Origin of the sequence: Salinarimonas sp. NSM, assembly GCF_052380005.1 — a bacterium.
In the GTDB taxonomy this organism is placed as follows: Bacteria; Pseudomonadota; Alphaproteobacteria; order Rhizobiales; family Beijerinckiaceae; genus Salinarimonas.
In genome coordinates, this window is record NZ_JBQTCJ010000011.1 from 1 (window position 1) to 56,690 (window position 56,690).

The window sequence follows — 56,690 nt, forward strand, 5'->3', positions numbered from 1 at the left end:
CCGGTGGTGAACGTCCCGCGGCCGGACCGCGAGCCGGAGCCGCAGGCGCGGCCGCGCGGCGACACGGGCGGCGCCGCCGCCGAGCCCACCCCCGAAGCGGACGCCGGCACCGATTCCGGGACACCCGGCGAGCGCCGCCTGCGCCGCCGCGAGGGCGCGGGCGGGACGACGGGATCGGAGGTGCTTTGACGGCCGAGGCACCCGGCGCCGGTGCCCTGCTGGGACGTCACACGCCGGCGGCATCGACCTCGCGTTCGCGCCGCCCTCGGCGACGAGCACCGTCAGAGCGTTCTCGCCGCCGCCGATCGCGGCGGTGAGGCGAGCACGGGCGGGGTCGGCGACGGGGGCGTCGACGGGGGCGGCGACGCGGCGCGGATCGCGGAGAGGAGGTCCGCTTGCGCGAACGGCTTGCCCATGCGCACGAGGTCCGGCTCGATGCCTTCGGCGAGGTCGGCGTAGCCCGTCGCGAGAATGACGGGCATGCCGGGGCGCATAACGGCGATGCGGCGCGCCAAGTCGAGACCCGTCATGTCGGGCATGGCGTGGTCGGTGACCACGACGTCGATCCCGGCCGTTGCCTCGAGGACCCGTAGCGCTTCCGTGCCGGACGCCGCCGCGACGGGAACATGACAGCCGTCCTCCAGCATGGCGACGGCGCTCTCCAGGACGAGCGGATCGTCGTCGACCAAGAGGACGTGCAGCGAGGCCGGGCTCTCGTCGTTGATCGCGTCCCGCGCGCATCCCGGCTCCATCGGGCGCTCCACGGCCGGGTTGGCGACCGGCAGCCAGATCTCGGCCGTCGTGCCTGCACCGGGGCGGCTGCGCAGGACGAAACGCCCACCGGACTGCGCCGCCAGGCCCTGCACCATGGGCAGGCCCAGGCCGGTTCCCTTACCCACGCCCTTCGTCGTGAAGAACGGCTCCGTGGCGCGCGCGACGGTGGCCTCGTCCATTCCGAGCCCCGTGTCCGCCACGGCGAGGCAGACGGTCTCCTCTCCCGTCCCGTGGCGCGACGAGGCGGCCGAGACCGTGATCGTGCCGCCGTCCGGCATGGCGTCGCGAGCGTTGACGCAGAGGTTGAGCAGCGCCAGCTCGAGCTGGTGCCCGTCCACGAGGGCGGGCGGCAGACCGGGCGGAAAGCTGGTCTCGATGCGCACGCCCGGACCGATCGAGCGCTGCAGGAGGTCCGATATCCCGTGCACGAGGCTCGGGACGTCCACGGCCGACGGCCGCAGCTCCTGACGCCTCGCGAAGGCCAGCATGCGTCGGGTCAGGGTCGCGCCGCGCTGGGCACCGGCGATGGCGTTGTCGATGAGCCGCGCCGTACGCGGGTCGGCGGGAACGCGCTTCCGGAGAAGCTCGAGGCTGCTGAGGATGGCCATCAGCAGGTTGTTGAAATCGTGCGCCACGCCGCCTGTGAGCTGGCCGAGCGCCTCCATCTTCTGTGCCTGCGCCAGCGCTTCCCGCGCCTGATCGAGCGCGTCCTGGGCCCGTCGCCGCTCGCTTATGTCGCGGGTCACCTTGGCGAAACCGACGATCGCGCCGGCGTCGTTGCGCATCGGCTCGATGACCACGCTCGCGAGAAAGCGCGAGCCGTCCTTCCGGACACGCGCCCCTTCGGCCTCGAACCTCCCGTCGCGCTCCGCCGCGGCGAGCGCCGCTTCGGGTACGCCGGCCGCGCGGTCCTCGTCGGTGTAGAAGCGCGAGAAGTGCTGCCCGACGATCTCGTGGGCCTCGTAGCCCTTGATCCGCCTGGCGCCGGTGTTCCAGTTGGCGACGCGGCCCTCGCGGTCGAGCATGAAGATCGCATAGTCCGTGACGCTGTGGACCATCAGCCGGAAGCGCTCCTCGCTCTCGCGCAGCACGTCCGCCTCGCGTGCGGCGACCAGGGCGAGGTGACGGTCGAGCGCCGCTGCCGCGAGCCCCGACGCCAGGATCGCCATCGTCGCCCCGGTCACCCACAGGGCGAGATGCGTCCGGCCCAAGCCGCCGCCGGCTCGGCCCTCGACCGCGTCGAGCGGCACGAAGGTCGTTCCGTGCATCGCAACGTAATGCATGCCGGCGATCGCGATCCCCATGGCGATCGCCCCCGAGGCTCGTGCGAGCACGCGGGGGCCCCGGAATGCGAGCGACAGGGATACGGCGCCGGCTCCGATCGCGATGGCGGCTGCCGTGACGACCCAGATCGGGTCGTGGCTCACCTCGGCGGAAAGGCGCAGTGCGGCCATCCCGGCGTAGTGCATCCCGACGATGCCGAGCCCCATGACGAGACCGCTCACGGGCAGGACGCCGGGATGTCTCCCCCAGGCGTCGACGACGGCGAACCCCAGCGCCGTGACGGCGACGGGAAGCACCAGGGACACGATCGTCAGGGGAACGTCGTAGCCGATCGCGATCCCCGGGATCCGAAACGCCAGCATGCCGACGAAGTGCATCGACCAGATGCCGCCGCCGAGGGCGAAGGCGGCCGTCCCGAGCCAGGCCACGCGCGCCATACCGCTCGCGACGGCGACGCGGCTCGCTAGGTCGAGAGCCGTGTAGGACGCGAGGATCGCGATCAGGACGGACAGGAAGACGAGGATCCCGTCGTGGCTGCCAACGTGCGTCATCGACGTCCATCACTCTGTCGCTGGAAACCGCTTCGAACGCTTCGGGAATGTGGAATGTTCGCCCGAGCGGCGCAATGCGCGCGAAAGTAGATCCCCCGCAGCGTCGGCAACACGAATGCCGATCCCGCCGGTTTCGAGCCTCCGCCGCGCCCTTCGGGCTCCTCGCATGCGCCAGCATACCGGGCGCCGCGTCCGGCACGGCCTTTCGCGAGGGTGCAGCGCCGGGAGGGTGCGGGGCTCCGGGCACGCGATGCGGATCTTCGGATCCTCGATCGCGCTGGTCGATCCCCCGTTGCCGCCGCGCTTGCGAGCCGGCTGCCCAACGGATAGTTTACATCTAATCCGTCGCGGGAGACGGAGCGACCTGCCGGTCCACGGCAGCAGGGAGACAATCCGCTCATGATCAAGACCATGCTCAAGGCGAGCGCCTTCTCGATCGCGCTGGCGACGGCGCTCGGCGCGACGGGCGCGCCCGCCTTCGCCCAGGAGGTCGTCTACAACCGCGGCAACGACACCGACCCGTCGTCGCTCGACCAGCACAAGACCTCCACGGTCGCCGAGGCGCACCTGCTGCGCGACCTCTACGAGGGGCTCGTCGTCTACAACACCGAGGCCGAGGTGATCCCGGGCGTCGCGGAGAGCTGGGAGGTGTCCGAGGACGGCACCGTCTACACGTTCACGCTTCGCGAGGACGCCCGCTGGTCGAACGGCGACCCGGTCACGGCGAGCGACTTCGTCTTCGCCTTCCGCCGCATCCAGGACCCGGCGACGGCCGCGGGCTACGCCAACATCCTGCACCCGATCAAGAACGCGGCCGCGATCAACGCCGGCGAGATGCCCAAGGAGGAGCTCGGCGCCCGCGCGATCGACGAGCGCACGCTCGAGATCACGCTCGAGAACGCGACGCCCTTCTTCATCGAGCTCCTCACGCACCAGACCGGCCTGCCGCTGCACCAGGCCTCCGTCGAGGAGCACGGCGACGCCTTCACGCGCCCGGGCAATCTCGTCTCGAACGGCGCCTACATGCTCGAGAGCTTCACGCCGAACGATCGGATCGTGATGCGCAAGAACCCGAACTTCCACGACGCCGAGAACGTCTCGATCGACGTCGTGAACTACATCCCCTTCGAGGAGCGCGCCACCTGCGTGCGCCGCTTCGAGGCGGGCGAGGTGCAGTCCTGCTCCGACCTGCCCTCCGAGCAGATCGCCGACCTGCGCGAGCGCCTCGGCGACCAGGTCCGTGTCGCGCCGTACCTCGGCACCTACTACCTGCCGATCAAGGTGACGAAGGAGAAGTTCGCCGATCCGCGCGTGCGCGAGGCGATGTCGATGGCGATCGACCGCGACTTCCTCGCCGAGGAGGTCTGGCAGGGCACGATGGTGCCGGCCTACTCGCTCGTGCCCCCGGGCACGAACAACTACGTCGCGGAGGCGCCGCAGCTCGAGTACGCCGACGTCGACATTCTCGACCGCGAGGACCGCGCCATCGCGCTGCTCGAGGAGGCGGGCGTCGCGCCGGGCGAGCTGACGGTGGAGCTGCGCTACAACACCTCGGAGAACAACAAGAACACCATGACGGCGGTGGGCGAGATGCTGCGCAACATCGGCATCGAATCGACGCTGACCGAGATGGAGGGCGCGACCTACTTCAACTACCTCAAGGAGGACGGCGACTTCGACATGGCCCGCGCCGGCTGGATCGGGGACTACAACGATCCGCAGAACTTCCTCTTCCTCTACGAGTCGGACAACCTCGGCTTCAACTATCCGCGCTGGTCGAACGAGGAGTACGATCGCCTGATGCAGCAGGCCGAGACCGAGACGGACATCGAGGCCCGGGCCGAAATCCTGGCGGAGGCCGAGCGGCTGTTCCTGTCGCAGGTGCCGGCGATCCCGATCCTGTTCTACACCTCCAAGGCGCTCGTCTCCCCCGACCTCGAGGGCTGGGAAGACAACATCATGAACGTGCACGGCACGCGCTTCCTGTCGCTGTCGAACTGAGCACGGCTCTCGCCCCCGCGCGCGGCACGGCCCCGGCCGTGATCCCGTGCGCGGGACGGCCCACGCACGGCACCACCGCGTGAACAGGACACGACGGCCCATGCTCGGCTTCGTCCTCCGGCGCCTCGCCGGCGCGATCCCGACGATCTTCATCGTCGTGACGATCGCCTTCTTCATGATCCGGGCGGCGCCCGGCGGCCCCTTCGACCTCGAGCGGCCGCTCGATCCCTTGATCATGCAGAACCTGAACGCCGCCTTCCATCTCGACGAGCCGCTCTGGCGCCAGTACCTGCTCTATCTCGGCAACCTGCTGCAGGGCGACTTCGGCCCGAGCTTCACGCGCCGCGACTTCTCCGTGGCCGATCTCTTCGCGGTGGGGCTGCCGGTCTCGGTGACGCTCGGCGCGCTGGCTCTCTCCCTCGCCCTCGTGGTCGGCGCCTCGCTGGGCGTGCTCGCGGCGTTGCGCCAGAACAAGGGCGCGGACTACGCCGTCGTCGGCATCGCCACCTTCGGCATCACCATCCCGAACTTCGTCGTCGCGCCGATCCTCTCGCTCCTCTTCGGCGTGTGGATGGGTTGGCTGCCGGCGGGCGGATGGGGCACGCCGGCGCACATGGTGCTGCCGGTCGTGACCCTCGCGCTCCCCCAGATCGCCATCATCGCCCGCCTCACCCGCGGGGCGACGATCGAGGCGCTGCGCTCCAACCACGTGCGCACCGCGCGCGCCTACGGCCTGCCGACCCGCGTCGTCGTGATCACCCACACGCTGCGCGCGGCGATCCTGCCGGTCGTCTCCTATCTCGGCCCGGCGGCGGCGGCGCTTCTGACCGGCTCCGTCGTCGTCGAGACGATCTTCGGCATACCCGGCATCGGCCGCTATTTCGTCCAGGGCGCGCTCGCGCGCGACTACACGCTCGTGATGGGCACCGTGGTCGTGATCGCGATCTTCGTCGTGATCTTCAACCTGCTCGTCGACATCGCCTACGCGCTGCTCGACCCGCGCGTGCGATACGAGAGCTGAGGGAGGCCCGCCGTGCAGATGCGCCTCGACCCCGCCGCGGAGCCGGACGACCTCGCCCGGTCGCTCGCCGAGGCCGGCCCCTCGCGCTCGCTGTGGCAGGACGCCTGGCTGCGGCTGCGCCGCAACAAGGCCGCCGTGGCGAGCGGGCTCGTGCTCGCCTTCTTCGCGCTCGTCGCGATCTTCGGGCCGTCGCTCGCGCCCAACCGCTACAACGAGGTCTTCCCGCAATACGTCCGCGTTCCCGCGAGCCTCGAGGCCTATCCGCGGGCGGACAGCATCGTGCCGGAATTCGAGAGCGTGCTCGCCCGCGCCCGCGTCGAGGTCGGTGAGATCACGCTCGACGGCGGCACGATCTCCGCCCCCATCGTCACCGATCGCGGCATCGATCCGCGCTTCGTGCGCTTCGTCGAGCGCTCGGACCTCTTCACCAACGCCCGCATCGAGGACGTCTCCGCCGACGAGACCCGCGCGGTGATGGTGGCGGACGTCAAGCGCACGTATTTCTTCTTCGGCACGGACGCGATCGGCCGCGACCTGTTCGCGCGTACCATGATCGGGGTGCGGATCTCGCTGGCGATCGGGCTCCTGGCGTCGCTCACGGCGCTCGTCATCGGCGTCGCCTACGGCGCCGTCGCGGGCTTCCTCGGCGGGCGGATCGACGGGGTGATGATGCGCTTCGTCGACATCCTCTACTCCCTTCCGTTCATCTTCTTCGTGATCCTGCTCGTCGTGTTCTTCGGCGGCAACTTCGTGCTGATGTTCCTCGCCGTGGGCGCCATCGAGTGGCTCGACATGGCGCGCATCGTGCGCGGCCAGACGATCTCCTTGAAGCGCCAGGAATTCGTGCAGGCGGCGGAGGCGCTCGGCGTGAAGCCCGGCGGCATCGTGCGCCGGCACATCGTGCCCAACACGCTCGGGCCCGTCGTCGTCTACCTCACGCTCCTCGTGCCCAAGGTGATCCTGCTCGAGAGCTTCCTCTCTTTCCTCGGCCTCGGCGTGCAGGAACCGCTGACCTCGCTGGGCGTGCTGATCTCGGAGGGCGCGGCCAACATGCAGGGCGCGACCTGGATGCTGATCTTCCCGGCAATCACCCTCATCGTCATCCTGTTCGCCCTCAACTTCCTGGGCGACGGCCTGCGCGACGCGCTCGACCCGAGGGACCGCTGATGAACGCGATGACCGACGATCCCGTGCTCACCGTGCGCGGCCTCGAGGTCTCCTTCGAGACGAACGACGGAACGATCGAGGCCGTGCGCGGCATCGACCTCGACGTCCGGCGCGGCGAGACCGTCGCCATCGTGGGCGAGTCCGGCTCCGGCAAGAGCCAGTCGATGATGGCGGCGATGGGGCTGCTGGCGTCGAACGGGCGGGCGCGCGGCAACGCCGTCTATCGCGGCCGCGAGCTCGTGGGCATGCGCGAACGCGACCTCAACCGCATCCGCGGCGCCAAGATCACCATGATCTTCCAGGAGCCGATGACCTCGCTCGACCCGCTCTACCGGATCGGGCGCCAGCTCGCCGAGCCGATGATGCACCATCGCGGCCTCTCGCGCCGCGCCGCACGCGAGAAGGCGATCGCGCTCCTCGCGCGCGTCGGCATCCCGGACCCCGAGCGGCGCATCGACGCCTACCCCCACGAGCTCTCCGGCGGGCAGCGCCAGCGCGTCATGATCGCCATGGCGCTCTCCAACGACCCGGACCTGCTCATCGCCGACGAGCCGACGACGGCGCTGGACGTGACCGTGCAGGCGCAGATCCTGACGCTCTTGGCCGATCTCCAGCGCGAGCGCGGCATGGCGATCGTGTTCATCACCCACGATCTCGGAATCGTGCGCCGCTTCGCGAGCCGCGTCTACGTGATGCGGCGCGGCGAGGTGGTGGAGAGCGGGGACACGCGCACCGTGTTCGAGGCGCCGAGCCACCCCTACACCCGCATGCTGATCGACGCGGAGCCCACCGGCGAGAAGGCGCCGCCGCCCGCCGACGCGCCGATGGCGCTCTCGGGGGAGCGCGTCCGCGTGTCCTTCGACATCGGCGGCGGGTTCCTGAAGGGGCCGCCCGTCGTGCTCAAGGCGGTCGACGACGTGACGCTGCGGCTGCGCAAGGGCCAGACGATCGGGATCGTCGGCGAATCGGGTTCCGGCAAGTCGACGCTCGGGCGCGCGCTGCTCAAGCTCCTGCCCTGCGAGGGCCGCGTCGTCTTCATGGGGCGCGACATCTCGGACGCGACGAAGCACGACATGCGCCCGCTGCGCAAGGAATTGCAGCTCGTCTTCCAGGACCCGTTCGGCTCGCTCTCGCCACGCATGACGATCGGCCAGATCGTCACCGAGGGCCTGCTCGTGCACGAGCCCGGCCTCTCGGCGAAGGACCGCGAGCGACGCGCCGCCGAGGCGCTGCGCGAGGTCGGCCTCGATCCCTCGATGCGCAACCGCTATCCGCACGAGTTCTCCGGCGGCCAGCGCCAGCGCATCGCCATCGCCCGCGCGGTGATCCTCAAGCCCCACGTGGTCGTGCTCGACGAGCCCACCTCGGCGCTCGACCGCTCGGTGCAGAAGCAGATCGTCGCGCTCCTGCGCGACATCCAGGCCCGCTACGGCATGGCCTACCTCTTCATCAGCCACGACCTCGCCGTGGTGCGCGCCATGTCGGACTACGTCATGGTGATGCAGGCCGGCCGTGTCGTCGAGGAGGGCGAGACGGGGGCGATCTTTGAGCGCCCGGCGAGCGACTACACGCGAAGCCTGATGCACGCCGCCTTCGCCCTGACGGATTTCCACGAGGAGGCGCGGCGGGTGGCGGAGGGCGGATGAGGGGCTGCGAGGTCGCTCGTCTGACGAAGGCCCTTCCCGCCCTCGTGGGGAGGGGAGCTGCCGATCGCGTTTCGCTGCTCGCTGGCAAGAACCTGCGAACGAAGGACGATCTCCGCCATTCGTGGCATCCGCCGCCGCTCTCCCCTCTCCCTCGTGGAGAGGGGTCGGGGGTGTGGGGCGGGCAGAAGGCTCGACGCCCATGCCGAGCTCCAGCGACGGCAAGCGGCATCGGTGCCGCGCCAGGTCCTGCACGCCCCCCTAGCCATCGGCGTCGAGATAGTTTATATGTGAACTATCCACGGCGCGCACCCGCGTGATGCGCGCTCGCCCCGACCCCGAGGGAGAGAGCCCATGCCGGTCTACAAGGCACCCGTTGCGGACACGTCCTTCATCCTCGACGACGTCCTCCAGCTGTCGCGCCACGCCGATCTGCCGGGCTTCGCCGACGCCACGCCCGACACGGTGGCCGCGATCCTCGAGGAGGGCGCGAAGCTGACGGAGACGTCGTGGGCGCCGACCAACCTCCCCGGCGACCAGGAGGGCTGCACGCGCAACGCCGACGGCAGCGTCGCCGCGCCAAAGGCGTTCAAGGCCGCCTACGAGGCCTATGTGCAGGGCGGCTGGCTCGGGCTCTCGGCGCCCGAGGAGTTCGGCGGCCAGGGCCTGCCGACGACCCTCAACACGGTGATGCAGGAGTTCGCCTCCTCGGCGAACCTCGCGCTCGCCATGTATCCGGGCCTGACGATGGGCGCCATCGCCGCGCTGATCGAGCACGGCTCGCCCGAGCAGAAGGCCAAGTACCTGCCGAAGATGATCGAGGGCGCCTGGTCGGGCACGATGAACCTGACCGAGCCGCATTGCGGCACCGATCTCGGCCTGATCAAGACCAAGGCCGTGCCCAACGGCGACGGCGGCTACGCCATCACCGGCACCAAGATCTTCATCTCGGCGGGCGAGCACGACCTCACCGAGAACATCGTCCACCTGGTCCTCGCCCGCATCGAGGGCGCGCCGGCGGGCACGAAGGGCATCTCGCTCTTCGTCGTCCCCAAGGTGCTCGTGAACGACGACGGCTCGCTGGGCGCGCGCAACGGCGTGTCCTGCGGCTCGCTCGAGCACAAGATGGGCATCCACGGCAACGCCACCTGCGTGATGAACTACGACGGCGCCACCGGCTGGCTCGTGGGCGAGGAGAATCGCGGGCTGGCGGCGATGTTCGTGATGATGAACGAGGCGCGCCTCGCGGTCGGCGTCCAGGGCCTCGCGGTCTCCGAGGTCGCCTACCAGAACGCCGTCGCCTACGCGAAGGACCGGCTCCAGGGCCGGTCGCTCACCGGCCCGAAGAACCCGGACGGCCCGGCCGACCCGATCATCGTCCACCCGGACGTGCGCCGCACGCTGATGACGATCCGCGCCATCAACGAGGCCGCGCGCGCGCTCATCCTGCGCACCGCGCTCGAGAGCGACATCGCCCACCGCTCGCCGGATGCAGCCGCGCGCCAGAAGGCCCTCGACTTCCTCGGCCTGATGACGCCGGTCGTGAAGGGCGTCTTCACCGATCTCGGCTTCGACAACGCGGTGAAGGCCCAGCAGATGTTCGGCGGCCACGGCTACGTGGAGGAATGGGGCATGTCCCAGTTCGTCCGCGACGCGCGCATCACCATGATCTACGAGGGCGCCAACGGCATCCAGGCCATGGACCTCGTCGGCCGCAAGCTCGGCAAGGACGGCGGGCGCGCGGTGATGGCCTTCTTCGGCGAGGTCCAGGCCTTCTGCCAGGAGAACGGGGGCGACGCGCGCATGCAGCCCTATGTCGGGCCGCTGGCGGAGGGCCTCGGCCGGCTCCAGCAGGCGACCATGTGGTTCATGAACAACGCCATGGCCAAGCCCGACAACGCCGGCGCCGGCGCGACCGACTACATGCACCTCTTCGGTCTCGTGGCGATGGGCTACATGTGGGGCCTGATGGCCAAGGCGGCGCTCGCGCGTGAGGGCGCACCGGGCATGGCGGAGAAGCTCGTCGTCGGGCGCTTCTACATGGAGCGCCTGATGCCCGAGACCGCGGCCCAGGTGGCGCGCATCTCGGCGGGCGCCGACACGACGATGGCGCTTTCGGCGGACGCGTTCTGAGGCGGGCGGTGGGCCGAGGGCGCCTCAGGCTTCCCCCGGTCCGCCGCCGAGCCGATCGATCACCTCGGCCGCATGGAGGTTGACGCGCATGAGCTCCTCGAGGCCCATCTCCGGATTCGCCGGCTTCGCGTCGGTCGTCTCGGCCGCTTCGGCCGTCTCGACCAACGGCGCGCCGGGCTCGTGCGCGCCGAGCGCGTCGTTCTCGTCGAGATCGCCGCGGCTGAGCTTCGCGGCGCGCAGGCCGATCGGTGCCGACGTGGCCTCGCGGTGCATGCGCTCGTCGACGGCGGCGCCGGTGTCCTCGGCGGCGCCGCGCAGGGCCTCGCGGGCGGCCTCGGCGTTCGCGCTGAGCGCGAGCAGGCTGCCGAGCGTGCGCGTCTGCGCCTCGCTGCGCTCCGTGATACGGAGGGACAACGCCATGTACGCAGAGAGTGACGCGTCGTCGGCGGCCCGGTCGCCCGCGCCGCCGGCGGCAGGCATAACCGCGAGGGCGGTGATCGATCCCGATGACATTGCATTTACTCGCTCGAAGTGAAGAAAGTTATACCTCATTAACTCCGAGCGTCAAGCCGGACGCTCCGGCGCACGACAAGACGCAAAATCGATCCGCCGTCCGCCCCCGGTGCTTCCGGGCGATGGTGGAGGAAGCGAGAAGGATCCCGAGCCGATGACCGAGGCCTACATCTACGATCACGTCCGCACGCCCCGCGGACGCGGCAAGCCGGACGGGTCGCTGCACGAGGTGCCGGCGGTCGATCTCGCCGTCACCACGCTGCGGGCGATCCGCGACCGCAACCAGCTGTTCCCCGTGATGATCGAGGACGTCGTGCTCGGCTGCGTCGATCCCGTCGGCGAGGCGGGCGGCGACATCGCCCGCGCCGCCGCGCTCAAGGCCGGCTTCGGCAAGGAGGTGCCGGGCGTCCAGATCAACCGCTTCTGCGCCTCGGGCCTCGACGCGGTGAACCTCGCCGCCGCGCAGGTGATGAGCGGCATGAAGGAGATGGCGATCGGCGGCGGCGTCGAGTCGATGTCGCGCATCGGCATGGGCGCCTCCGGCGGCGCCTGGCCCGTCGACCCCAAGCTCGCCATCGACACCTACTTCCTGCCACAGGGCATCTCGGCGGACCTGATCGCCACAAAGTACGGCTTCTCGCGAGACGACGTCGACGCCTTCGCGGTGGAGAGCCAGAAGCGCGCAGCCAAGGCCTGGGACGAGGGGCGCTTCGCGCGCTCCGTCGTGCCGGTGCGCGACGTCAACGGCCTCACCATCCTGGCGAAGGACGAGCACATGCGGCCTTCGACCGACATGCAGTCGCTCGGCGGGCTCAAGGCGGCGTTCGAGCAGATGGGCGACATGGCGGGTTTCGACGCGGTGGCGATCGCAGCCCATCCCGACGTCGAGGCGGTGCGCCACGTCCACCACGCGGGCAACTCGTCCGGCATCGTCGATGGTGCGGCCGCGGTGCTGGTGGGCTCGCGGAAGGCCGGCGAGATGGCGAGCCTGACGCCGCGCGCCCGCATCAAGGCCTTCGCCTCGATCGGCTCGGACCTCGCGCTGATGCTGACGGGCCCCGTCGACGTCACCGAGCTCGTGCTGAAGAAGGCGGGCATGACGAAGGACGACATCGATCTCTTCGAAATAAACGAGGCCTTCTCGTCGGTGGTGCTGCGCTACATCCAGGCCTTCGATCTCGATCCGGCGGTCGTCAACGTCAACGGCGGCGCCATCGCCATGGGCCATCCGCTGGGCGCCACCGGCGCCATGGTGCTCGGCACCGTGCTCGACGAGCTCGAGCGTCAGGGCAAGCAGACGGCGCTCGTGACGCTCTGCGTCGCCGCAGGCATGGGCACCGCCGCCATCATCGAGCGCGTCTGAGAGAGCCGGGAGAAACGACCATGGACCTCACCAACTTCCGCTTCGAGACCGACGCCGACGGCATCGCGCTGCTCACCTGGGACATGCCCGAGCGCTCGATGAACGTCATCACGCCAGACGTCATGGACGAGCTCGCCCGCGTCGTCGAGCACGTCGCCGAGAGCGCCGAGATCAAGGGCTGCGTGATCGCGTCGGGCAAGAAGGACTTCTCCGGCGGCGCCGACCTCACCATGCTCCAGGGGCTTCGCGCCATGCACGCGAAGCTCGCCGCGGAGAAGGGCGAGGAGGAGGCGATGCGCGTCTTCTTCGAGGAATCGCGCCGGCTCACCCTGCTCTACCGGCGGCTCGAGACCTGCGGCAAGCCATTCGCGGCGGCGGTCCACGGCACCTGCCTCGGCGGCGCCTTCGAGCTCGCGCTCGCCTGCCACCAGCGCATCCTGTGCGATCACGACCGCACCAAGGTCGGGCTGCCCGAGATCAAGGTCGGGCTCTTCCCGGGCGCCGGCGGCACGCAGCGCGTGGCGCGCCTGATGCAGACGGGCGACGCGTTGCAGATGCTGTTCAAGGGCCAGCAGATCAAGGGCCTCATGGCCCGCAACATGGGCCTCGTCCACCAGGTCGTGCCGCACGACCAGCTGATCGACACGGCCAAGGCCTGGATCCGCGACGGCGGCTCGGCGGTGGCGCCGTGGGACCAGAAGGGCTTCAAGCTGCCCTCGAACAAGGTCTATTCCCCCGCCGGCATGCAGATCTGGCCCGCGGCGAACGCCATCTACCGCCGCGAGACCAACGACAACTACCCCGCCGCCAAGGCCATCCTGCAGTCCGTCTACGAGGGCCTGCAGCTGCCGATGGACCTCGCGCTCAAGGTGGAGTCCCGCTACTTCGCGCAGATCCTGCGCTCGAAGGAGGCGGCGGCGATGATCCGCACGCTCTTCGTCTCCATGGGCGAGCTCAACAAGGGCGCCCGGCGCCCGGCCTCCGTCGGCGAGACGAGCCTGAAGAGGATCGGCGTCGTCGGCGCGGGCTTCATGGGCGCGGGCGTCGCCTACGTCGCGGCGAACGCCGGCTTCGAGGTCGTGCTCGTCGATCGCGACATGGAGGCGGCGGAGAAGGGCAAGGCCTACTCGCACAAGCTCATGACCGACCAGGTCATGAAGGGCCGCGCCAAGACCGCCGACCGAGACGCGCTGCTCGGGCGCATCGCCGCGTCCGACGACTACGCCACGCTCGCGGGCTGCGATCTCGTGATCGAGGCGGTGTTCGAGGACCCGAAGGTGAAGGCCGAGGTGATCGCCAAGGTCGAGGCCGCCGTGGGCGAGCGCGCGATCTTCGGCTCGAACACCTCGACGCTGCCGATCTCCGGGCTGGCCAAGGCCTCCGCGCGGCCCGAGCGCTTCGTGGGCATCCACTTCTTCTCCCCGGTCGAGAAGATGATGCTCGTCGAGATCATCCTGGGCGAGAGGACCGGAGACGAGGCGCTGGCGGTGGCGCTCGACTTCGTGCGCGCCATCAAGAAGACGCCCATCGTCGTCAACGACGCCCGCGGCTTCTTCGCCAATCGCTGCGTGGGCGCCTACATCCTCGAAGGGCACAAGATGCTCGTCGAGGGCGTGCCGCCGGCGATGATCGAGAACGCCGGCAAGGCGGCGGGCATGCCGGTGGGTCCGCTCTCCCTCAACGACGAGGTGGCGCTCGATCTCGCGCTCAAGATCGTCAAGGCCACGGAGGCGCAGCTCGGCGCGGACGCGATCGATCCCGACCAGAAGGCGCTCCTCGTCGCCCTGGTCGAGGACGAGGGCCGGCTCGGTCGCAAGAACCGTCAAGGCTTCTACGACTACCCGGAGGGCGGCAAGAAGCGGCTCTGGCCGGGGCTCTCCGGGCTGGCGAAGGCGACGCGCGAGGGCGAGACCATCGACTTCGCCGAGCTGCAGGACCGCCTCCTCGTCGCCCAGGCGCTGGAAGCGGCCCGCACGGTGGAGGAGGGCGTGATCGTGGACCCGCGCGAGGCGGACGTCGGCTCGATCCTCGGCTTCGGCTTCGCGCCCTTCACGGGCGGCGCGCTCTCCTACATCGACTTCATGGGGGCGAAGGCCTTCGTCGAGAAGGCGGATCGCCTGGCCGAGGCCCACGGCGCCCGCTTCGCGGTCCCTACCCTGCTGCGGCGCATGGCCGATGCCGGCGAGACGTTCTACGGGCGCATGAAGCCCGCCGCGTGAACGGACCGTGTCGGCGCGCCCGTCAGCGCGTCGGCAGGCGCACCTGCGGCGCGACCGCGTCACCACGCTCGACGAGGAGCGCCCGCAGGCGGTTGGGGTAGTCGGTGATGATGCCGTCGACGCCCATCTCGACGAGGCGGCGCATCGCGGCGATCTCGTTGACGGTCCAGGGGATCACGAGGAGGCCGAGCCCCTTCGCCTCCGCCAGGCGCGCGGGGTCGAGGTCCTCGTGGTGCGGCGACCAGGTGGTGCAGCCGGCATCCGCCGCGAGGCGAGGCGCGGAGCCCTGGGCGTCGTCCGCGTCGCGCCCGCCGAGCCAGGGCGAGGCGCCGGGCCGGCCGGCTTCCACCGTATCGAACGGCTCCTGCGCCGTGAGGCAGACCCGCGCGATCTCGGGGGCGATCTGCGCCATCGCATCGAGCGTGCGCCAGTCGAAGCTCTGCACGCTCACCCGATCGGCGAGGCCGTGCGCGCGCACGACCTCCGCGAGGAGCACGGCGAACGCCTCGGGCGTCGGCGACAGGTCGGCGCGGTCCGGGCGGATCTTCGTCTCGAGATTGTAGCGCACGTGCCCGGCGCCCAGCGCCTCGACGCGGGCGAAGACCTCCTCCAGCGTCGGGATGCGCGCCCCGTCGCGGGTGATCTGGTCGGCGAAGCGGCGCGCGTAGTCCGATCCCGGGCGCAGCCGGCCGACGTCGTAGGTCTTCACCGCCTCGAGCGTGAGGCCGCGCATCGCGATCGGCGCGCTCACCCAGCTCCCGTCCGGCCCCCGGGCGATGTCCGGCGAGAGCGCGAGGTCGTGGTGGACGACGAGCACGTCGTCGGCGGTGACGACGAGGTCCAGCTCCAGCGTGTCGACGCCGATGGCGAGCGCCTGGTCCACGGCCGCGATGGTGTTCTCCGGCGCGAGCCCGCGCGCGCCGCGATGGCCCTGCAGGTCGAAGGCGTGGGCAGGCGCGGCGGCGAGGAACGCCGCCGCGAGGATCGAAATGAGCCGCATCGTCCACCTCGCGCGTCGGATCGCCCCATCCTACGGCCTAAATGCGCGCGAATGAAGCGCATCCGGCGCGGATCCACCCGAGCCGGCTGCATCCGCGCTCTCCCCGATGGCCGAAAGTCCGGCTTGCCGCGATCCTGCGCGGGGTGCATGCGCGACGCATCGTACGGCCCAACCAACGAGACGCCACGGGAGGACGAAGCCATGACGACGCCGGGTGCGAGCCGCTACCCCGAGGTCTACGCCGCCTGGAAGGCCGACCCGCGGGCCTTCTGGGGCGAGGCGGCAAAGGCGATCGACTGGCTCACACCGCCCGAGACGGTGCTCGACGAGAAGGCCGGCGTCTACGGCCGCTGGTTCGAGGGCGGCGTGTGCAACGTCTGCCACAACGCCCTCGACCGCCACGTCGCCGAACGCGGTGACCAGAAGGCGATGATCTACGATAGCGCCATGACCGGCGAGATCGCGGCGTGGACCTATGCCGAGATGCGCGACGAGGTCGCCGCGCTGGCGGGTGTGCTGCGCGAGATGGGCGTGGAGAAGGGCGACCGGGTCGTCGTCTACATGCCGATGATCCCGCAGGCGGTGTTCGCGATGCTCGCCTGCGCCCGCATCGGCGCGATCCACTCGGTCGTGTTCGGCGGCTTCGCGGCGAACGAGCTCGCGACCCGCATCGAGGACGCGACGCCCAAGGCCATCCTCTCCGCCTCCTGCGGCCTCGAGCCGGGCCGCACCGTCGCCTACAAGCCGCTGCTCGACAGGGCGATCGAGCTGTCGATCCACAAGCCGGACGCGTGTCTCGTCTTCCAGAGACCGCAGGCGCAGGCGACGCTCGTCGAGGGGCGCGACCGGGACTGGGCGGAAGCGGTGGGGGACGCCAAGGCGCAAGGGCGTCTCGCCGACTGCGTGCCCGTCGCGGCGACCGATCCGCTCTACGTGCTCTACACGTCGGGTACCACGGGCAAGCCCAAGGGCGTCGTGCGCGACACGGGCGGCTACATGGTGGCGCTCGCCTGGTCGATGCATGCGCTCTATGGCGTGGAGCCCGGCGAGGTCTACTGGTGCGCCTCCGACGTCGGCTGGGTCGTCGGGCATTCCTACATCGTGTACGGCCCGCTGATCGCCGGATGCACGACGATCCTCTACGAGGGCAAGCCGGTGGGCACGCCCGACGCCGGAGCCTTCTGGCGCGTCATCGCCGAGCACGGCGTCACCACGCTGTTCACCGCGCCCACCGCGCTGCGCGCCATCAAGAAGGAGGACCCGCGGGCCGAGCATCTGGCGCGGTACGACCTCTCGCGCTTCCGCGCGCTCTTCCTCGCCGGCGAGCGCGCCGATCCCGCCACCGTGCAGTGGGCGGAGGAGATTCTGAAGGTGCCGGTGATCGATCACTGGTGGCAGACGGAGACCGGCTGGGCCATCGCCGGCAACCCGATCGGCCTCGGCGCCCTGCCTGTGAAGCACGGCTCGCCGACGGTACCGATGCCGGGCTACGACGTGCGCATCGTCGACGAGGGCGGGCGCGACGTGCCGCCGAACACGATGGGCTCGATCGTCATCGCCCTGCCCCTGCCCCCCGGCTGCCTGCCCACCCTCTGGCACGCCGACGACCGCTTCCGCGAGAGCTACCTCGAGGCCTTCCCCGGCACCTACAGCACCTCGGACGCCGGGTTCGTCGACGACGACGGCTATCTCTTCATCATGGGCCGGACCGACGACATCATCAACGTCGCCGGCCACCGCCTCTCGACCGGCGGCATGGAGGAGGTCCTCGCCTCGCATCCGGCGGTCGCGGAATGCGCGGTCGTCGGCGTGAAGGACGCGCTGAAGGGCGAGGTGCCCTGCGGGTTCGTGGTGCTCAAGGCCGGCGTCGAGGCGACGCCGCTGGCGATCGAGGGTGAGCTCGTGGCCCTCGTGCGCGAGCGCATCGGCCCCGTCGCCGCCTTCAAGCTCGCCGTCACCGTGGGCCGCCTGCCGAAGACGCGCTCGGGCAAGATCCTGCGCGGGACCATGAAGAAGATCGCCGATGGCGACGACTGGACGATGCCGGCGACCATCGACGATCCCGCAATTCTCGACGAGATCTCGTCCGAGCTGTCGCGGCGCGGGATAAGCTCCTAGTCTGCGGTTGCCTTAACCTGGATTTAAATCGCGTGGCGCAGCGTCCATCCGCAAGGCGACAATTCCGTCGCCGCGGAACATTCGATGGCCCGCTTCCTGCTCGCGCTCTTCGCGCTCGCCTCGCTCGCGCTTCCGCTCGCCGCGGCCGCGCCGGCGGACGTGCGCGTCGGCGCGGCCGTCGTCTTCCCGCCCTGGACGAGCCAGGCCGACGCCTTCGCCCGCATCGGGGCGAGCGGCGGGGCACTCGTCAGCGCGGGCACCGTCCCCTTCGTCGCAGTGGCGACCGCGGGCGAGCCCGCCGCCTTCGCGCGCGCGGTCCGGGCGGCCGGCGCCTGGCTGCTTCTCGACCCGGGCGCGCTCGGCGGCTGCCTCGTCTCGAACGAGGGCACCGATTTCACATCTTCCTCGAGGACATGACAGAGATGGTCGACGTCTCCACGCTCCGCATCACGACGGCCAAGGCGCTCTCGGCGCTCCTCGCTGCGCACGTCGCCGTCGCGGCCGGCATCGCGCTCGCGCTCGGCGGCTCCCTCGTCGTCAACGTCGGCATCGCCGCGCTCCTCGCCGCTCCCGGCATCGCGCTGGCGCTGACCCGCCCCGACAGCCCGGAGACGCGGTTCGCCATCGCCATCGGCCTCATCGCTCAGGTCTCGCTCTTCGTCTGGGAGCTCGCCGGCCACCCGTGGCAGGTCGACGTGCACATGTACTACTTCGCCACGCTGGCGATGCTGGCGGGCTTCTGCGACTGGCGCACGATCATCGTCGGGGCCGTGGTCACGGCCTTGCACCACCTGTCCTTCAACTTCCTCATCCCGCTCGCGGTCTTCCCCGAAGGAGCGAGCTTCCTGCGCGTCGTCCTGCACGCCGTGATCGTGGTGCTGGAGACGGCAGTGCTCACCTGGGTGGTGCTCACCCTCGAGCGCATGATCGCCGCCTCGCGCGAGGGCCTCCTCGCGGCGGAGGCCGCCGCGGCCAAGGAGCGCGAGCTCGCAGCGATGCGCGTCGCCGAGAGCCGCAAGGTCGCCGAGCGCGCCGCGACCGTGGACAAGCTCGCCTCCGAGTTCGAGAGCGGCATCCGCTCCGCGCTGGCGAGCCTCGACGGCGCCTTCAGGAGCATGCGCGAGCAGGCCGACGGCCTCACCGAGATCGCGAGCCGCACCCGCGGCTCGGTGTCGGACGCCATGGGCCGGTCCGAAGCCACCGCGGCCAACATCCAGCACGTCGCGGCGTCGGGCGAGGAGCTCGCGGCCTCGATCGGCGAGATCGGTCGCTCGGCCCAGTCCTCCTCGCAGATCGCCGCGCGCGCCGTCGCCGGCGCCCGTGCCACCGACGCCCACGTCCAGGATCTCTCCGCCGCAGCGCGCTCGATCGGCGAGGTCGTCGACCTGATCCGCACCATCGCCGAGCAGACGAACCTTCTCGCGCTCAACGCCACGATCGAGGCCGCGCGCGCGGGCGAGGCCGGCAAGGGGTTCGCCGTCGTCGCGGCGGAGGTGAAGACGCTCGCCAACCAGACCGCGAAAGCCACCGAGGAGATCGCCGCCAAGGTCGCGGAGATGCAGGCGGCCACCGACGGCTCGGTGACCTCGATCCGCGACATCGCCGCGACGATCGACGAGATGAATCAGCTCGCCGCCGCGATCGCCTCGGCGGTGAGCCAGCAGAGCGCGGCCACCTCCGAGATCTCGCGCAACGTGCAGGAGGCGGCGAACGGCGCGCGGGCGGTGAACGGCGCCGTCGACATCGTCGGCGGGCTCGCCGACGAAACCGGCTCGGCGTCGCAGGCGATCATCGCCGCCTCGAAGGCGCTGGCCGACGAGGCCGCGGAGATCCGCGCCCGGGTGGAGGGCTTCGTGTCGAAGGTGCGCGCGGCCTGAGCGGTCGCGCGAACGTCACTCCAGCACGAGGGTGCCGCCGAGCACCTCGCGGTCGAAGTCGGTGACGAGCACCTCGACGCGCAGGTCCCACGGACCGGCGACGGGAAGCGGCAGGGCCTCGACCACGAACACCCCGCCCTCCCGCACTGCCTGCGCCTCGACCCGTTCGATTCCCAGGTCGGGGCGCGCCAGGGTCAGGGTCACCTCGATCGGCGACAGCGGCGCGAAATCGGCGCCGGCGAGGGCGAGCTCGAAGCGATTGGCTCCGGCGCGGCCGGGGATCACCGCGACCTGCGCCATCGCCAGCCGCCCGTGCAGGTGCATCTCGGTGCGCGCGACGGCGTCCGAGGCCTGCGCCATCGCCCGCGGCGGGGGCGTGGCGCGCAGCGACGAGACGAGCGCGAGCACCGCGACGCCGAGGACGATCTCCGCGCGCAGCGAGACCCGCAAGCTGCCGCTCGCCCCGAAACGGCCATGGGCGAGTGCCGGCGCGAGGCGAACGCGGTTGGCCAGCGCGATCGCCAGCATGACCGCGACGAGCGCGACCTTGGCGGCGAGCACCGGCGCGTAGCCGCTCGCGCCGATTTCCTCCGGTGCCGGTGCGACCTGCACGACCGTCAGGACGGCGCCCGTCGCGACGAGCACGAGAACCGGCATCGGCGCGAGTGCCGAGAATCGCGCCAGCGCAACGGCCGCCTCGGCCCGCTTCGCGACGACGCTCGCCAGCAGCATCGGCAACGCACCCACCCAGAGGAGGCCGAGCACGGCGTGCAGCGCGACGGCCGGAACGGCGAGAACCCGCGGCGGCGCGGTCGCCGCATGGCCGAAGAGTGCGTAGGACGCCCCCGCGAGCACGAGCGCCGCGACGGCGAGCGGCGGGGCGAACCCCGATGGGCTCAGCGCCGCCGCCGCGAGAAGCGCCGCGACGACCGCCGCGACCACGCTCGTGCCGAAGGAACTCGCGGCACCCGCCTCCCAGGCAGCGGCCAGACCGGCACCGGAGAGGAGCGCGCGCGGCCCCTCGCCCATGAGATCGACGCCGTGGAGCAGCGTCGCGACGAGCGCTGCGGGAAGCGTGGCGAGCGCGGCGACGCGCGCGACGCGCAGCGCAGCCGCCGGCGCCCGGCCGCGGGCGACGAGGACGACATGGCCCGCACCGCCGACGCCGAGCGCCAGCGACAGCGTGAGCGCGAAGCGCCCGAGCGCGGCCGCCGCCGCGCCGCCGTTCACGCGCGCGTCCGATGCCTGCACCGCGCTCGGCGCGCCGATGGAGAACAGGTGCGTCCCGCCGACCGGGTGGCCGTCGGCCGAGACGACGCGCCATGCGACGAGGTGCGTTCCGCTGCCGAGGTCGCCGGGAGGCTCGATCACGAGCACGGTGCCCTCGCCGCGCAGGGCGGCGTCGCGGCTCGCGCCGTCGGGTGAGATCCAGCGTACGGAGAGCGGCGAGACCGGCTCGTTGAAGACGAGCCGCACGACGTCGGGCGGCGACGCGAGGACGGCCTCGCGCATGGGCTCGGCCGCCTGGAGCTGCGCATGCGCACGCGCCTCGCCGACCCCTCCGAGGAGGAGCCCGACGAGCAGCGCGACGACGAGTGCGGCCAGGCGCACGAACGTGGACGGGGGGAGCCCCCCGCCCGCAGGGGACGGGGGGCGGGGGCGCATCACTCGACGATGCGCAGGGCGGGCGCCGGGTAGCGCAGATCGCCCCCGCTCTGCCCCTCGGCGGGGATCTCGATCCACCGCTCGGCGCCGGTGTCGCACTCCTGCACGGTCGGGAAATGCACCGTCGTTCCCGGTGGGAAGGCGTCCGTCAGGCTGCCGCGGAAGACGAACTCGTCGTAGTGCGCATCGAGCAGCTCGCCGCGCCAGATCAGCTCGACGACCCCCTCGGTGACCTCGGTGCCGTGCGAGGTGTAGGGACGTGCGAGCGGGCCGGTGACGATCTCGAGATCCCAGCCGGCCTTGGGCATCGGCTTCACCGAGATCATGCCCTCGGGAATGCGGACCCGCAGCACGCGGGTCGCCTCGCCGGCGCAGCCGTGCGGGACGCGCAGGACCGCCTTGTAGGTGGAGCCGGCGCGGGCTTCCCGCACCTCGAGGGTGGCGTGTGCGGCGGCGACGGAAGGCGCGAGGACGCAGGCGAGCGCGAGCGCGCCGCCCGCGAGGACGGAGTGGATGGTCTTCATGTCGTTCGTCTCTCGATCGGTGTGAACGTGAGTGTCTGTTCGTCAGGCGATCGAGATACGGGGCGGCGCGCGACTTCGGTGCGCGCGACGTTCGAAAAGTCGCGCGGGGAGACGCGTCGGCTGCGGGCGCGCGCGGGCGACGCGACGGGCGCGCAGGACGAGCGAGGGAAGCGGGGCCGAAAGCGCGGCGGACTTGGCGAGGAGGCAGAAGGGGCACGGGACCCACGCCGGACGCTCGTCACCGGCTCCATCACTCGTGCCGTCCTCGGCGAGCGTGAGATCCGCGTCCACCACCCCGTGACAGAGCGTCGCCAGCGCCTCGGGCAGCACGCCTGCATACGCAGAATCCGCGGCGTGCGCGGCATGCCCGCCGCCGTGGCTCGCGGGCACGTGCGCGAAGCCCGACAGGAGAAGCGCGAGGGTGACGATCGCGACGAGCGACCGGTGCAACCATCCAGCGATTCGACGGGCGGACGGCGGAGCCATGCCCGCTACATACGCAACCGGGCGAGGCCCGGTCAAGCCGACGACGGGCGAGCCAGAGAGAGGATCACACCAGCCTAGATTGCACCAGCGCCGCCTCGATGAAGCTGCGGAAGAGCGGGTGGGGCTCGAAGGGGCGCGACTTCAGCTCCGGGTGGAACTGCACGCCGACGAACCAGGGGTGGTCGGCGCGCTCCACGATCTCCGGCAGGAGCCCGTCCGGCGAGACGCCACAGACCTTGAGCCCCGCCTCCTCCAGCCGATCGCGATAGGCCATGTTGACCTCGTAGCGATGGCGGTGGCGCTCCTCGATCTCGGTCGCGCCGTAGATCTCGGAGACGCGGCAGCCGTCGCTGAGCGTCGCCGCGTAGGCGCCGAGCCGCATCGTGCCGCCCAGATCGCCCGCGGCGGCGCGACGCTCGAGCTCGTTGCCGCGCATCCACTCGGTCATCAGGCCGACCACCGGCTCGTCGGTCCGGCCGAACTCGGTGGAGCCGGCGTGCGCGATCCCCGCGAGCGAGCGTGCGGTCTCGATGCAGGCCATCTGCATGCCGAAGCAGATGCCGAAATAGGGGATGTTGCGCTCGCGCGCGAAGCGCACCGCCTGGATCTTCCCCTCGGAGCCGCGCTGGCCGAAGCCGCCGGGCACGAGGATGCCGTTGACGTTCTCGAGATAGGGCGCGGGGTCGGACTGCTCGAAGATCTCGCTCTCGATCCACTCGAGGTTGACCTTCACCCGGTTGGCGATGCCGCCGTGGTTGAGCGCCTCGATCAGGGACTTGTAGGCGTCCTTGAGCCCCGTGTACTTGCCGACGATGGCGATCGTCACCTCGCCCTCGGGGTTCTTCACGCGCTCGACGATGTCCTCCCAGGTGGAGAGGTCGGGCTCGCGGGCGTCCTCGATTCCGAAGGCGGCGAGCACCTCCTGGTCGAGCCCCTCGGCGTGGTAGGACAGCGGCACCTCGTAGATCGAGGGCACGTCGCGCGCCTCGATGACCGCCGTCTCGCGCACGTTGCAGAACAGGGCGAGCTTGCGTCGCTCCTCGCGCGGGATCGGCCGATCACAGCGGCACAGCAGGATGTCGGGCTGGATGCCGATCGAGCGCAGCTCCGCCACCGAGTGCTGGGTCGGCTTCGTCTTGAGCTCGCCGGCCGAGGGGATGAAGGGCAGGAGCGTCAGGTGGATGTAGATCGCATGCCCACGCGGCAGCTCGTTGCCGAGCTGGCGGATCGCCTCGAAGAAGGGCAGGCCCTCGATGTCGCCCACGGTGCCGCCGATCTCGACGAGCACGAAGTCGTAGCCCTCGTTGCCGCCGAGCACGAAGTCCTTGATGGCGTTGGTGACGTGCGGGATCACCTGGATCGTCGCGCCGAGATAGTCCCCGCGCCGCTCCTTGGCGATGATGTCCTGGTAGATGCGACCCGTGGTGATGTTGTCCTGCTTCGTCGCCGGCACGCCGGTGAAGCGCTCGTAGTGGCCGAGGTCGAGGTCGGTCTCGGCGCCGTCGTCGGTGACGAAGACCTCGCCGTGCTGGTAGGGGCTCATCGTCCCCGGGTCGACGTTGAGGTAGGGGTCGAGCTTGCGCAGGCGGACCTTGTAGCCGCGCGCCTGCAGCACCGCCCCGAGGGCCGCCGAGGCGAGGCCCTTGCCGAGCGATGACACCACGCCGCCGGTGATGAATACGTACCGCGTCATGGACCTTCACCTTCATGACGGCGCCCTCGATTCGCAAGCGGCGAATCGAGCCCTGCCGTGATCATCCACATGCGACGAGGGCCGCGGCCGCTTCGGCCGCGCCCGAGACCGCGCGTCAGCGCGACTGCGGGACCTCGGGCCCCGCCGGGGTGCCGCCCTGCATCCGGTCGAGCTCCTCGAGCACGCCGGGACCCGGCAGCGGCGCGCCGGGCGCGGACGGCTGGTCGGGCGGGGAGGAGAGCGGCAGCGTGTCGATCACCGAGGTCGGGGCGCGGTCGATGCCCGCCAGGATCGCGAGCGCGAGGCTGGTGGCGAAGAACAGCCCGGCGAGCACGGCGGTGGTGCGCGTGAGCACGCTCGCCTGGCCGCGGCCGGTCATGAAGCCTCCGCCGCCCGAAGAGCCGCCGCCCATGCCCAGCCCTCCGCCCTCGGAGCGCTGCAGCAGCACGACGCCGACGAGCGCCAGCACGATGATGAGGTGGACGATGATCAGAACGGTTTGCATTGAAACAGCCTCGAGCGGCCCCGCGCCCGGCGGGTCGCTCGTCACGTCTTGCGATGAGCGCCGCGTCTAGCACGGTCGCGGCGGCCGTTCCACTGCGAAAAGCCGCCGCCCGCGCATGCCCGGCATGTGGGTGCCGGCGGCGGCAGGCGCAAGGACGCGCTCACGCGGCTCCCCGACGGGCCATCGCATGGTATTCCGCGTTGGGGCGCATGTCGGTCGCAGAGGCGAGGCGGTTCGACATGGCGAAGAACGACGCCACCGCCGCCACGTCCCAGATGTCGACGTCGGAGAAGCCGGCGTCGCGCAGCGCCTGCCGGTCGGCCTCCGCGATGGAGAACGAGGCGAGGGCCACCTTCTCGGCGAAGGCGAGCATGGCGACGTGGCGGGGCGCGAGGCGGGCGGCGCGCCAGCTCACGGCGAGCGTGTCCCCGAGCACCGGGTCGCCGGATAGCTGGCGCACGGCCGCGCCGTGGGCGGTGACGCAGTAGAAGCAACGGTTCGCCGCCGAGACGACCACCGCGATCATCTCGCGCTCGAGCTTGGAGAGACCCGACGGCGCAAGCATCAGGCCGTTGTAGAAGGCGGCGAAGGCGGAGAGCTTGGCGTCGTCGTGGGCGTAGGCGGCGAGCACGTTGGGCACGAAGCCGATCTTCTCCTCGCACCTGGCGAGGTAGGCGCGCATCTCCGGCGAGAGCTCGCCCGGCGGCAGGTCGAGCGCGGTGGGACGCGCCTCCGGCTGCTGGATCGGCGGCTTCGACCCCGTTCTCGGCTCGCTCATGACACTCTCCCGGCGCTGGCGCGTTGGTGCGCGGCGAATTGTTGCAGCGGGAGGCGGGCTATGCCAAGCCTTGCCGCGACGTCGAGCGCCGTCCGCCGGGGCGGCGCGCGACCCGAGGAGAGGCGTCATGGACCGGATCGAGGACGGGGAAACGGGCGGCACGATCGCGGCGGCGATGGCCGCGCTCGAGGAGGAGCGCAGCCGCCAGGCGCCCCCGCGGGTGGTCGACGACCTGTTCGGCCGCACGCCCCGAGAGGACCTCGACCGCTACGCCCCCGCCGAGCTCGCCGAGCTCGCCAACGCCGCCTACGACCACCTGCGCAAGCCGCGCGCCTTCGCGCCCGGCGAGGAGCGCCACGACCTCCTCGTCACCGATCGCGAACTCGTCGGCGACGGCACCGCCCCCGGACGCGAGCTGACGCTCGTCGAGGTCGTCAACGACGACATGCCCTTCCTGCTCGATTCGACGCTGGCCGAGATCGTCGATCAAGGACACGAGCCGCGCCTCGTCGCGCACCCGATCCTCTCCGTGCGCCGGGACGAGTCGGGCCGCCTCGCCGAGCTGATCGGCCCCGCCCGCGGGCAGACGCCACCCGGCGCGATCCGCGAGAGCCTGATCCACATCCATCTCGACCGGCTCGACGAGGACGCCCGCGAGCGCCTGCGCGCAGGGCTCGAGCGGGTCCATGCCGACGTCGCCGTGGCCGTGGCCGACTGGAAGGCCATGCGCGAGCGCCTCGCCGACGCGATCCGCCGCTACCGCGAGACGCCCCCTCCCCTGCCCCCCCAGGAGACCGAGGAAGCGCTCGCCTTCCTCGACTGGATCGCTGCGGACAACTTCACCCTCATCGGCATGCGCGAGTACGGCTTCCCCGACGGCGACGTCGCGGCGGCGCCGATCGAGGGCTCGGGGCTCGGCATCCTGCGCGACCCGACGGTCAAGGTGCTGCGCCGCGGGCGCGAGCTCGTCGCCATGACGCCGGAGGTCCGCGCCTTCCTGGAGAAGCCGTCGGCGCTGATCACGACGAAGGCGAACGTGAAGTCGCGTGTCCACCGCCGCGCGCATCTCGACTACGTCGGCATCAAGCTGTTCTCGGACGCGGGCGCGGTCGCGGGCGAGCTGCGCGTGGTCGGCCTGTTCACGGCGAGCGCCTACACGGAATCGACGGACGACGTGCCGGTGCTGCGCCTCAAGCGCGAGAAGGTGCTGGCGCGCGCGGAGTTCGACCCGCAGAGCCACGCGGGGCGCGCCCTCATCAACGTGCTCGAGAACTACCCGCGCGACGAGCTCTTCCAGATCGACGAGGAGACGCTCTACGACTTCGCGCTCGAGATCATGAACCTCGCCGACCGGCCGCGCGTGCGCGTGCTGGCGCGGCCGGACGAGTTCGACCGCTTCGTCTCCGTGCTCGTCTTCATCCCCAAGGACCGCTACGACACGCAGGTGCGCCGCAAGGTCGGCGAGTTCCTCGCCGGCGTCTACCAGGGCCGCGTCTCGGCGGCCTATCCGGCCTATCCGGAAGGGCCGCTCGCGCGCACGCACTACATCATCGGCCGCGAGGAAGGCGAGACGCCGGACATCCCGCGGGCGCAGCTCGAGGACGGCGTCGGCGCCATCGTGCGCACCTGGGGCGACGCCCTGCGCGACGCGCTGCGCGAGGAGATCGGCGGGCCGCGGGCGCGCACCCTCGCCGCGCGCTACGCCGACGCGTTCAGCGCCGCCTACCGCGAGGCCTTCTCCGCCCGCGAGGCGATCCGCGACATCCTCATCGTCGAGCGCATCTCGGCGGACCGTCCGCGCGCCGTCGATCTCTACCGCCGCGAAGGCGATCCGCAGACGCGGGTGAACCTCAAGGTCTTCTCCCGCGGCGCCGGCCTGCCGCTCTCCGAGCGCGTGCCGCTGCTCGAGAACCTCGGCTTCCACGTGATCAACGAGCGGACCTACCGCGTCGTCCCCGCGGGCGCCGCCGACGGCGATCGCGTCTGGCTGCACGACATGACGCTGACCCGCGCCGCCGGCGGGCCGCTCACGATCGAGCGCATCGAGAAGACGATCGAGGCGGCGCTGCTCGCGCTCTTCCGCGGCTTCGCCGAATCGGACGGGTTCAACAAGCTGGTGCTGGAGGCCGAGCTCGGCTGGCGCGACGTCGCCATGATCCGGGCGCTCGCGCGCTACCTGCGCCAGGTCCGCATCGCCTACGGGCAGGACTACCTCGCGAGCACGCTCGCGCGCCATCCCGCGATCGCTGCGGCGATCGTCGACCACTTCTACGCCCGGTTCGACCCACGCGTCACCGACAAGCGCCCCCGCGAGGAGGCGGAGGCGGAGGTGCGAACGCGCATCGAGGAGATGCTCGGCGCGGTCGAGAGCCTCGACGACGACCGCATCCTGCGCCGCTTCGTCAATCTCGTCGACGCGATGCTGCGCACGAACTACTTCCAGATCGAGCCCAACGGCCAGCCGCGGCGCACCATCGCCTTCAAGATCGAATGCGCGAAGGTCGAGGCGATGCCGCTGCCGCGGCCGCTCTACGAGGTGTTCGTCTACTCGCCCCGCGTCGAGGGCGTGCACCTGCGCTTCGGCAAGGTGGCGCGTGGTGGCCTGCGCTGGTCGGACCGGCCGCAGGACTTCCGCACCGAGGTGCTGGGCCTCGTCAAGGCGCAGCAGGTCAAGAACGCCGTCATCGTGCCGGTGGGCGCCAAGGGCGGCTTCGTGCCCAAGCGCCTGCCCCCCGCGAGCGACCGCCAGGCCTGGTTCGATGAGGGGCGCGCGAGCTACGAGGTCTTCATCGACACGCTGCTGGAGCTCACCGACAACATCGTCGGCGACGACGTCCGCCCGCCGCCGGACACCGTGCGCCACGACGGCGACGACCCCTATCTCGTGGTCGCCGCCGACAAGGGCACGGCGACGTTCTCGGACACCGCGAACGCCCTCTCGCTGGCACGCGGCCACTGGCTCGGCGACGCCTTCGCCTCCGGCGGCTCGAACGGCTACGACCACAAGGGCATGGGCATCACGGCCCGGGGCGCCTGGGAGGCGGTGAAGCGCCACTTCCGCGAGATGGACGTCGACGTCCAGAGCGAGCCGGTGACGGTGGCGGGCGTCGGCGACATGTCGGGCGACGTGTTCGGCAACGGCATGCTGCTGTCGCGCGCGATCAAGCTCGTCGCCGCCTTCGACCACCGCGACATCTTCATCGACCCCGATCCCGACCCGGAGGCCTCCTTCGCCGAGCGCAGGCGCCTGTTCGACATGGGCCGATCCTCCTGGGCGGACTACGACACGCGCCTGATCTCGCCGGGGGGCGGCGTGTTCTCGCGCAATCTCAAGGCGATCCCGCTCACGGACGCCATGCGCGCGCTGCTCGACCTCGACCAGAAGACGGCGACCCCCTTCGAGCTGATGCGCGCGATCCTGCGCATGCGCGTGGACCTGCTCTGGTTCGGCGGCATCGGCACCTACATCCGCGCCACGGGCGAGAGCGACGACCAGGTGGGCGATCGCGCCAACGACGCGATCCGCGTCACCGGCGCGGAGCTGCGCACGCGGGTGATCGGCGAGGGCGCGAACCTCGGCGTCACCCAGCTCGGGCGCATCGAGGCCGCACGCCGGGGCGTGCGCCTCAACACCGACGCGATCGACAACTCGGCGGGCGTGAACACGTCCGACGTCGAGGTCAACATCAAGATCGCGCTCGACACGCCGCTGCGCGACGGCCGCCTGGAGCCGGACGCGCGCAACGCGCTGCTCGCGGAGATGACGGAGGACGTCGCGGGCCTCGTCCTGCGCAACAACTACCTCCAGACGCTCTCGCTCTCGCTGGCCGAGCGGCGCGGAGCGGGCGACGTCGGCTTCGTGCGCCGCCTCATGCAGGGCCTCGAGCAGGAAGGCCGGCTCGACCGTTCCGTCGAGCAGCTGCCCGACGACGCGGCGCTGACCGCCCGCGCCGAGGCGGGCGAGGGCCTGACGCGGCCCGAGCTGGCGGTGCTCCTCGCCTACGCCAAGCTCCAGCTCTACGACCAGCTGCTGGCGAGCGCCGTGCCGGACGACCCCTATCTCGGCCGCGAGCTCGAGCGCTACTTCCCCGGCGCGCTCCAGGAGCGCTTCGCCGACGCGATCCAGACGCATCGGCTGCGCCGCGAGATCATCGCGACCCAGCTCTCGAACGCCATCGTCAACCGAGGCGGGCCGACCGTGATCGCGCGCCTCGCCGACGCGACGGGCGCGGACGCCCCCACCATCGCCGCCGCCTACGCCGCCGCGCGCGACGCCTTCGGCCTCGTCGCCCTCAACGCGGGCGTCGACGGGCTCGACACCAGGATCGCCGGCGCGCTCCAGCTCTCGCTCTACGCCGAGCTCGAGGAGCTGGCGATGAACCGCATCGGCTGGTTCATCCGCAACGTCGACCTCGACCTCGAGCCGCTCGACGCCATCATCGGGCGCTTCCGCGAGGGCGTCGTCGCCGTCGAGGACGCGCTGGCGGATTGCCTGCCGGACGCCGCGCAGGCGCTCTGGCACGAACGGACGGGCGCGCTCACCGCGCAGGCCGTGCCGGAGGCGCTCGCGCGCCGGCTCGCGGCGCTGCCGATCCTCGTCGCCGCCCCCGACATCGTGCTCATCGCCGGCGACGCCGGCCGCTCGATCCGCGACGTCGCGGCGACCTACTTCGCCCTCGACGAGACCTTCCGGCTCGGGACCCTCGCCGCGCAGGGCCGCGCCGTGGCGATCTCGGACTACTACGATCGCCTGGCGCTCGAGCGCGCGCTCTCGGGCGTCGCGGACGCGCATCGCCGGCTCACCGCCGAGATCGCCAGCGAGCAGGGATCCGGCCGCGACGCGGTCGAGGCCTGGTGCGCGAGCCGTCCGGACGTGACGCGCATCCGTGCGGCGGTGGACGGCATCGTCTCCTCGGGGCTGACGCTGTCGAAGCTCACGGTCGCGGCGAGCCTGCTCGGGGACCTGACGCGCGGCTGAGACAACGTTCACCTTCGTTTAACCGATGCGTGCGCAGCCTGTCTCATGCGCGCGCATCGGCCCCTCACGAGCCTCCTCGCGGCGGCGCTCCCGGCGCCGGGCCCGCTCGCCTGCGGCCTGCTCGCGCTCCTCCTCCTGCTCGCACCCCTCCTCGCCTCTCGCCCCGCCGAGGCAAGGCTCGACGACCTGCCCGACCTCATCCAGGCCCGCGCGCTCGCCATGATGGAGGCCTGCCGGGCGGCGGGCGGCAGCCCGGGCGACCCGATGTCGGCCATCGAGCGGCTGGACCTCACCGGCAACGGCCGCCCCGACGCCATCCTCGACGAGAACCGGTTCGACTGCCGGGGCCGCCAGTCGATGCACTGCGCGCCGATCGGCTGCGAGACCTTCGTCTTCGTGAATCAGCGCTGGACCGGCTGGAAGCAGATCCTCAGCCTGGTGGGCTCCTACTGCATCGAGTACGGCCAGCGCCCGCCGCGCTTCGTCACCATCCAGCGCAACCATTCCTTCGACGGCGGCTCGGAGATCCTGAACGTGCGCTACCGCTTCACGCGGGGCGTCTACCTCCAGGACGGGCGTGGAAGCTGCTGATCAGCCGGCGACGAGGCTCCCGATCCCGTCCACCGCGAACTGCACCGCGAGCGCGGCGAGGATGACGCCGAGGAGCCGCGTGAGCACGATGTTGCCGGTGACGCCGAGCAGCTTCGACACGCGCTCGGCGACGAGGAAGGCGAGGAAGCAGGTGGCCACCCCCACCGCGATGACGCCGACGAGCGCCGCCTGCATCGCCGGCTCGCCCGCCGCACGGCCCGCGAGCAGGATCACCGCCGTGATCGCGCCCGGGCCCGCCATCAGCGGGATCGCGAGCGGGAAGGCGGCGACGTTGCGCACGTGATCGAGGGTGATCGCGGTCTCGGCGGTCTCGCGCTTGCGCTCCGAGCGGCCGCCGAAAATCATTTCGAAGGCGATGTAGAACAGGAGGATGCCGCCCGCGATCCGGAAGGCGGGGAGCCCGACGCCGAGCGCCTGCAGCAGCAATTCCCCGCCGAAGCCGAAGAACAGCAGAATCGCGAAGGCGATCAGGCAGGCGCGCACCGAGACGCCGCGGCGCTGCTCCTTCGTCATCCCGTTCGTCACCGACAGGAAGATCGGCGCCAGGCCGGGCGGGTCGAGCGTGACGAGCAGCGTGACGAACGCGGCCCAGAGGAAGTCGGCGTCGAGCATCGTCCAGGGTCTCGGGAAGGGAGGGAGCGGGTCCGCCCCGCTTAGCGGAAACGGGCGTGGGCGTCGACCACGGCCGCTCGCCGTGCCACACTCCGCCCGCCTCGGCCTCGACGCGCCCCCGGAGCCCTCCACCATGCCCTTCGTCGTCCGCGACAGCCTCTCGCTCCCCGGCTCCCCGGAGCGCCCGAACGAGGACGCCTGCGGGGCGGCGGGGGATTTCGCGTGGGCGATCGACGGGGCGATCCTGCCCGGCACCGAGGCGATCATGGACGCGCCGTCCGACGCGGCCTGGCTCGTCGGCTTCGCGAGCGAGCGCTTCGCCGCACTCGCGCCGCACGCGACGGACGCGGCGCGGCTCGTGCTCTCCGTCGTCGAGGAGGCGCGCGCGCTCTTCCTCGCCCGCGTCGAGGCGAGCGGCCGGGCCGAGCGGATGGAGCGTCACACCTGGCCCGCTGCCGCGCTCACGCTGGCGCACGCGCGGCCGGGCGCCGTCGAGACGCTGACCCTCGCCGACACCATCGCCTATGTCCGCGAGGCGAGCGGGGCGGTCTACACGCTCGGCGAGGCGCCGGGCCTGCGCCGGGCCGAGAGCGCGCACGCGCAGCATCTCCTGCGCGAGACCGGGCTCGACATCGAGGCGATGCGCAAGAGCCCGGCCTACCTGGCGGACGCCGAGCGCCGCAAGCGCGCGCAGGTCGCCGCCGCACCGGCGATCTTCGGCCTGCATCCCGACGCGGTGGCGCAGGCGGAGCGCGGCTCGGTCGCGCTCGACGGCACCGCGCAGGTGCTGCTGGCGACCGACGGCTTCTCCGCGCTCGTCGAGCTCTACGGCGCGCTCGACGTGGCGGAACTGATGGAGCGGGCGTGCGGCGAGGGGCTCGACCCGCTCGGCGCCCGGCTGCGCACGATCGAGACCGAGATCGACCCCACGGGGCGGCTCTACCCGCGCTTCAAGCGCTCGGACGACGCCACCGCGATCCTGGTCGAGGCGTCCTTCTGAGCCGCGCCGGCGGCGGGAAGGACCAGCACCGCCCGCAGGCCCGGATCGGCATCCTCGAGCCGCAGCACGCCCCCGTGCAGCCGCGCCACCGCCGCGACCAGCGACAGGCCGAGCCCGAAGCCGGGTCGCGTGCGGGCCGTCTCCAGCCGCACGAAGCGCTCGAGCACCCGCGCGCGCTCGGCCTGCGGGATGCCGGGGCCGCGGTCGCGCACGGCGATCAGCACGGCGTCGCCCTCCCGCCGGGCCGTGAGCGTCACGGCGGCGCCGGGCGCCGTGACGCCGGCGTACTTGAGCGCGTTGTCGAGGAGGTTCGCCAGCGCCTGGCCGAGGAGCTCGCGCGAGCCTTCGAGGGGGAGCGCGTCGGCGATGTCCGTCTCGAGCGTCACGCCCGCCTCCTCGGCGACCGCGTCGTAGAGTTCACCGACACCGCGGGCGATCTCGGCGGCGTCGATCGGCGCGCGCATCTCGCGCGCGTTGCCGGCCTCGAGCCGTGCGATCATCAGGAGCGCGTCGAAGACGCGGATGAGGTCGTCGCTCTCCTCGATCGTGCGCTCCAGCGCCGCGCGCAGCGCCTCCGGGCCGTCCGCGGTGCGCAGCGCCTCGTCGGCGCGGGCACGCAGGCGCGCGAGCGGGGACTTGAGGTCGTGGGCGATGTTGTCGGAGACCTGGCGCATGCCCTCCATCAGCTCACCGATCCGCTCGAGCATGGCGTTGAGGCTCTCCGCCAGCCGGTCGAGCTCGTCGCCCGAGCCCGAGACGCCGAGGCGTCCGGAGAGGTCGCCCGCCATGATCGTCTTCGTCGTCGCCGTCATCGCCTCGATGCGGCCGAGCACGCGCTTGGAGACGAGCCAGCCGCCGACGAAGCCGAGCACGACGAGGACGAGGACCGACCAGCCGAAGGCGCCCCAGATCGCCTCGACGATGCGGTCCCGCTCGCCCATGTCGCGCCCCACCAGCAGGCGAAAGCCGCCGGGGAGGACGAAGACGCGCACGAGCGCGCGATGCACGGCGACGCCGCTCTCGTCCTCCGCCACGAGCCGGGCGTACTCGATCGTGCGCTCGCCGGGGCTGTCGAGCGTTCCCGGCGAGACCGAGACGACGTTGCCGGTGATGCGCTGGCCCTGCGGCGTGGTGAACAGGTAGACGGACGCGCCCGGCGCCTGCGCGCGGCGCTCCACCGCGCCGGCGAGGCGGCGCAGCCCACCGCGGCGCCAGATCCGCTCGAGATCGGCGATCTCGGCCTCGATCGTCTCGACCATGCCCCGCGTCGTGATCCGCTCGGCGCTCCAGGCGACGTAGCCCAGCGCCAGCACGATCGAGAGCGTGAACACCCCGAGGTAGAACAGCGACAGCCGGAACGCCGTCGTCGCGAGGAGCTTGCGCAGCCCGCTCACTCGCCGGCTCCGCGCAGGCGGTAGCCCGCGCCGCGGACGGTCTGGATCAGCGCGGTCTCGAAGCCCTTGTCGACCTTGGCGCGCAGCCGCGAGACGTGGACGTCGATGACGTTGGTCTGCGGGTCGAAATGGTAGTCCCAGACGTGCTCGAGCAGCATCGTGCGGGTGACGACCCGCCCGGCGTTGCGCATCAGGTACTCGAGCAGCCGGAACTCGCGGGGCTGCAGCTCGATCTCGCGCCCCGCGCGGGTGACGCGCCGCGACAGCCGGTCGAGCTCGAGATCGCAGACGGCGTAGCTCGTCGGCTCGGCGGCGGCGGGCGCCGCACCGCGCCGCGCCAGCACCTCGACCCGGGCGAGCAGCTCGGAGAAGGCGTAGGGCTTGGGCAGGTAGTCGTCGCCGCCCGCCCGCAGCCCCTTCACCCGGTCGTCCACCTGCCCGAGCGCGGAAAGGATCAGCACCGGCGTCGCCACGCCCTGCTCGCGCAGCGAGCGGATGAGCGAGAGCCCGTCGAGCTTGGGCAGCATGCGGTCGACGACGAGGATGTCGTAGTCGCCGCTCTCGGCGAGCGCGTAGCCGTCGAGCCCGGTCTCGGCATGGTCGACCGTGTGCCCCGCCTCGCGCAGGCCCTTGGCGAGGTAGGCTGCCGCCTCGCGGTCGTCTTCGACGATGAGGATCTTCATGGTGAGCCACAGATAAGCGCGCGCGCGGCCGATGCCAGCCGTTTCCTCCCCGGAGGGGAGGAGTCCGCGCAGCGGACGGTGGGGCCGTTCGACCACGCGTGCGAGCCGCGTCGCCGCCCTCCCCACCCTCCGGCCTTCGGCCTCCGTCCTCCCCTGCGGGGAGGAAGCGGGTCGCGGACCTCGGGACAGTCACGTCCCCAGGCGGCCGATGCGCACGTCGAGGGCGGCCTCGCGGCCCTTGCGGAAGATCGTGATCGCGACCCGCGTGCCGGGTGCGATCCCGGCGATGCGGCGGGTGAGGTCGCGGTGGTCGCCGATGGCCTCGCCGTCCACCGCGAGGATGACGTCTCCCGAGCGCAGGCCGGCCTCGGCGGCGGGCGTGTTCGGCTGCGGCTGGGCGATCAGCGCGCCTCGGACCTCGTCGAGCCCGATCGCCTCGGCGATCTCCGGCGTCACCGCCTGGACCTGCACGCCGAGGAAGCCGCGGGTGACGACGCCGTCCGCGCGCAGCTGCGTCGTCACGCTCTCGGCGACGTGCGCCGGGATGGCGAAGGCGATGCCGACGTTGCCGCCGGACGGCGAGAAGATCGCCGTGTTCACGCCAACGACCTGGCCGGCGAGATTGAAGGTCGGGCCGCCCGAGTTGCCCCGGTTGATCGGCGCGTCGATCTGCATGAACTCGTCGTAGGGCCCGGCGCCGATGTCGCGCGCCTCCGCCGAGACGATGCCCGCCGTCACCGTGCCGCCGAGCCCGAACGGGTTGCCGATCGCCACCACCCAGTCGCCGATGCGCGAGCGCTCCGGCGCGAACTCGACGTAGGGGAAGATCTCCCCGTCCGCGTCGACCTTCACGAGGGCGAGGTCGGTGCGCGGGTCGGTGCCGACCACGCGCGCGTCGAACGTGCGCCCGTCGTCCATCAGGACCTCGACCTCCACGGCGTTCTCGACGACGTGGTTGTTGGTGACGAGGTAGCCGTCGGCGGAGACGAGGAAGCCCGAGCCCTGCGACGCCGCGAAGCGCTCCGGCGGCGGGCCGCCCCGGCGCTGCCGCGGGTCGCCCTCGCCGAAGCGGCGGAAGAACTCGTAGAGCGGATCGCCCGGCGCGAGGTCGGGGACCTGCCCGCCGAAACCCTCCGGGCCGCGCACCGCGACCGCTTGTGCGCGCACCCGCACCGATACGACGGCGGGGCGCACGCGCTCGACGACGTCGGCGAAGGAGGGCATCGTGAGCGGCCGCTCCAGGGTGAGCGGATCGGCGAGCGCCGCGGGCGGGGGCAGCATGCCGCTGCCGACCGTGCCCGCGCCGACGGCCGCGGCGACGGCGGCGGCGACGAGGCCGGCGCGCAGGCGCGCGCTGCGGGTTCGGGGCGTCCGGATCTCGCGCATCGTGACAAGCATCCCTTCACGGGTTTCGGTCTTCGAGGCTGGAAGATGGCGCAGCCGAGCTTGCACCGCCATCACGCGCACATGACATTTTCGTAAGGAAGCCCGCCGGCGTGCGCTCCGATGGGACAAGAGTCCGCTCTCATTCACCGCTCGTTCATCTTGTTGCCGCTTTATCGGGCTCTGCAGTTCGGGATCAACGAACCCAACGAGTCGAGCCCTCCATGAAGACCTCCAGATTCGCGCTCGCGGGCGCTCTCGCCGCGACCCTCACCCTCGGCGCCTGTGCGGGCGCCGGCCCGAACCAGCAGGTCGGGGGCTTCTCCGGCGCGCTGATCGGCGGCATCGTCGGCTCTCAGATCGGCGGCGGTCCCGGCGAGCGCATCGCGGCCGGCCTCGCCGGCGCCGCGATCGGCGGCCTGATCGGCGGCCAGATCGGCGCCAACCTCGACGCCGCCGACCAGCAGCGTCTCTTCAACGCCCAGCGCCAGGCCTTCGCGGCGCCCCCCGGCCAGCCGGTGCGCTGGCAGGGCGATCAGGCCTACGGCGAGGTGATCGCCTTCGAGCCGGTGCAGCGCAGCGGCCGGTACTGCCGCGAGTACCAGAACACGGTCTACATCGGCGGGCGCCCGCAGCAGGCCTACGGCACCGCCTGCCGCCAGCCGGACGGCTCGTGGGAGATCGTCGGCTGACGCCGGACGCCTCTCGAAGCATCGCGATGCATGGGAAAGGGGCTCTCGGAGCCCCTTTTTCGTGCGTATTTGCCCGTGCGTGACACCGTGTCGCCGAACGCTAGCATCGTGCCGCCACGGACGACGCTGTACATTCCGGCCCATGACGATCTGGATCCTCTTCGCGCTCATGACGGGCGCCGCCGTGCTGGCGGTGCTCGTGCCCCTGTCGCGCCGCAAGGCGGCCGAGGCGGCGGACGCCGCCGAGAGCGAGCGGCTGTTCTACGAGGACCAGACCGCCGAGATCGAGCGCGACCACGGGCGCGGCCTGATCACGGCCGAGGAGATGCGTGCGGCCAAGGCGGAGGCGGCGCGCCGACTGATCCGCGCGACGGCGCAGGCTCCCGTCCCGCAGGAGACGGTGGACGAGCCGGCGCTGCGCAGGCGCCGCGCGGCCTCGGCCGTGGCGCTCTCGTCGGTGCCGCTGCTGGCGCTCGCGGTCTACGGCGCCTACGGCTCGCCGCACCTGCCGGCGCAGCCGCTCTCCGCGCGTCTCGAGCAGACGATCGACCCGCGCAACCTCGACATCGCCGAGGCGGTGGCGCGCATCGAGACGCACCTCGCCGAGGAGCCGGACGACGGCCGCGGCTGGGACGTGCTCGGCCCCGTCTACATGCGCCAGGGCCGCTTCGAGGACGCCGCGCGCGCCTACGCCAACGCGCTGCGCCTCCTCGGTCCCGATTCCGCGCGCCTGGCGAACCTCGGCGAGGCGCTCGTCAATGCCGAGGGCGGCGTGGTCAAGGCCCGCGCCCGCGAGGCCTTCGAGCAGGCGCTCGCCCTCGACGAGAACCATCCCAAGGCGCGCTTCTATCTCGCCCAGGCACGCGAGCAGGAAGGCGACGTCGCCGGCGCCCGCGCGGCCTACGAGGAGATCGTGCGTCGCTCGCCCCCCGACGCCCCCTGGCTGGACGTCGTCGGCGAGCGGCTCGTCGCCGTCGGCGGCGCGCCGATCGAGCGGCGCCCGCCCTTCGCCGGCGCGCCGGGCTCGGAAGCCGGCGCGGCCCTCGCGGCGCTGCCCGAGGCCGATCGCCTTGCGGCGATCGGCGGCATGGTGGAAGGCCTCGCGGCACGCTTGAAGGAAGAGGGCGGGAGCGCCGACGAATGGGTGCGGCTGTTGCGCTCCTACGCCGTGCTGGGCGACCGGGATCGCGCGCAGATCGCGCTCGGGGAAGCCCGTGCGGCGCTCGCCGGCGATCCCGCCGCCGTCGCCACGCTCGACGCGGCGGCTGCGGAGATGGGGCTCGGCGCGGCCGCGCCGAGGCAGTAGCGGGAGTGGGGACCGGGATGACGAGGAAGCAACGCCGCCTGACGATGATCGCCGCCGCCGGCGCGACGCTGGCGATCGCGCTCGGCCTCGTCCTGTGGGCGATGAGCGACACGATCGTCTTCTTCCGCGCGCCCTCGCAGGTGGTGAGCGAGGGCGTCGAGCCCGGCGTGCGCTTCCGGCTCGGCGGGCTCGTCGAGGCCGGCTCGGTCGAGCGCCACGGCGACCAGGTCACCACCTTCGCGGTGGGAGACGGCGCCGGGACGGTCACCGTGCGCTACCGCGGCCTCCTGCCCGATCTGTTCCGCGAGGGCCAGGGCGTCGTCACCGAAGGGCGGCTCGACGCCACGGGGCTCTTCGTCGCGGACACGGTTCTCGCGCGCCACGACGAGAACTACATGCCGCGCGAGGTCGCGGACGCGCTGAAGGCGAATGGCCTGTGGCAGCACGACGGCCCCGCCGTGCGCCCCGCGGCCGCCCGCGACCTGCCGAGCCATACCCCCACGCAGTGACGGCCCCGACGCCGTCGCCCGCCACGTTCGCGAGATGATGAGGAACGCGCCGCGATGCTGATCGAAGCCGGACATTTCGCGCTCGCCCTGGCGCTCGGCCTCTCCGTCGTCCAGTTCCTGGTGCCGCTGTGGGGGGCGCGCACGAACGACGCGACCCTGATGAGCGTCGGCCCGCCCGCGGCGATCGGCGTCTTCGCGCTGGTGCTGTTCTCGTTCGGCGTGCTGTCCTTCGCCTATGCCACGTCGGACTTCTCGCTCGCGAACGTGGTCGCGAACTCGCACTCGCAGAAGCCGTTCGTCTACAAGCTCACCGGCGTGTGGGGGAACCACGAGGGCTCTATGCTGCTCTGGATCCTCATCCTGGCGCTGTTCGGCGCGCTGGTCGCGGTGGCGAGGAACGCCGTGCCGCCGAAGCTGCGCGCCAACACGATCGCGATGCAGGGTCTCGTCACCATCGCCTTCCTGCTCTTCCTCCTGATCACCTCGAACCCGTTCGAGCGCCTGTCGCCGGCGCCGTTCGAGGGGCAGGACCTCAATCCCTTCCTGCAGGACCCCGGCCTCGCGATCCACCCGCCGCTGCTCTACATCGGCTATGTCGGCTTCTCGATCACCTTCGCCTTCGCCATGGCGGCGCTGATCGAGGCCAAGATCGACGCGGTGTGGGCGCGGGCGGTGCGGCCGTGGACGCTCACCGCCTGGGGCTTCCTCACGCTGGGCATCGCCATGGGCTCGTACTGGGCCTACTACGAGCTCGGCTGGGGCGGCTGGTGGTTCTGGGACCCGGTCGAGAACGCCTCGCTGATGCCGTGGCTCGCCGGAACGGCGCTGATTCACTCGACCGTCGTCATGGAGAAGCGCGACGCGCTGAAGGTCTGGACGATCCTCCTCGCGATCCTGACCTTCTCGCTCTCGCTGCTGGGCACCTTCCTGGTGCGCTCGGGCGTGCTCACCTCCGTGCACGCCTTCGCGGTCGATCCCGACCGCGGGCTGTTCATCCTCGGCATCCTCGTCTTCTTCATCGGCGGCTCGCTGGCCTTGTTCGCCTGGCGCGCGCCGATGCTCAAGCAGGGCGGCATCTTCGCGCCGGTCTCGCGCGAGGGCGCGCTCGTCCTCAACAACCTCTTCCTGTCCACCGCCTGCGCGACGGTGTTCATCGGCACGCTCTATCCGCTCGCCCTCGAGTCGCTGACGGGAGCGAAGATCTCGGTCGGCGCGCCCTTCTTCAACGCCACCTTCCTGCCGATCGTGGTGCCGCTCCTCCTGCTCCTGCCGTTCGGCCAGGTCGTCGCCTGGAAGCGCGGCGACGTCGCGGGCATCACGAGCCGGCTCTACGTCGCGGCCGGGCTCGCCATCCTGGCGACGGTCGCGGTCTACGCGGTGACCTTCGGCGGGCCGGCGCTCGCGCCGCTCGGCGTGGGGCTCGGCGTCTTCCTCGTGCTCGGCGCCTTCAACGAGGTGGCGACCCGCGCCTGGCAGGGCGGATCCGGCGGCCTCGCCCACGCGGCGAAGCGCGCGTTCGGGCTGCCACGCTCGACCTGGGGCACGGTTCTCGCCCATGCGGGCGTCGGCGTCACCGTCATCGGCATCGCCGCGACCGCATGGTCCGTGGAGCGGATCGTCTCCATGACCCCGGGAGACGTCCAGCCGATCGCCGGATACGAGGCCCGGCTCGAAGGCGTCTTCCCGCGCACGCTGCACAACTACAACGAAGACGTGGCGCGCTTCACCCTGCTCGACGACGGGCGCGAGATCGCGCAGCTCGAGACGATGAAGCGGATGTATCCGGCGCGCGGCATGTCGACCACGGAAGCGGGCCTCGTCACCTTCGGCTTCAGCCAGGTCTACATCTCCTTCGGCGAGATCCAGCCGGACGGGTCGCTCGGTGTGCGGCTCTACTACAAGCCGTGGATCCTGCTGATCTGGATCGGCTCGGTGATCATGGCGCTCGGCGCCGCGCTCGCCCTGACCGACCGTCGCTACCGCGTCGGCGCGCCCGTTCGCGCCAGAGGCGGACCGCGCGAGAGCGGGCCGCGCGAGCGCGGATCGCCGACGAGGCGTCCCGCCGCCGGCGGCGCCACCTCCGCCGTCCCCGCGGAGTGAGGCCGATGCGCACCGTCCCATCCGCGCTCGCACGCCCATTCGCGCTCGCACGCCTCGCCGTGCCCCGCGTCGCCTTCGCCGCCATGCTGGCGCTCGCTGCGCTCGTCGCCCCCGCCATGGCGCTCGGCCCCGACGAGATCCTCGACGACCCCGCGCTCGAGGAGCGCGCGCGCGAGGTCTCGAAGGGCCTGCGCTGCCTCGTCTGCCAGAACCAGTCGATCGACGATTCGGACGCGCCGCTGGCGCGCGACCTGCGCACGCTGGTGCGCGAGCGAATCGAGGCGGGGGACACGAACGACGAGGTCGTCGACTTCGTCGTCGATCGCTACGGCGACTTCGTGCTGCTGCGCCCGCCGGTCAACGCCTACACCATCATGCTGTGGGGCGCCCCGACGCTGGTCTTGATCGCGGGTGCTGTGGGCCTGTTCCTGACGGTTCGCCGACGCCGCGTCGCCACCGACGCGCCGACCGCGGCCGGCCTGTCCGCGGAGGAGGAGGCGGCGCTCGCCAGGATCCTGGAGCGGGAGGGGCGCTAGTTCCGCTCGGCGGCCTGCGGCTCAGCCTCGATGCCGCGCGTCAGGCGGGCGAGCGGGAAAGCGAAGGAGACGCGCGTCCCGTCCCCGCCGGAGACGACGCGTGGTGCGCCGCCGAGGGAGGTCGACAGCCGCGCGAGCAATCGCGTCCCCAGCCCCTCGCGGACGATCCCGGGATCGTAGCCGACGCCGTCGTCGCCCACACAGAGATGCAGATCCGCGCCCGAGACCACGGCTCGGATCGTCACCCGCCCTTCGTCGCGGCCGACGAACGCGTATTTCAGGGCGTTCGTGGCGATCTCGTTGACGACCATGCAGAGCGTCACCGCCTGGGTGGTGAGGACCTCGACCTCGTCGGCCTCGAGCGCCAGCGCCACCCGCGGCCCAGCGCTGGAGCGCAGCGCGCCGCACATCTCCCCCAGCGCATCGCGCAGCGAAACCGTCTCGAGCCGGTCGGGATCGACCCGCAGAACGTCGTGGACGGCGGCGATCGTCATCAGCCGCTGGCGCGCGTCCACCAGCTGCGACCGTGCGCCTTCGGGCGCCGCCCTCGCCTGCATCGAGAGGAGGTTGCCCAGCAGCTGGAAATTGTTCTTCACGCGGTGGTCGAGCTCGCGCAGCAAGGTGCGCTGCTGGTCGAGCAGCCTGTCGCGCTCGGCGACGGCGTCCGCGAGATCGACCTCCAGCCGCTTCCTGTCGGTGACGTCGCGCCACACGGCGACGAAGCCGTCGCCCAGCTTGGCGGCGCTGATGTCGAAGGCGCGGATCAACTTCCGCCCGGCGTACGCGTCGGAATAGAAGACCGATTCCTTGCGCAGCGGCTTCCCGGTCTCGACCAGCGCCACGTAGTCGTCGAACAGCCCGCTCGTGCGATGCGCGGGCAGTATCTCGCACAGGCCGCGCCCGATCTGCGACTCGCGCGGCATGGCGTTGGCGTCGCAGGCGGCGTCGTTGACGTACTCGACCCGGAAGTCGCGGATGTGCCCGTTCTCGTCGCGGATGGCGGAGTACACGCCGAGGCAGTCGAGTATGCTCTCGACGGTGGTGTGGAAGCGCTCCTTTTGTGCCGCGAGCTCCGACTCGCGCCGCGCTGCCTCCGTGACGTCGGTCGCCGCGCAGGCGACGCCGACGACGGCGTCGGTCCGCGGATCGATCGTCGGCTCGATGAAGACGTCGTAGACGCCGACGTGCCCGGCCGGCGTCCTGATCTCGACCACGTCGCGCACGGCCTCGCGCGCTGCCATGGCGCGGCGCTTCAGCGCGACGACGCGCGCGGCGGACGGCGCATCCATGAAGTCGGCGTCCGTACGGCCCGTGTAGGCCTCCGGCGCATTGCCCAGGAGCGGGTTGAAGACCCAGAGGTAGCGCAGGTCACCGTCCTGCTCGAAGACGGTCGTCGGCGCGTTCGAGAGTGCGACGCGGAAGCGCTCCTCGCTGCGGGCGAGGCGGCTCGCCACCCGTCGGCGCTCGGTGACGTCGTGGAAGACGAGCACGACGTCACCGTCTCCGCCGGCGTCGTCGATGCGGGCCGCGGAGACCTGGACCCAGATCTCGTCTGCGGCGTGGGCGAGGCGCGCCTCGAAGAGCGCCTCGCGCCGCGTGCCGGAGGCGATCTCGGCGAGCGCGTCGCGCGCCTCGTCGGGAAGAATGGCGAACGCGTCCGGGATCCGCTCCGGCAGGTCCCGCCCGAGGAGGCGCGCGAGCGCCGGATTGCCGAAGACGAGGCGCCCGTCGGCACGCATCTTGGCGACGCCGACCGGCGCGTGCTCGAAGCAGGACCGGAACGACAGCTCCGCCTCGTCGAGGACCGCGCGCGGAGACCGCTCGACGACGACGCCGACCATCTTCTCCGCGTGCCCGTTCGCATCGACGAGGACCGTCCCCGAGGCGAGCAGGCGCCGAACGCCGCCGTCTCGGTTCACGCGAAACTCGGTCGTGAAGGGGCCGGGTTCCAGTCGCAGGCGCGCATTGTCCGCGACCCAGCGGGCGCGATCGTCCGGGTGCACGCTCGCGCGTGCCGCCTCGACTGTGATCTCGCGGGCGGGATCGAGGCCGTGGAGCTCGGCGAACCGGCGCGTTCCCGTCACGCGGCCGGTCGCGAGATCGTGCTCGAAGGCGGCCACGCCGAGCGTGCTCTCGAGGCTGTCCCACGACGTCGTCCGCGTCGCATCGCCCGGCGGTTGATCGTCCCACGTCACTGCCGACCCCGTCCGTTCGTGAGCGGCGGCATCCTACAGGAATCCTGTCGCACCGCAACGCCGCGTGCTGTTCAGCCCACGTCGCCGGGCAGGTCCAGCGTCGCCGAGAGCCCACCCATCGCGCTTTCACCGAGCGTGAGGGAGCCCCGATAGAGTGCCGCGAGATCGGCCACGATTGACAGCCCGAGCCCCGAGCCCGGCACGCTCTCGTCGAGCCGCTTGCCGCGCTCGACCATTTCCGCGCGGCGGTCCGCCGGTACGCCCGGTCCGTCGTCCTCGACGACGAGCAGGAGCCGCGGGCGCTCGGCGTCGCCCGACGCCTCGGCGCGCAGCACGACTCGCCCCCTCGCCCACTTCGCCGCGTTGTCGAGGAGGTTGCCGAGCATCTCCTCGAGATCCTGCCTCTCGCCGCGGAAGCGCGCCTCCTCGGGCGCCTCGAGCGCGAGATCGAGGCGCTTTGCCGCGTGGATCTTGGCGAAGGCGCGCATCAGCGAGGCCGCGACCGGCGCGACCGGCGTCACGGTGCCGAGCGTACCGACCTGGGCGGCGGCGCGGGCGCGGTCGAGATAGTAGCCGATCTGCCGGCGCATGGTCTCGGCCTCGGCCTCGACCACCTCGGCGAGCGGCCCCCCGCCGGCGCGGGCCTCGTTGACGAGCACCGAGAGCGGCGTCTTCAGGGCGTGCGCGAGGTTGCCGACCTGCGTGCGGGCTCGCTCCAGGATGTCCCGGTTCGAGCCCAGCAGAAGATTGATCTCGCCGGCGAGCGGGGCGATGTCGTGCGGGTAGTCGCCCGAGACCGTCTCCGCGTCGCCGCGGCGGATCGCGACGACGCCGGCGCGCAGGCGCGCGAGCGGCCGCAGGCCGAAGCGGATCTGGAGCAGCGTCGAGAGCCCGAGCAGGAGCCCGAGCGCGGCGAAGGTCGCGGCGAGCGCGAGCGCGAAGCGCCGCACGTCGCCGGCGATCTCGTCGGCGGGCGCGGCGACGAGCACGGTGAAGCGTGCGCCCTCCCCCGCCGCGAGCGTCCGCTCGACGGCGCGCAGCGCCTGCCCGTCCGGCCCGACGACGTAGCCCGTGCGCACGGTACCGAGCGCCGCCTGCGGCCCGTCGAGCCAGGGCAGCATCGCCCCCACCAGCGAGCGCGAGGTGTCGAGATCGCGCAGGGAGACGCCGGGGGCGCCCACCTGCCAGTAGAAGCCGGAGAAGGGCAGCTCGAACAGCGGATCGCCGGCCACGAGCGCCTCGCGCCCGGTCGCCACCTGTGAGCCCAGCGCCGTGGCGTGGACGAGGAGCCGGCTGTCGAAGCCGCGCTCGGTGGCGTCGCGGTAGAGCGCGACGAGCACGACCCCGGCGCCCACCAGGATCACCGCGCTCCAGAACAGGGCCGAGACCGCGAGGCGGACCGCGATCGAGCGGTTGGCGAGCGGGCGAGCGGGGAGGCGCTTTTCGAGGCGCATGGCGGTCTCGCGCCTCAGGCGCCCTCCTCGACCACGTAGCCGAGCCCGCGCATGGTCTTGATCACGTCGACGCCGAGCTTCTTGCGCAGGCGCCCGACGAAGACCTCGATCGTGTTCGAGTCGCGGTCGAAATCCTGGTCGTAGAGATGCTCGGTCAGCTCCGCGCGGGAGACGATCCGCCCCTTGTGGTGGATCATGTAGGCGAGAAGACGGTACTCGTGGCTCGTCAGCTTGACGGGCATGTCGTCGACGAGCACGCGGCCGGCGCGGGTGTCGAGCGTCACCCGCCCGCAGACGATCTCGGAGGTGGCGTGCCCGGCGGCGCGACGCACCAGCGCGCGCACGCGCGCCAGCAGTTCCTCGACGTGGAAGGGCTTCGTCACGTAGTCGTCCGCCCCCGCATCGAAGGCCTGGACCTTCTCGCTCCAGCGGTCGCGGGCGGTGAGGATGAGCACCGGCATGACCTTGCCCTCCCGCCGCCAGGCGGAGAGCACGGAGACGCCGTCGGTCTTGGGCAGGCCGAGATCGAGGATGACGCAGTCGTAGGGCTCGGTCTCGCCGAGGAACTGGCCCTCCTCGCCGTCGAAGGCCTTGTCGACGACGTAGCCGGCGTCGGTCAGCGCCGAGACGATCTGGCGGTTGAGGGAGGCATCGTCCTCCACGACGAGCACGCGCATGAGCCGACCTCCTCAGTTCACCGAGACGACGCCGCCGGAGCCGGCGTCGACGATCACCGTCACGAAGCGCCCGTCGCCGCCCAGCGCCGCGATGCGGTAGACGAGCCCGCCGCCGCCGGGGCACAGGTCGACCTGCGTGACCTGCGCGCCGGGCACCGCGCCCTCCGCCGCCCGCACCGCCGACACCGCCGGCACGACCCGCCCCGCCGCCACCGCCTCCCGGGTCTCCCCGGGAGACAGGCAGGCTTGCGCCGACGCCGGCGCGGGCGCCGCCGCGAGGCCTAGGAGGAGGGCGATCAGGGGGAGGGCGAGACGGGTGCGCATGACGGCATCATAGCTACCCGGCCCGCGCTGAACAGGCCGTGAATGCGGCGTTCAGGCCGCCGCCGCGCCGTCCGCCCGCGCCCCGCCCGCCTCCGTCCTGAGCCATGCCGCGCCGCAGGCCTTGGCCAGCTCGCGGACACGCAGGATGTAGCTCTGGCGCTCCGTCACCGAGATGACGCCGCGGGCGTCGAGCAGGTTGAAGGCGTGGGAGGCCTTGATGCACTGGTCGTAGGCCGGCAGCACCATGAGATGCCGCTCGCCGGCCTCGCCCGCCTCGAGGTACTTGCGGCAGGCGGCCTCGGCGTCCTTGAAGTGGCGAAACAGCATCTCGACGTCGGCGTGCTCGAAATTGTGGCGCGAATATTCCTTCTCCGCCTGGAGGAAGACGTCCCCGTAGGTGACCTTCTCCGCGCCCTCGCGGCCGTTGAAGTTGAGGTCGTAGACGTTCTCGACGCCCTGGACGTACATGGCGATACGCTCGAGCCCGTAGGTCAGCTCGCCCGAGACCGGCGCGCACTCGAAGCCGCAGGCCTGCTGGAAATAGGTGAACTGGCTCACCTCCATGCCGTCGCACCAGCATTCCCAGCCGAGACCCCAGGCGCCGAGCGTCGGGCTCTCCCAGTCGTCCTCGACGAAGCGCACGTCGTGGAGCATCGGGTCGAGCCCGATGGCGGCGAGCGAGCCGAGGTAGAGGTCCTGGATGTCCGGGGGGCTGGGCTTCAGGACGACCTGGAACTGGTAGTAGTGCTGGAGCCGGTTCGGGTTCTCGCCGTAGCGCCCGTCCTTCGGCCGCCGGGAGGGCTGGACGTAGGCGGCGCGCCAGGGCCGCGGCCCGAGCGAGCGCAGCGTCGTCGCCGGATGGAAGGTCCCCGCCCCCACCTCGAGGTCGTAGGGCTGGAGCACGACGCAGCCCTGCTCCGCCCAGAAGCGCTGCAGCGTCAGGATCAGGCCCTGGAACGAGCGTCTCGGATCCATGTGGGGGGCGGTGGCGGTCATGACGGCCTCTCGAGCGGCTTGGGCGCGAGTGGGATGGAGAGGGCGGGCGGGGAAGTCAAGCGGGGGCGCGCTCACGCGAGGAGCGCGAACAGGCCCGCGAGCGCCACGAGGCCCGCGCCGACGGCCGTGATGACGAGCGCGCGCCGCCGATCCCGGCGCGAGCGCCCGCCCGAGCCGTAGTCGAAGCGCTCGTAGACGACGTTGCGAGACGGCATGCCGATGTCGAGCAGCGTGTCGGAGACGCCCGTCACCATCGGGCCGGGCCCGCACAGGAAGGCGACGGTGCGCGCGAGGTCGAGCCCGCGCAGGAGCCCCGCGAGCCGCTCCCGGTCGAGCCGGCCGACGGCACCGTCCCAGGCTTCCGCGTCGGTCTCGCTGACGAGCACGATCTCGAGGTCGAGGATCGAGGCGGCGGCGCGGATCTCGTCGAGGCAGGCGAAGTTCTCCGGCCGCCCGGCGGCGTAGGCGACGCGGATGGGGCGCGGGTCGCGCCGGGCGGCGAGATCGCGCAGGAGCCCCATGATCGGCCCGATGCCGGCGCCGCCGGCGATCAGGACCACGGCGTCGCACGGGTGCGCGTCGAGCGTGAAGACACCGTAGGGCCCGTCGATGCCGATCGGCGTGCCGGGCGCGAGCGCGCCGACGCGGCTCGTGAAGTCGCCGGCCTCCTTGACGATGAGGCTCAGCCCGGGGCGCAGCGGGCTGTCGGCGATGGAGAAGGGATGGTCGAGGAGCGGGAAGCGGCGCGCACCCTCCGTCATCCAGACGAACTGGCCGGCGCGGTAGGTGAAGGGCGGGTTGCCGGCGGCGGGCTGGATGTCGAGCTCCCACATCCGGTCGGCCTTGCGCGTCACCGAGGCGAGCCGCCAGGGCCGGCGGTGGAGCGCCGCCCAGCGCCAGCCGTAGAGCACGGCGATCACCGCGACCGCGCCGAGCGCCACCGCCCCCCAGAACAGGTTGACCGGTCCCGCCGCGCTGAACCGGCCGACCGTGATCGCGTGGTGCAGCCCGCCGCCGACGGCGAGCAGGGCGAGCACGAGGTGGCTGCCGCGCCAGCTCTCGTAGCGCCAGGGAAGCCGCTCGCGCAGCGCCCCGCCGACGACGAGGAGCGCCAGCGCCGCGAGCGCCACGACGCCGCTGCGATAGTGCGGCGCCGTCAGGTAGGCGACGAGCCGCTCGCGCCCGAGCGCGGGATCGGCGAGCCAGGTCGGCAGCACGTAGAGGAGCGGGTGCGCGAGCAGTGCGACCAGGATCCACCAGGCGATCACCTTGTGGAAGGCCATGATCCGGTCGATGCCGAGCCGCCCGGACGCGGCATCGAAGCGCCCCGACGTGACGAGCTGCACCGTCATCGCAGCGAGCGCCACGAGGCCGAGCCCGCTCGCGACCTTCTCCCATGCCGCGAGCGGGGCCGCCTCGCCGAGCGTCGCGAGGGCCAGCACCAGCGTGGTGCCGCAGAAGACGAGGTAGAGCGCCGCCAGGGCGGGGCCGGGCAGGCGCGGGAGGCGGGCGGGTCGGAGGGTCGATCCGCCCGCGGGCGCCCCCCCGGTGTCGGGGTCGCGCGGTCTCGTGGCGGCGTCCTGCGTGTCCATCGCGCTCTCGGCTCGTGCACGCCGGCTTCTCGAAAGCCGGCGAGTGTAAGCCGGCTCTCGAAAACCGGCTCCGGGGAAGGCGCCGTCAGTCCACCCTGGAGCCTTGCCAAGGTCAAGGCGTTGCCGCACCCTGTCTCAGGTTCGGCTCGACTTTCTGCGCGACGACGGGAGATGTGCCATGGGGACCGCCTGGGTGTGGAACGGACGTCTCGCCATGCTCGCCCTCCTGGCGCTCATCGTCGCGCCTTGGCAGGCGCAGGCGCAGGGCGGCGCGGGGTCGAGCGAGCTCGACCGTCTCGCCGCCATCGTCGAACGCTGGCTCGCCTCGCCGCACGGGGACTACCACTCGGGCTCGTTCACGCACTGGAACGCAGAGGGCGAGGTGCCGGTCGCCTGCGCCGCCTGCCACTCCCAGCCGGGCTTCGTCGACTTCATCGGCGCCGACGGCAGCGCGGCGGGCGCGGTCGACGCGCCGGCCGCGATCAACGCGCCGATCGGCTGCGCCTCCTGCCACACGCAGGCGGCGCACGCGCTCGACGCGGTGACCTTTCCTTCCGGCGTCGTGATCGACGCGCTCGATGCCTCGGCGACCTGCACGGTCTGCCACCAGGGCCGCCAGTCCGGCGACGCCGTGACCGCCGCGACCGCGGGGCTCGAGCCGGACACGGTCTCCGCGGATCTCTCCTTCCTCAACATCCACTACGGCGTCGCGGCGGCTACGATGCACGGCTCGGACGTGCGCGGCGGGTTCCAGTATCCGGGCTTCTCCTACGCGCAGACGTTCGAGCACGTGCCGAGCGCCGCGACCTGCGTCGCCTGCCACCAGCCGCATACGACCCAGGTCGCGACCGAGTCGTGCTTCGCCTGCCACCAGGGCGTGGACGACATCCGGGCGATCCGCATGCGCCATGCGGATTTCGACGGCAACGGCGATCGCTCGGGCGGCATCCGCTCGGAGATCCAGGGCCTCCACGCCATGCTCTACGACGCGATCCGCACCTACGCGGCCGACGTCGCCGGCGCGCCGATCGTCTACGCCGACGGCTTCCCCTATTTCTTCGCCGATGCGGACGGGGACGGGACGATCGCGCCGGAGGACGCGATCCCGCCCAACCGATACGCGAGCTGGACGCCGCGCCTGCTGGCGGCGGCCTACAATTATCAGGCGGTGAAGAAGGACCCCGGCGGCTGGGTGCACAATCCCGCCTACCAGATCCAGCTCCTGCACGACAGCCTGCTCAGCCTGTCCGACAGCGTACCGGTGGACACCGCGGGCCTGCGGCGGCCGTGACGCGCCCTCAGCCGCTCCGGCGCGCCAGCAGCGTCGCGTAGACGTCGAGCGTGTCCGCGACCATGCGGTCCAGCGAGAAGTGCCGCTCGACGTGGAGCCGCGCGCGCAGCGCCATCGCCTCCCGGGCGCTGGCGCCGAGCGTGAGCGCCTCGGCGATCGCGTCGGCGAGCGCCTCGGCGTCTCCTGCGGCGACGCGCCAGCCGGTGCGCTGGGCGGGCTCCACCTGGGGCGGGGCGAGCACGGTCTCGGGCACGGCGCCGAGATCCGACACCACGACGGGCGTGCCCATCGCCTGCGCCTCCACGGCCGAGCGGCCGAAGGCCTCCGGCTCCGTCGAGGGCACCGTCACCACGGACGCGCCGAGGAAGGCGGCGGGCATGTCCGTGCAATGACCCACCCGCCGCACGAAGTCGGCGACGCCACGCGCGGCGACGAGCCCGTCGAGCTCGCGCACGTAGCCCTCGCGTCCCTGCGGATCGCCGGCGAGCACGAAGACGACGTCGGTGAGACCCCAGCTCTTGAGGCGGGCGGCCGCCTCGATCAGCACGGCCTGGCCCTTCCAGCCGGTGAGGCGGGCGGCGAGCAGCACGACCCGCTGGTGCGGCGCGACGCCCCATTCCGCCCGCAGCGCCTCGATCCGCTCCGGCGCGACGGCGGAGGGGGCGTAGGCGGATAGATCCGTACCGCGGTGGATCACCCGCAGCCGCGGCTCGGCCTCCGGGTAGAGGCCCGCGATCAGCCCGGCCGTGTAGTGCGAGTTGGCGATGACGATGTCGCCGCGCGCCATGATGCGGTTGTAGCGATGCTTCAGGCCGGTGCGGCTCTGGTAGGAGCCGTGGTAGGTCGTCACGAAGGGCAAAGACAGCGCCCGCGCGGCGCCGAGGGCCGACCAGGCCGGCGCCCGCGAGCGGGCGTGGATCAGCACGACACCCTCGTCGAGAGACAGCCGCGCCAGCCGGCGCACGTTGCGCAGCATCGAGAGCGGGTTCTTCGTCGCCGCCGGGAACGGCACCCAGATGCCGCCCTTGGCCTGGAGCTCGCCGACGAGTCGCCCACCCTCGGTCGCGACGAGGGCGCGCGCGCCCACCGCGGCGAGACCGGCCGCGACGTCGACGGCCGTGCGCTCGGCGCCGCCGGCCTCGAGCTCCGGGATGATCTGCAGGATCGTGCGCCCGGCGAGCGGATGGGCGGCGGGATCGTAGACGACGTCGCGCGCGGCGCTCATGCGGCGCCTCGCGCGCCGGGCGCCCCGCGTGCTATGGCACGGGTCGGAGGCTGGCACGGCCGTGGCGAACGCGGTGACATGGGGCGGGCCTCGAGCATGGCGCGGTGCGGCTGCGGCCCGCGCGCGGATCTACGCAGTAACGCCTGAAACAGCGTTGAGGTTTGGTAAAACCATGGCGGAAATGATCGACATCGGCACCGGCTCGGCGGCGCGGCGCATCGCGGTGGAGGCGCGTGCCGCGACGAGCCGGCCGGATTCGCCCCCCGTCGTCTGGCTCGGCGGCTTCCGCAGCGACATGCGCGGCGGCAAGGCCGAGCGGCTCGATGCCTTCTGCGAACGCACCGGCGGCGCCTGTGTGCGCTTCGACTACACGGGGCATGGCGAATCGGGCGGGCGCTTCGTGGACGGCACGATCTCGCTGTGGCTCGAGGACGCGCTCGGCGTCATCGACCGCTTCGTCGACCGGCCGCCGGTCCTGGTGGGCTCCTCCATGGGCGGCTGGATCGCCCTCCTCGTCGCGCGCGCCCTCGCGGGCACCCCGAGGGCACCGGCGGGCATGGTGCTGATCGCGCCGGCGGCGGACTTCACCGAGCGCCTGATGTGGGCGCATTTCCCGGAAGGGGTGCGCGACACGATCCTGCGCGAGGGCGTGTTCCACGCCCCCTCCGACTACGGCGAGCCGACGCCGATCACCCGGGCGCTGATCGAGGACGGCCGCCGGCACCTGCTGATGGACGGCCCCATCGCCACCGGCTGCCCCGTCCACATCCTCCAGGGCATGAAGGACCCCGACGTCCCCTGGCGCCACGCGGTGGAGACCATGGAGGCGATGGCCTCCGATTCGGTGACGATGACGCTGATCAAGGACGGCGACCACCGCCTCTCGCGGGAGGAGGACCTGGATCGGCTGGAGGCGGCGGTGGCGCGGATGGTCGAGGGATGAAATCGGGGCTCCCCGTCGACGCCACGCTCCACCGCCTCCTCCCCGCAGGGGAGGACGGAGGCTGCAGGCCGGAGGGTAGGGAGGGCGGCGGGCCGGCTCGCAGGACTTTCGAACGGCCCCACCGCCCGCGCGTTCCGCGCGGACTCCTCCCCTCCGGGGAGGAAGCGGGAGCGCGCCCTTCACAACCTTCTATACATGACCAGCGCGTCCACCTCCCCCATCGTCGGATGGGCGAAGGCGGCCGGCAGGCGGCCGACGGTGTCGAAGCCGAGGCTCTCCCAAAGCCGCACCGCCCGTTCGTTGGTGGAGACGACGAAGTTGAACTGCATCGCGCGGAAGCCGCGGCGGCGGGCCTCCTCCAGCGAATGCGCCGCCATCGCCCGCGCGACGCCCCGCCCGGCCGCCTCCGCCGCGGTGACGTAGCCGCAATTGGCCACGTGCGCCCCTCCCCCGCGCTGGTTGGCGCGCAGGTAGTAGGTCCCCAGCACCGCCCCCGCCTCGTCCTGCGCGACGAAGGTCGCGTGCGCCGGCGCGAGCCAGTAGGAGAGCGCGTCCGCGCGGCCCATGTCGCGGTCGAGCGTGTAGGTGTCTCCGGCGCGGATCATCGGCGCGAGGATGCGCCAGAGCGCGTCGGCGTCGGCCTCGGGATGGGCGGGGCGGATGCGCATGGACGTCCCCGATCGGCTCAACGCACCCACCGGTCCGCCGCCCGCTCGTCCTCGGCCTTGGAGGCGACCCAGCCGCCGGCTTCCGCCTCGCCGGCGGGGTGCTCGCGCTTCCAGAACGGAGCCTTGGTCTTCAGCCAGTCCATCATGAAGTCGGCGGCCTCGAAGGCGGCGCGGCGGTGGGGGGAGGCGGCGACCACGAGGACGATCTCCTCGCCGGGGCGGATGACGCCGTAGCGGTGAATGGCGACGAGGCCCTGGAGCGGGAAGCGCCGCGCCGCCTCGCCCGCGACCCGGGCGATCTCGGCCTGGGCCATGCCCGGATAGTGCTCGAGCTCGAGAGCCGCGAGGCGCCCGTTCTCGTCGCGGCACAGCCCGGTGAAGGTCACGACCGCACCCACGTCGGTGCGCCCGCGCACCAGCGCCGCGGCCTCCGCCGCGGCCTCGAATGGCTCGGCCTGGATGCGGACGATCGGCACGATCGCGGGGCTCGCCTCGTCCACGGCCTCAGCCTCCCGTCATCGGCGGGAAGAAGGCGATCTCGCCCGCCCCGGTGATCACCGCGTCGCGGTGGACGTGGAGCTGGTCCATGGCGGCGCGGATCACGGTCTCGTTCTCGAAGGCGTAGGCGTATTCCTCGCCGCGGCCCTTGAGCCAGCCGACGAGGTCGGCGATCGTGGTCACGTCCGCGGGCGGCTCGACGACCTCCTCGGTCTTGCCGATACGCTCGCGCACCCAAGCGAAATAGAGGATCTTCACTGCCATCGCCCCGCTCCCGAGCTCACCGTCCCGCTCTCAGTCCTCGACCAGATGGCGCAGTCCCGCGCGCATGTAGTCCCATCCCGTCCACAGCGTCAGCAGCGCCGCCGCCCACAGGAGCACGAGGCCCGTCACCGTCGTCGGCGGGAACACCACGTCCCCCGCGGGTCCCGCGACGAGGAAGCCGAGCGCCACGAGCTGGAGGGTGGTCTTGTACTTCGCCACCCGCGACACCGGCACCGAGACCTTGAGGTCGGCGAGGAACTCGCGCAGGCCCGACACGAGGATCTCGCGCAGGAGGATGACGATCGCCGCCCAGATGTTCCAGCCCGCGATCGTCCCGTGCGCGACGAGCATCATCAGCACGGCCGCCACGAGCAGCTTGTCGGCGATCGGGTCGAGCATGCGCCCGAGCGCCGACTGCTGATTCCAGGCGCGGGCGAGATACCCGTCGAAATAGTCCGTGATCGCGGCGGCGACGAAGATTCCGAGCGCCCACCAGCGCGCCCACGTGTCGTTGGGCCAGAACAGCAGCACGACCACGGCCGGCACGGCGAGGCAGCGCCCGTAGGTGAGGATGTTCGGGAGAGAGAGCGCTGTCGATCGTTTCATGCCGGATCCGGTCGCCTGCGGGCAGAGAGCACGCCGCGCGGGGGAACGTCAATCCACCGTCGGGAGGGGGAGATCGGTCGCGAACGAGCATGACACCCGGCCCCGACGGGCTATTGTCGGCGCCCCGAAGGACGAACGCCATCGCCATGACCGACACGACCTCCCTCGCCGACCGCCTCCGCGACGACTGCCCCCCCTGCTCGGCGAAGATCGCCAAGACGCGCCTCTCCGATCTGATCGAAGGTGCGCGCGCGAGAGAGGACGCCGCCGCCCTCGTCCCCCATCTCGAGAGCGGCCCGCTGCGCAATCTCGTCGGCTTGATCTTCGAGCACTCCCCCTTCCTCACGCGCCTCGCCTCGCGGCCCGAGCGCCTCGCCCGGCTGGCGCTCGCCCCGCCCGAGGAGAGCCACGCCCGCATCGTCTCCGAGCAGCGAAACCGCTTCCGTGCGGTCGCCGCCGGTGAGGCCCGCCGGGAGGACGTCGCGAAGGCGCTGCGACGGGCGCGGGCCGACCACGCGCTCCTCGTCGCGCTCGCCGACATCGGCGGCGTGTGGGACGTCGACCGGGTCGTCGCCGCGCTCTCGGACTTCGCCGACGCCTCCGTCGCGGGCGCGGCGGACACGCTCCTCGTCGAGGCGGCCGCCGCCGGCAAGCTGACCCTGCCCGATCCGGACGAGCCGGGCCGCGGCACCGGCGCGGTGATCCTCGCGCTCGGCAAGCACGGCGGGCGCGAGCTGAACTACTCGAGCGACATCGACCTCGTCGTCTTCTTCGATCCCGCCTGCCCGGCGATGAAGGATCCGATGGAGGCGCCGCCGTTCTACGCACGCTTCGCCCAGAACCTCGCCAAGATGCTGCAGGAGCGCACCGGCGAGGGCTACGTCCACCGGGTCGACTACCGCCTGCGCCCGGACCCCGGCTCGACCCCCGTCGCGGTGGCGCTGCCCTCGGCCTATTCCTACTACGAGAGCGTCGGCCAGAACTGGGAGCGCGCGGCGCTGATCAAGGCGCGACCGGTCGCGGGCGACGTCGCGCTCGGCGCACGTTTCCTCGGGGAGCTCGCACCCTTCATCTGGCGCAAGTACTTCGACTTCGCGGCGATCGCCGACGTCCACGCCATGAAGCGCCAGATCCACGCGGTGCGCGGACACGCGGAGATCGCGGTGGCCGGTCACGACATCAAGCTCGGGCGTGGCGGCATCCGCGAGATCGAGTTCTTCGTGCAGACGCAGCAGCTCGTCTTCGGCGGGCGCCGCCCTTCGCTCAGGGGTCGCCGCACGCTGGAGATGCTCGCGGAGCTCCAGGCGGAGGGCTGGATCACGGCGGAGGCCCGCGACGAGCTCGCCGCCGCCTACCGCTTCCTGCGCGGCATCGAGCACCGGCTCCAGATGGTCGCCGACGAGCAGACCCAGCGCCTGCCCGCCGACGAGGCGACGCTCAAGGGCTTCGCGCGCTTCTGCGGCTACAGGAGCACGAAGGCCTTCGGCAAGGCGCTCACCGAGGTCGCGCGCACGGTGCAGAAGCACTACGCGCTCCTGTTCGAGGAAGGGCCGGAGCTCGCCTCCGAGGCCGGCAGCCTCGTCTTCACCGGCGCGGATATCGACCCGGAGACGCTCGGCACGCTGCGCAAGATGGGCTTCCGGGACCCGGAGAAGGCGGCGGAGACCGTGCGCGGCTGGCATTTCGGGCGCCGCGCCGCGATCACCTCGGCCCGCGCCCGCGAGGTGCTCACCGAGCTGACCCCGGCGCTGCTCGCCGCGCTCGGCGGCACGGCGGACCCCGACGGCGCGCTCGAGCGGCTCGACGCCGTGTTCGGCCGCATGAAGGCCGCCGTCGAGCTGATGACGATCCTCCTCAACCACGATCGTCTCCTGACGCTCTTCGCGGACCTGCTCGGCACCGCCCCGCGCCTCGCCGACACGGTGGCGCGGAGCCCCCACGTGCTCGACGCGATCATCGACCCGGCCTTCGGCGACCCGATCGTCGACGAGGGCGAGATGCTCGCACAGGTGCGCGGGGCGCTCGGCAGCCCCGCCTCCTTCGAGGACTTTCTCGACCGGACCCGCGACGTCACCCGCCAGGCGACCTTCGTCACCGGGGCGCGGATGCTGTCGGGCGTGTTCTCGCCCGAGCGCGCCGGGCAGGCCTACGCCGCCATCGCGCAGGCGGTGGTGCAGACCTCCTACGAGGCGGTGGAGCGCGAGTTCGTGGCCGACTACGGCCGCGTACCCGGCGGGCGCATCGCCGTCCTCGGCCTCGGCCGCCTCGGCACGCGGGAGATGACCGCGACGTCCGACCTCGATCTCGTCGTGCTCTACGACTTCGACCACGAGAACCGCGAGAGCGACGGGCGCAAGGCGGTGGACGCCACGGTCTACTACACGCGCCTGACCCAGCGGCTCGTCTCGGCGCTGACCGCGCCGACCCGGCGCGGCGCGCTCTACGAGGTCGACCTGCGGCTTCGGCCCTCCGGGCGCTCCGGCCCGGTCGCGACGCAGTTCCGCGGCTTCCTCGCCTACCAGCGCGAGGACGCGGAGCTGTGGGAGCACATGGCGCTGACCCGCGCGCGGGTCGTGGCCGGCGACGGCGGCCTCGCCGCGGACGCGACCCGCGCCATCGCCGAGGTGGTGGGGCTGGCGCGCGATCCGGCCACGGTCGCCCGCGAGGTGCTCGCCATGCGCCGGCTGATCGCCCGCGAGAAGGGCGAGGGCGACGCCTGGGACATGAAGCTCGCCGCCGGCGGCCTCACCGATCTCGACTTCCTCGCCCAGGCCTTCGTGCTCGCGCACGCGCACGTGCGCCCCGGCCTCGTCGGTCTCTCACCGGGTGTCGCGCTC

46 protein-coding genes (1 of these 46 running past the window's edge) are annotated in these 56,690 nt (G+C 72.0%); 22 read left to right on the forward strand and 24 right to left on the reverse strand.

Going from position 1 to position 56,690, the window contains the following annotated elements; translation table 11 throughout:
• Window positions 1-189 (forward strand): hypothetical protein (locus ACTZWW_RS06490; RefSeq protein ID WP_444780127.1); only part of this gene is annotated, 189 nt, incomplete at its 5' end.
• 92 nt (window positions 190-281) lie between these two features.
• Here ACTZWW_RS06490 and ACTZWW_RS06495 read toward each other — a convergent pair.
• Window positions 282-2,609, reverse strand: coding sequence for an MHYT domain-containing protein (locus ACTZWW_RS06495; RefSeq protein WP_444780128.1), 2,328 nt, complete (start codon window positions 2,607-2,609; stop codon window positions 282-284).
• Between the two features lie 411 nt (window positions 2,610-3,020).
• Here ACTZWW_RS06495 and ACTZWW_RS06500 point away from each other — a divergent pair, with 411 nt between their 5' ends.
• The 5 genes from ACTZWW_RS06500 to ACTZWW_RS06520 all read left to right on the forward strand — a co-directional run bounded on the left by ACTZWW_RS06500 (window position 3,021) and on the right by ACTZWW_RS06520 (window position 10,574).
• Window positions 3,021-4,610, forward strand: a complete 1,590-nt coding sequence (locus tag ACTZWW_RS06500; protein ID WP_444780196.1) for a peptide ABC transporter substrate-binding protein — start codon at window positions 3,021-3,023, stop codon at window positions 4,608-4,610.
• A gap of 100 nt (window positions 4,611-4,710) precedes the next feature.
• Window positions 4,711-5,631, forward strand: coding sequence for an ABC transporter permease subunit (locus ACTZWW_RS06505; protein ID WP_444780129.1), 921 nt, complete (start codon window positions 4,711-4,713; stop codon window positions 5,629-5,631).
• Between the two features lie 18 nt (window positions 5,632-5,649).
• Complete coding sequence (locus tag ACTZWW_RS06510) at window positions 5,650-6,798, forward strand: ABC transporter permease (protein WP_444780197.1); 1,149 nt, start codon at window positions 5,650-5,652, stop codon at window positions 6,796-6,798.
• An 8-nt stretch (window positions 6,799-6,806) separates the two neighbouring features.
• Window positions 6,807-8,444 carry an ABC transporter ATP-binding protein gene (locus ACTZWW_RS06515; protein WP_444780198.1) on the forward strand — a complete coding sequence of 546 codons (1,638 nt, stop codon included), beginning with the start codon at window positions 6,807-6,809 and terminating at the stop codon, window positions 8,442-8,444.
• 351 nt (window positions 8,445-8,795) lie between these two features.
• Complete coding sequence (locus tag ACTZWW_RS06520; protein ID WP_444780130.1) at window positions 8,796-10,574, forward strand: acyl-CoA dehydrogenase C-terminal domain-containing protein; 1,779 nt, start codon at window positions 8,796-8,798, stop codon at window positions 10,572-10,574.
• Between the two features lie 24 nt (window positions 10,575-10,598).
• On the opposite strand, the gene ACTZWW_RS06525 is transcribed toward ACTZWW_RS06520, so the two are convergent.
• Window positions 10,599-10,988: a hypothetical protein gene (locus ACTZWW_RS06525; RefSeq protein ID WP_444780131.1), complete on the reverse strand. Its 390-nt coding sequence runs from the start codon at window positions 10,986-10,988 to the stop codon at window positions 10,599-10,601.
• A 253-nt stretch (window positions 10,989-11,241) separates the two neighbouring features.
• On the opposite strand from ACTZWW_RS06525, the gene ACTZWW_RS06530 reads away from it, so the two are divergent.
• Entirely contained in the window at window positions 11,242-12,450 is a 1,209-nt protein-coding gene (locus ACTZWW_RS06530) for an acetyl-CoA C-acetyltransferase (protein WP_444780132.1), read from the forward strand.
• A gap of 20 nt (window positions 12,451-12,470) precedes the next feature.
• Window positions 12,471-14,669: a 3-hydroxyacyl-CoA dehydrogenase NAD-binding domain-containing protein gene (locus ACTZWW_RS06535; protein WP_444780133.1), complete on the forward strand. Its 2,199-nt coding sequence runs from the start codon at window positions 12,471-12,473 to the stop codon at window positions 14,667-14,669.
• Window positions 14,670-14,691: 22 nt separating this feature from the next.
• Here ACTZWW_RS06535 and ACTZWW_RS06540 read toward each other — a convergent pair whose 3' ends face one another.
• Complete coding sequence (locus tag ACTZWW_RS06540) at window positions 14,692-15,669, reverse strand: glycerophosphodiester phosphodiesterase (RefSeq protein WP_444780134.1); 978 nt, start codon at window positions 15,667-15,669, stop codon at window positions 14,692-14,694.
• Window positions 15,670-15,870: 201 nt separating this feature from the next.
• On the opposite strand from ACTZWW_RS06540, the gene ACTZWW_RS06545 reads away from it, so the two are divergent.
• The 3 genes from ACTZWW_RS06545 (at window position 15,871) to ACTZWW_RS06555 (ending at window position 19,664) form a co-directional block, all read left to right on the forward strand.
• On the forward strand, window positions 15,871-17,787 hold the full coding sequence (locus ACTZWW_RS06545) for a propionyl-CoA synthetase (protein ID WP_444780135.1): 1,917 nt from the start codon (window positions 15,871-15,873) through the stop codon (window positions 17,785-17,787).
• Window positions 17,788-17,871: 84 nt separating this feature from the next.
• On the forward strand, window positions 17,872-18,204 hold the full coding sequence (locus ACTZWW_RS06550; protein ID WP_444780136.1) for a hypothetical protein: 333 nt from the start codon (window positions 17,872-17,874) through the stop codon (window positions 18,202-18,204).
• Window positions 18,205-18,209: 5 nt separating this feature from the next.
• Window positions 18,210-19,664, forward strand: a complete 1,455-nt coding sequence (locus ACTZWW_RS06555) for a methyl-accepting chemotaxis protein (protein ID WP_444780137.1) — start codon at window positions 18,210-18,212, stop codon at window positions 19,662-19,664.
• Between the two features lie 15 nt (window positions 19,665-19,679).
• Here the strand turns inward: ACTZWW_RS06555 and ACTZWW_RS06560 are convergent, their stop codons facing one another.
• From ACTZWW_RS06560 to ACTZWW_RS06585, 6 genes are all read right to left on the reverse strand, one after another.
• A complete protein-coding gene (locus ACTZWW_RS06560; protein WP_444780138.1) occupies window positions 19,680-21,275 on the reverse strand; it encodes a copper resistance CopC/CopD family protein in 1,596 nt (531 codons plus the stop codon).
• Window positions 21,276-21,328: 53 nt separating this feature from the next.
• Window positions 21,329-21,853 (reverse strand): YcnI family copper-binding membrane protein, encoded by a 525-nt coding sequence (locus ACTZWW_RS06565; protein ID WP_444780139.1) that lies wholly within the window; start codon window positions 21,851-21,853, stop codon window positions 21,329-21,331.
• A gap of 42 nt (window positions 21,854-21,895) precedes the next feature.
• Entirely contained in the window at window positions 21,896-22,339 is a 444-nt protein-coding gene (locus ACTZWW_RS06570; RefSeq protein WP_444780199.1) for a DUF2946 family protein, read from the reverse strand.
• A 64-nt stretch (window positions 22,340-22,403) separates the two neighbouring features.
• Window positions 22,404-24,032: a CTP synthase gene (locus ACTZWW_RS06575; RefSeq protein ID WP_444780140.1), complete on the reverse strand. Its 1,629-nt coding sequence runs from the start codon at window positions 24,030-24,032 to the stop codon at window positions 22,404-22,406.
• Between the two features lie 115 nt (window positions 24,033-24,147).
• Entirely contained in the window at window positions 24,148-24,537 is a 390-nt protein-coding gene (secG, locus tag ACTZWW_RS06580; protein ID WP_444780141.1) for a preprotein translocase subunit SecG, read from the reverse strand.
• Between the two features lie 160 nt (window positions 24,538-24,697).
• A complete protein-coding gene (locus ACTZWW_RS06585) occupies window positions 24,698-25,315 on the reverse strand; it encodes a peroxidase-related enzyme (protein ID WP_444780142.1) in 618 nt (205 codons plus the stop codon).
• Window positions 25,316-25,442: 127 nt separating this feature from the next.
• Between ACTZWW_RS06585 and ACTZWW_RS06590 the strand changes: the two genes are divergently transcribed.
• A complete protein-coding gene (locus tag ACTZWW_RS06590; protein ID WP_444780143.1) occupies window positions 25,443-30,293 on the forward strand; it encodes an NAD-glutamate dehydrogenase in 4,851 nt (1,616 codons plus the stop codon).
• Window positions 30,294-30,338: 45 nt separating this feature from the next.
• On the forward strand, window positions 30,339-30,884 hold the full coding sequence (locus ACTZWW_RS06595; RefSeq protein ID WP_444780144.1) for a hypothetical protein: 546 nt from the start codon (window positions 30,339-30,341) through the stop codon (window positions 30,882-30,884).
• Here the strand turns inward: ACTZWW_RS06595 and ACTZWW_RS06600 are convergent, their stop codons facing one another.
• Complete coding sequence (locus ACTZWW_RS06600; RefSeq protein WP_444780145.1) at window positions 30,885-31,517, reverse strand: MarC family protein; 633 nt, start codon at window positions 31,515-31,517, stop codon at window positions 30,885-30,887.
• Between the two features lie 133 nt (window positions 31,518-31,650).
• Between ACTZWW_RS06600 and ACTZWW_RS06605 the strand changes: the two genes are divergently transcribed.
• A complete protein-coding gene (locus ACTZWW_RS06605) occupies window positions 31,651-32,517 on the forward strand; it encodes a hypothetical protein (protein ID WP_444780146.1) in 867 nt (288 codons plus the stop codon).
• On the opposite strand, the gene ACTZWW_RS06610 is transcribed toward ACTZWW_RS06605, so the two are convergent.
• The 3 genes from ACTZWW_RS06610 to ACTZWW_RS06620 form a co-directional block, all read right to left on the reverse strand.
• Window positions 32,457-33,911, reverse strand: a complete 1,455-nt coding sequence (locus ACTZWW_RS06610) for an ATP-binding protein (protein WP_444780147.1) — start codon at window positions 33,909-33,911, stop codon at window positions 32,457-32,459. The genes ACTZWW_RS06605 and ACTZWW_RS06610 overlap by 61 nt on opposite strands.
• Window positions 33,908-34,594 carry a winged helix-turn-helix domain-containing protein gene (locus tag ACTZWW_RS06615; RefSeq protein ID WP_444780148.1) on the reverse strand — a complete coding sequence of 229 codons (687 nt, stop codon included), beginning with the start codon at window positions 34,592-34,594 and terminating at the stop codon, window positions 33,908-33,910. The genes ACTZWW_RS06610 and ACTZWW_RS06615 overlap by 4 nt, the downstream gene beginning before the upstream one ends.
• A 189-nt stretch (window positions 34,595-34,783) precedes the next feature.
• Entirely contained in the window at window positions 34,784-35,980 is a 1,197-nt protein-coding gene (locus ACTZWW_RS06620) for a trypsin-like peptidase domain-containing protein (protein WP_444780149.1), read from the reverse strand.
• Window positions 35,981-36,201: 221 nt separating this feature from the next.
• Between ACTZWW_RS06620 and ACTZWW_RS06625 the strand changes: the two genes are divergently transcribed.
• From ACTZWW_RS06625 to ACTZWW_RS06645, 5 genes are all read left to right on the forward strand, one after another.
• The gene (locus tag ACTZWW_RS06625; protein WP_444780150.1) at window positions 36,202-36,669 is read left to right on the forward strand and encodes a glycine zipper 2TM domain-containing protein; all 468 of its coding nucleotides are present in this window, start codon (window positions 36,202-36,204) and stop codon (window positions 36,667-36,669) included.
• 142 nt (window positions 36,670-36,811) lie between these two features.
• Window positions 36,812-37,975, forward strand: a complete 1,164-nt coding sequence (ccmI, locus tag ACTZWW_RS06630; RefSeq protein ID WP_444780151.1) for a c-type cytochrome biogenesis protein CcmI — start codon at window positions 36,812-36,814, stop codon at window positions 37,973-37,975.
• Between the two features lie 17 nt (window positions 37,976-37,992).
• Complete coding sequence (gene ccmE, locus ACTZWW_RS06635; RefSeq protein ID WP_444780152.1) at window positions 37,993-38,484, forward strand: cytochrome c maturation protein CcmE; 492 nt, start codon at window positions 37,993-37,995, stop codon at window positions 38,482-38,484.
• 54 nt (window positions 38,485-38,538) lie between these two features.
• A complete protein-coding gene (locus ACTZWW_RS06640) occupies window positions 38,539-40,584 on the forward strand; it encodes a heme lyase CcmF/NrfE family subunit (RefSeq protein ID WP_444780153.1) in 2,046 nt (681 codons plus the stop codon).
• A gap of 5 nt (window positions 40,585-40,589) precedes the next feature.
• Entirely contained in the window at window positions 40,590-41,120 is a 531-nt protein-coding gene (locus ACTZWW_RS06645; RefSeq protein WP_444780154.1) for a cytochrome c-type biogenesis protein, read from the forward strand.
• Here the strand turns inward: ACTZWW_RS06645 and ACTZWW_RS06650 are convergent.
• From ACTZWW_RS06650 to ACTZWW_RS06675, 6 genes are all read right to left on the reverse strand, one after another.
• Window positions 41,117-43,315, reverse strand: coding sequence for a PAS domain-containing protein (locus ACTZWW_RS06650; RefSeq protein ID WP_444780155.1), 2,199 nt, complete (start codon window positions 43,313-43,315; stop codon window positions 41,117-41,119). The genes ACTZWW_RS06645 and ACTZWW_RS06650 overlap by 4 nt on opposite strands.
• A 71-nt stretch (window positions 43,316-43,386) precedes the next feature.
• Window positions 43,387-44,769 (reverse strand): ATP-binding protein, encoded by a 1,383-nt coding sequence (locus ACTZWW_RS06655; RefSeq protein ID WP_444780156.1) that lies wholly within the window; start codon window positions 44,767-44,769, stop codon window positions 43,387-43,389.
• Between the two features lie 14 nt (window positions 44,770-44,783).
• Entirely contained in the window at window positions 44,784-45,446 is a 663-nt protein-coding gene (locus tag ACTZWW_RS06660) for a response regulator transcription factor (RefSeq protein WP_444780157.1), read from the reverse strand.
• A 12-nt stretch (window positions 45,447-45,458) separates the two neighbouring features.
• On the reverse strand, window positions 45,459-45,770 hold the full coding sequence (locus ACTZWW_RS06665; RefSeq protein ID WP_444780158.1) for a PepSY domain-containing protein: 312 nt from the start codon (window positions 45,768-45,770) through the stop codon (window positions 45,459-45,461).
• A 51-nt stretch (window positions 45,771-45,821) separates the two neighbouring features.
• Window positions 45,822-46,766 carry a glycine--tRNA ligase subunit alpha gene (locus tag ACTZWW_RS06670; RefSeq protein ID WP_444780159.1) on the reverse strand — a complete coding sequence of 315 codons (945 nt, stop codon included), beginning with the start codon at window positions 46,764-46,766 and terminating at the stop codon, window positions 45,822-45,824.
• Between the two features lie 71 nt (window positions 46,767-46,837).
• Complete coding sequence (locus ACTZWW_RS06675) at window positions 46,838-48,358, reverse strand: ferredoxin reductase family protein (protein ID WP_444780160.1); 1,521 nt, start codon at window positions 48,356-48,358, stop codon at window positions 46,838-46,840.
• 178 nt (window positions 48,359-48,536) lie between these two features.
• Here ACTZWW_RS06675 and ACTZWW_RS06680 point away from each other — a divergent pair, with 178 nt between their 5' ends.
• Window positions 48,537-49,649: a polyheme membrane-associated cytochrome C gene (locus tag ACTZWW_RS06680; RefSeq protein ID WP_444780161.1), complete on the forward strand. Its 1,113-nt coding sequence runs from the start codon at window positions 48,537-48,539 to the stop codon at window positions 49,647-49,649.
• Between the two features lie 7 nt (window positions 49,650-49,656).
• On the opposite strand, the gene ACTZWW_RS06685 is transcribed toward ACTZWW_RS06680, so the two are convergent.
• Window positions 49,657-50,874 carry a glycosyltransferase family 4 protein gene (locus ACTZWW_RS06685; protein ID WP_444780162.1) on the reverse strand — a complete coding sequence of 406 codons (1,218 nt, stop codon included), beginning with the start codon at window positions 50,872-50,874 and terminating at the stop codon, window positions 49,657-49,659.
• Window positions 50,875-51,046: 172 nt separating this feature from the next.
• Between ACTZWW_RS06685 and ACTZWW_RS06690 the strand changes: the two genes are divergently transcribed.
• Window positions 51,047-51,817 carry an alpha/beta hydrolase gene (locus ACTZWW_RS06690; RefSeq protein ID WP_444780163.1) on the forward strand — a complete coding sequence of 257 codons (771 nt, stop codon included), beginning with the start codon at window positions 51,047-51,049 and terminating at the stop codon, window positions 51,815-51,817.
• Window positions 51,818-51,996: 179 nt separating this feature from the next.
• On the opposite strand, the gene ACTZWW_RS06695 is transcribed toward ACTZWW_RS06690, so the two are convergent.
• From ACTZWW_RS06695 to pgsA, 4 genes are read right to left on the reverse strand one after another with little or no spacing between them, the layout of a single operon-like run.
• Window positions 51,997-52,485 carry a GNAT family N-acetyltransferase gene (locus ACTZWW_RS06695; protein WP_444780164.1) on the reverse strand — a complete coding sequence of 163 codons (489 nt, stop codon included), beginning with the start codon at window positions 52,483-52,485 and terminating at the stop codon, window positions 51,997-51,999.
• A gap of 17 nt (window positions 52,486-52,502) precedes the next feature.
• Window positions 52,503-52,985, reverse strand: coding sequence for a molybdenum cofactor biosynthesis protein MoaE (locus ACTZWW_RS06700; RefSeq protein ID WP_444780165.1), 483 nt, complete (start codon window positions 52,983-52,985; stop codon window positions 52,503-52,505).
• Window positions 52,986-52,989: 4 nt separating this feature from the next.
• Window positions 52,990-53,241 (reverse strand): molybdopterin converting factor subunit 1, encoded by a 252-nt coding sequence (gene moaD / locus ACTZWW_RS06705; protein ID WP_444780200.1) that lies wholly within the window; start codon window positions 53,239-53,241, stop codon window positions 52,990-52,992.
• Between the two features lie 36 nt (window positions 53,242-53,277).
• The gene (gene pgsA / locus ACTZWW_RS06710; protein ID WP_444780166.1) at window positions 53,278-53,853 is read right to left on the reverse strand and encodes a CDP-diacylglycerol--glycerol-3-phosphate 3-phosphatidyltransferase; all 576 of its coding nucleotides are present in this window, start codon (window positions 53,851-53,853) and stop codon (window positions 53,278-53,280) included.
• Between the two features lie 146 nt (window positions 53,854-53,999).
• On the opposite strand from pgsA, the gene ACTZWW_RS06715 reads away from it, so the two are divergent.
• Window positions 54,000-56,690: the 5' portion of a bifunctional [glutamine synthetase] adenylyltransferase/[glutamine synthetase]-adenylyl-L-tyrosine phosphorylase gene (locus tag ACTZWW_RS06715; RefSeq protein WP_444780167.1), read on the forward strand. Its footprint extends 282 nt past the window's final position; the window shows 2,691 of its 2,973 coding nt (coding positions 1-2,691); its start codon is at window positions 54,000-54,002; its stop codon lies beyond the right edge, outside the window.

What these genes read in the sequence shown, in the direction of transcription:
- ACTZWW_RS06655 (WP_444780156.1), bottom strand. Translation starts at nt 44,769, where the DNA reads ATGCGCCTCGAAAAGCGCCTCCCCGCTCGCCCGCTCGCCAACCGCTCG.
- ACTZWW_RS06550 (WP_444780136.1), top strand. Translation starts at nt 17,872, where the DNA reads ATGGCCCGCTTCCTGCTCGCGCTCTTCGCGCTCGCCTCGCTCGCGCTT.
- ACTZWW_RS06640 (WP_444780153.1), top strand. Translation starts at nt 38,539, where the DNA reads ATGCTGATCGAAGCCGGACATTTCGCGCTCGCCCTGGCGCTCGGCCTC.
- ACTZWW_RS06510 (WP_444780197.1), top strand. Translation starts at nt 5,650, where the DNA reads ATGCGCCTCGACCCCGCCGCGGAGCCGGACGACCTCGCCCGGTCGCTC.
- ACTZWW_RS06675 (WP_444780160.1), bottom strand. Translation starts at nt 48,358, where the DNA reads ATGGACACGCAGGACGCCGCCACGAGACCGCGCGACCCCGACACCGGG.
- ACTZWW_RS06615 (WP_444780148.1), bottom strand. Translation starts at nt 34,594, where the DNA reads ATGAAGATCCTCATCGTCGAAGACGACCGCGAGGCGGCAGCCTACCTC.
- ACTZWW_RS06515 (WP_444780198.1), top strand. Translation starts at nt 6,807, where the DNA reads ATGACCGACGATCCCGTGCTCACCGTGCGCGGCCTCGAGGTCTCCTTC.
- secG (WP_444780141.1), bottom strand. Translation starts at nt 24,537, where the DNA reads ATGCAAACCGTTCTGATCATCGTCCACCTCATCATCGTGCTGGCGCTC.
- ACTZWW_RS06625 (WP_444780150.1), top strand. Translation starts at nt 36,202, where the DNA reads ATGAAGACCTCCAGATTCGCGCTCGCGGGCGCTCTCGCCGCGACCCTC.
- ACTZWW_RS06665 (WP_444780158.1), bottom strand. Translation starts at nt 45,770, where the DNA reads ATGCGCACCCGTCTCGCCCTCCCCCTGATCGCCCTCCTCCTAGGCCTC.
- ACTZWW_RS06505 (WP_444780129.1), top strand. Translation starts at nt 4,711, where the DNA reads ATGCTCGGCTTCGTCCTCCGGCGCCTCGCCGGCGCGATCCCGACGATC.
- ACTZWW_RS06690 (WP_444780163.1), top strand. Translation starts at nt 51,047, where the DNA reads ATGGCGGAAATGATCGACATCGGCACCGGCTCGGCGGCGCGGCGCATC.
- ACTZWW_RS06670 (WP_444780159.1), bottom strand. Translation starts at nt 46,766, where the DNA reads ATGACCGCCACCGCCCCCCACATGGATCCGAGACGCTCGTTCCAGGGC.
- ACTZWW_RS06555 (WP_444780137.1), top strand. Translation starts at nt 18,210, where the DNA reads ATGGTCGACGTCTCCACGCTCCGCATCACGACGGCCAAGGCGCTCTCG.
- ACTZWW_RS06500 (WP_444780196.1), top strand. Translation starts at nt 3,021, where the DNA reads ATGCTCAAGGCGAGCGCCTTCTCGATCGCGCTGGCGACGGCGCTCGGC.
- ACTZWW_RS06520 (WP_444780130.1), top strand. Translation starts at nt 8,796, where the DNA reads ATGCCGGTCTACAAGGCACCCGTTGCGGACACGTCCTTCATCCTCGAC.
- ACTZWW_RS06645 (WP_444780154.1), top strand. Translation starts at nt 40,590, where the DNA reads ATGCGCACCGTCCCATCCGCGCTCGCACGCCCATTCGCGCTCGCACGC.
- ccmI (WP_444780151.1), top strand. Translation starts at nt 36,812, where the DNA reads ATGACGATCTGGATCCTCTTCGCGCTCATGACGGGCGCCGCCGTGCTG.
- ACTZWW_RS06660 (WP_444780157.1), bottom strand. Translation starts at nt 45,446, where the DNA reads ATGCGCGTGCTCGTCGTGGAGGACGATGCCTCCCTCAACCGCCAGATC.
- ACTZWW_RS06605 (WP_444780146.1), top strand. Translation starts at nt 31,651, where the DNA reads ATGCCCTTCGTCGTCCGCGACAGCCTCTCGCTCCCCGGCTCCCCGGAG.
- ACTZWW_RS06545 (WP_444780135.1), top strand. Translation starts at nt 15,871, where the DNA reads ATGACGACGCCGGGTGCGAGCCGCTACCCCGAGGTCTACGCCGCCTGG.
- ACTZWW_RS06585 (WP_444780142.1), bottom strand. Translation starts at nt 25,315, where the DNA reads ATGAGCGAGCCGAGAACGGGGTCGAAGCCGCCGATCCAGCAGCCGGAG.
- ACTZWW_RS06685 (WP_444780162.1), bottom strand. Translation starts at nt 50,874, where the DNA reads ATGAGCGCCGCGCGCGACGTCGTCTACGATCCCGCCGCCCATCCGCTC.
- ACTZWW_RS06575 (WP_444780140.1), bottom strand. Translation starts at nt 24,032, where the DNA reads ATGACGCGGTACGTATTCATCACCGGCGGCGTGGTGTCATCGCTCGGC.
- ACTZWW_RS06600 (WP_444780145.1), bottom strand. Translation starts at nt 31,517, where the DNA reads ATGCTCGACGCCGACTTCCTCTGGGCCGCGTTCGTCACGCTGCTCGTC.
- ACTZWW_RS06695 (WP_444780164.1), bottom strand. Translation starts at nt 52,485, where the DNA reads ATGCGCATCCGCCCCGCCCATCCCGAGGCCGACGCCGACGCGCTCTGG.
- ccmE (WP_444780152.1), top strand. Translation starts at nt 37,993, where the DNA reads ATGACGAGGAAGCAACGCCGCCTGACGATGATCGCCGCCGCCGGCGCG.
- ACTZWW_RS06535 (WP_444780133.1), top strand. Translation starts at nt 12,471, where the DNA reads ATGGACCTCACCAACTTCCGCTTCGAGACCGACGCCGACGGCATCGCG.
- ACTZWW_RS06495 (WP_444780128.1), bottom strand. Translation starts at nt 2,609, where the DNA reads ATGACGCACGTTGGCAGCCACGACGGGATCCTCGTCTTCCTGTCCGTC.
- ACTZWW_RS06540 (WP_444780134.1), bottom strand. Translation starts at nt 15,669, where the DNA reads ATGCGGCTCATTTCGATCCTCGCGGCGGCGTTCCTCGCCGCCGCGCCT.
- ACTZWW_RS06620 (WP_444780149.1), bottom strand. Translation starts at nt 35,980, where the DNA reads ATGCGCGAGATCCGGACGCCCCGAACCCGCAGCGCGCGCCTGCGCGCC.
- ACTZWW_RS06570 (WP_444780199.1), bottom strand. Translation starts at nt 22,339, where the DNA reads ATGGCTCCGCCGTCCGCCCGTCGAATCGCTGGATGGTTGCACCGGTCG.
- pgsA (WP_444780166.1), bottom strand. Translation starts at nt 53,853, where the DNA reads ATGAAACGATCGACAGCGCTCTCTCTCCCGAACATCCTCACCTACGGG.
- ACTZWW_RS06565 (WP_444780139.1), bottom strand. Translation starts at nt 21,853, where the DNA reads ATGAAGACCATCCACTCCGTCCTCGCGGGCGGCGCGCTCGCGCTCGCC.
- ACTZWW_RS06680 (WP_444780161.1), top strand. Translation starts at nt 48,537, where the DNA reads ATGGGGACCGCCTGGGTGTGGAACGGACGTCTCGCCATGCTCGCCCTC.
- ACTZWW_RS06530 (WP_444780132.1), top strand. Translation starts at nt 11,242, where the DNA reads ATGACCGAGGCCTACATCTACGATCACGTCCGCACGCCCCGCGGACGC.
- ACTZWW_RS06595 (WP_444780144.1), top strand. Translation starts at nt 30,339, where the DNA reads ATGCGCGCGCATCGGCCCCTCACGAGCCTCCTCGCGGCGGCGCTCCCG.
- ACTZWW_RS06590 (WP_444780143.1), top strand. Translation starts at nt 25,443, where the DNA reads ATGGACCGGATCGAGGACGGGGAAACGGGCGGCACGATCGCGGCGGCG.